Annotated in this window: 39 protein-coding genes and 3 pseudogenes; 19 read left to right on the top strand and 23 right to left on the bottom strand. The window is 52.9% G+C overall.

Features of this window, described 5'->3' with window-relative positions:
- The 7 genes and pseudogenes from BL249_RS05025 to potA all read right to left on the bottom strand — a co-directional run.
- Nucleotides 1–131, bottom strand: a 131-nt coding sequence (locus tag BL249_RS05025) for an IS1 family transposase (protein WP_342633895.1), incomplete at its 3' end; no start/stop codon positions are given.
- Between the two features lie 41 nt (nt 132–172).
- Nucleotides 173–472 (bottom strand): annotated as a pseudogene (locus tag BL249_RS05020) (PTS sugar transporter subunit IIA); the annotation flags it as partial.
- A gap of 358 nt (nt 473–830) precedes the next feature.
- On the bottom strand, nt 831–1,796 hold the full coding sequence (locus tag BL249_RS05015) for a sugar-binding transcriptional regulator (RefSeq protein WP_099706329.1): 966 nt from the start codon (nt 1,794–1,796) through the stop codon (nt 831–833).
- A 260-nt stretch (nt 1,797–2,056) separates the two neighbouring features.
- The gene (potD, locus tag BL249_RS05010) at nt 2,057–3,100 is read right to left on the bottom strand and encodes a spermidine/putrescine ABC transporter substrate-binding protein PotD (protein WP_099706295.1); all 1,044 of its coding nucleotides are present in this window, start codon (nt 3,098–3,100) and stop codon (nt 2,057–2,059) included.
- 12 nt (nt 3,101–3,112) lie between these two features.
- Nucleotides 3,113–3,886, bottom strand: coding sequence for a spermidine/putrescine ABC transporter permease PotC (gene potC / locus BL249_RS05005; protein ID WP_099706296.1), 774 nt, complete (start codon nt 3,884–3,886; stop codon nt 3,113–3,115).
- The gene (potB, locus tag BL249_RS05000) at nt 3,883–4,734 is read right to left on the bottom strand and encodes a spermidine/putrescine ABC transporter permease PotB (RefSeq protein WP_099706297.1); all 852 of its coding nucleotides are present in this window, start codon (nt 4,732–4,734) and stop codon (nt 3,883–3,885) included. Before potB ends, potC begins: the two co-directional genes overlap by 4 nt.
- Nucleotides 4,727–5,848, bottom strand: coding sequence for a spermidine/putrescine ABC transporter ATP-binding protein PotA (potA, locus tag BL249_RS04995; RefSeq protein WP_099706298.1), 1,122 nt, complete (start codon nt 5,846–5,848; stop codon nt 4,727–4,729). The genes potB and potA overlap by 8 nt, the downstream gene beginning before the upstream one ends.
- A gap of 964 nt (nt 5,849–6,812) precedes the next feature.
- Between potA and BL249_RS04990 the strand changes: the two genes are divergently transcribed.
- The 5 genes from BL249_RS04990 (at nt 6,813) to BL249_RS04970 (ending at nt 10,780) form a co-directional block, all read left to right on the top strand.
- Nucleotides 6,813–7,148 (top strand): DMT family transporter, encoded by a 336-nt coding sequence (locus BL249_RS04990; protein ID WP_446717705.1) that lies wholly within the window; start codon nt 6,813–6,815, stop codon nt 7,146–7,148.
- A 335-nt stretch (nt 7,149–7,483) separates the two neighbouring features.
- Nucleotides 7,484–8,806: a sensor histidine kinase gene (locus BL249_RS04985; protein WP_099706300.1), complete on the top strand. Its 1,323-nt coding sequence runs from the start codon at nt 7,484–7,486 to the stop codon at nt 8,804–8,806.
- Nucleotides 8,806–9,423 (top strand): response regulator transcription factor, encoded by a 618-nt coding sequence (locus BL249_RS04980; protein WP_099706301.1) that lies wholly within the window; start codon nt 8,806–8,808, stop codon nt 9,421–9,423. The genes BL249_RS04985 and BL249_RS04980 overlap by 1 nt, the downstream gene beginning before the upstream one ends.
- A gap of 142 nt (nt 9,424–9,565) precedes the next feature.
- Nucleotides 9,566–10,063, top strand: coding sequence for a GlcG/HbpS family heme-binding protein (locus BL249_RS04975; protein ID WP_099706302.1), 498 nt, complete (start codon nt 9,566–9,568; stop codon nt 10,061–10,063).
- A 33-nt stretch (nt 10,064–10,096) separates the two neighbouring features.
- Entirely contained in the window at nt 10,097–10,780 is a 684-nt protein-coding gene (locus tag BL249_RS04970) for an outer membrane protein (protein ID WP_099706303.1), read from the top strand.
- A 133-nt stretch (nt 10,781–10,913) separates the two neighbouring features.
- Here BL249_RS04970 and ychF read toward each other — a convergent pair whose 3' ends face one another.
- Both ychF and pth read right to left on the bottom strand, forming a co-directional pair.
- Nucleotides 10,914–12,005: a redox-regulated ATPase YchF gene (gene ychF, locus BL249_RS04965; RefSeq protein WP_099706304.1), complete on the bottom strand. Its 1,092-nt coding sequence runs from the start codon at nt 12,003–12,005 to the stop codon at nt 10,914–10,916.
- Between the two features lie 136 nt (nt 12,006–12,141).
- Nucleotides 12,142–12,735, bottom strand: a complete 594-nt coding sequence (gene pth / locus BL249_RS04960) for an aminoacyl-tRNA hydrolase (protein WP_099706305.1) — start codon at nt 12,733–12,735, stop codon at nt 12,142–12,144.
- Between the two features lie 285 nt (nt 12,736–13,020).
- On the opposite strand from pth, the gene ychH reads away from it, so the two are divergent.
- Nucleotides 13,021–13,296: a stress-induced protein YchH gene (ychH, locus tag BL249_RS04950; RefSeq protein WP_099706307.1), complete on the top strand. Its 276-nt coding sequence runs from the start codon at nt 13,021–13,023 to the stop codon at nt 13,294–13,296.
- Here the strand turns inward: ychH and BL249_RS04945 are convergent.
- From BL249_RS04945 to lolB, 4 genes are all read right to left on the bottom strand, one after another.
- Nucleotides 13,293–14,471, bottom strand: coding sequence for a GGDEF domain-containing protein (locus tag BL249_RS04945; RefSeq protein ID WP_099706308.1), 1,179 nt, complete (start codon nt 14,469–14,471; stop codon nt 13,293–13,295). The genes ychH and BL249_RS04945 overlap by 4 nt on opposite strands.
- A 287-nt stretch (nt 14,472–14,758) precedes the next feature.
- Nucleotides 14,759–15,706, bottom strand: coding sequence for a ribose-phosphate diphosphokinase (gene prs, locus BL249_RS04940; RefSeq protein WP_099706309.1), 948 nt, complete (start codon nt 15,704–15,706; stop codon nt 14,759–14,761).
- 119 nt (nt 15,707–15,825) lie between these two features.
- A complete protein-coding gene (ispE, locus tag BL249_RS04935; protein WP_099706310.1) occupies nt 15,826–16,695 on the bottom strand; it encodes a 4-(cytidine 5'-diphospho)-2-C-methyl-D-erythritol kinase in 870 nt (289 codons plus the stop codon).
- The gene (gene lolB / locus BL249_RS04930) at nt 16,692–17,315 is read right to left on the bottom strand and encodes a lipoprotein insertase outer membrane protein LolB (RefSeq protein WP_099706311.1); all 624 of its coding nucleotides are present in this window, start codon (nt 17,313–17,315) and stop codon (nt 16,692–16,694) included. Before lolB ends, ispE begins: the two co-directional genes overlap by 4 nt.
- Before the next feature lie 227 nt (nt 17,316–17,542).
- Here lolB and hemA point away from each other — a divergent pair, with 227 nt between their 5' ends.
- From hemA to kdsA, 6 genes are all read left to right on the top strand, one after another.
- Entirely contained in the window at nt 17,543–18,799 is a 1,257-nt protein-coding gene (gene hemA / locus BL249_RS04925; protein WP_099706330.1) for a glutamyl-tRNA reductase, read from the top strand.
- Nucleotides 18,800–18,885: 86 nt separating this feature from the next.
- Nucleotides 18,886–19,968, top strand: coding sequence for a peptide chain release factor 1 (gene prfA / locus BL249_RS04920; protein WP_099706312.1), 1,083 nt, complete (start codon nt 18,886–18,888; stop codon nt 19,966–19,968).
- Nucleotides 19,968–20,813, top strand: coding sequence for a peptide chain release factor N(5)-glutamine methyltransferase (gene prmC / locus BL249_RS04915; protein ID WP_099706313.1), 846 nt, complete (start codon nt 19,968–19,970; stop codon nt 20,811–20,813). Before prfA ends, prmC begins: the two co-directional genes overlap by 1 nt.
- Complete coding sequence (locus BL249_RS04910; RefSeq protein ID WP_099706314.1) at nt 20,810–21,199, top strand: SirB2 family protein; 390 nt, start codon at nt 20,810–20,812, stop codon at nt 21,197–21,199. Before prmC ends, BL249_RS04910 begins: the two co-directional genes overlap by 4 nt.
- A gap of 3 nt (nt 21,200–21,202) precedes the next feature.
- Nucleotides 21,203–22,012, top strand: coding sequence for an invasion regulator SirB1 (sirB1, locus tag BL249_RS04905; RefSeq protein WP_099706315.1), 810 nt, complete (start codon nt 21,203–21,205; stop codon nt 22,010–22,012).
- A gap of 13 nt (nt 22,013–22,025) precedes the next feature.
- Entirely contained in the window at nt 22,026–22,880 is an 855-nt protein-coding gene (gene kdsA, locus BL249_RS04900; protein WP_099706316.1) for a 3-deoxy-8-phosphooctulonate synthase, read from the top strand.
- A 67-nt stretch (nt 22,881–22,947) separates the two neighbouring features.
- Here the strand turns inward: kdsA and chaA are convergent, their stop codons facing one another.
- On the bottom strand, nt 22,948–24,045 hold the full coding sequence (gene chaA, locus BL249_RS04895; protein WP_099706317.1) for a sodium-potassium/proton antiporter ChaA: 1,098 nt from the start codon (nt 24,043–24,045) through the stop codon (nt 22,948–22,950).
- Nucleotides 24,046–24,385: 340 nt separating this feature from the next.
- On the opposite strand from chaA, the gene chaB reads away from it, so the two are divergent.
- Both chaB and BL249_RS04885 read left to right on the top strand, forming a co-directional pair.
- On the top strand, nt 24,386–24,619 hold the full coding sequence (chaB, locus tag BL249_RS04890) for a putative cation transport regulator ChaB (protein WP_099706318.1): 234 nt from the start codon (nt 24,386–24,388) through the stop codon (nt 24,617–24,619).
- A gap of 170 nt (nt 24,620–24,789) precedes the next feature.
- Nucleotides 24,790–25,455, top strand: a complete 666-nt coding sequence (locus tag BL249_RS04885) for a gamma-glutamylcyclotransferase (RefSeq protein WP_099706319.1) — start codon at nt 24,790–24,792, stop codon at nt 25,453–25,455.
- Between the two features lie 25 nt (nt 25,456–25,480).
- Here the strand turns inward: BL249_RS04885 and BL249_RS04880 are convergent, their stop codons facing one another.
- From BL249_RS04880 to BL249_RS04845, 8 genes are all read right to left on the bottom strand, one after another.
- A complete protein-coding gene (locus tag BL249_RS04880; RefSeq protein ID WP_099706331.1) occupies nt 25,481–26,932 on the bottom strand; it encodes a serine/threonine protein kinase in 1,452 nt (483 codons plus the stop codon).
- A gap of 33 nt (nt 26,933–26,965) precedes the next feature.
- A complete protein-coding gene (locus BL249_RS04875; RefSeq protein ID WP_099706320.1) occupies nt 26,966–27,922 on the bottom strand; it encodes a hypothetical protein in 957 nt (318 codons plus the stop codon).
- Nucleotides 27,923–27,936: 14 nt separating this feature from the next.
- Nucleotides 27,937–28,713 carry a PP2C family protein-serine/threonine phosphatase gene (locus BL249_RS04870; RefSeq protein ID WP_099706321.1) on the bottom strand — a complete coding sequence of 259 codons (777 nt, stop codon included), beginning with the start codon at nt 28,711–28,713 and terminating at the stop codon, nt 27,937–27,939.
- Nucleotides 28,710–29,858, bottom strand: a complete 1,149-nt coding sequence (tagH, locus tag BL249_RS04865) for a type VI secretion system-associated FHA domain protein TagH (RefSeq protein WP_099706322.1) — start codon at nt 29,856–29,858, stop codon at nt 28,710–28,712. Before tagH ends, BL249_RS04870 begins: the two co-directional genes overlap by 4 nt.
- A 34-nt stretch (nt 29,859–29,892) precedes the next feature.
- Nucleotides 29,893–30,588 (bottom strand): type VI secretion system-associated protein TagF, encoded by a 696-nt coding sequence (tagF, locus tag BL249_RS04860; RefSeq protein ID WP_099706323.1) that lies wholly within the window; start codon nt 30,586–30,588, stop codon nt 29,893–29,895.
- A 20-nt stretch (nt 30,589–30,608) separates the two neighbouring features.
- Complete coding sequence (gene tssM / locus BL249_RS04855; protein ID WP_099706324.1) at nt 30,609–32,726, bottom strand: type VI secretion system membrane subunit TssM; 2,118 nt, start codon at nt 32,724–32,726, stop codon at nt 30,609–30,611.
- Nucleotides 32,726–33,961 (bottom strand): type IVB secretion system protein IcmH/DotU, encoded by a 1,236-nt coding sequence (icmH, locus tag BL249_RS04850; RefSeq protein WP_099706332.1) that lies wholly within the window; start codon nt 33,959–33,961, stop codon nt 32,726–32,728. Before icmH ends, tssM begins: the two co-directional genes overlap by 1 nt.
- Before the next feature lie 88 nt (nt 33,962–34,049).
- Nucleotides 34,050–34,541, bottom strand: a complete 492-nt coding sequence (locus BL249_RS04845) for an SH3 domain-containing protein (protein ID WP_099706325.1) — start codon at nt 34,539–34,541, stop codon at nt 34,050–34,052.
- 449 nt (nt 34,542–34,990) lie between these two features.
- Between BL249_RS04845 and nirB the strand changes: the two are divergent.
- The 4 genes and pseudogenes from nirB to BL249_RS04825 form a co-directional block, all read left to right on the top strand.
- Nucleotides 34,991–37,885, top strand: a pseudogene (gene nirB / locus BL249_RS04840) (nitrite reductase large subunit NirB); the annotation flags it as partial.
- The gene (cobA, locus tag BL249_RS04835; RefSeq protein ID WP_446717704.1) at nt 37,885–38,697 is read left to right on the top strand and encodes a uroporphyrinogen-III C-methyltransferase; all 813 of its coding nucleotides are present in this window, start codon (nt 37,885–37,887) and stop codon (nt 38,695–38,697) included. The pseudogene nirB and the gene cobA, both read left to right, overlap by 1 nt.
- A 195-nt stretch (nt 38,698–38,892) precedes the next feature.
- Nucleotides 38,893–39,795, top strand: a complete 903-nt coding sequence (lpxO, locus tag BL249_RS04830) for a lipid A hydroxylase LpxO (protein WP_099706327.1) — start codon at nt 38,893–38,895, stop codon at nt 39,793–39,795.
- A 118-nt stretch (nt 39,796–39,913) separates the two neighbouring features.
- Entirely contained in the window at nt 39,914–41,356 is a 1,443-nt protein-coding gene (locus BL249_RS04825; RefSeq protein ID WP_099706328.1) for a YchO/YchP family invasin, read from the top strand.
- Nucleotides 41,357–41,476: 120 nt separating this feature from the next.
- Here the strand turns inward: BL249_RS04825 and BL249_RS04820 are convergent.
- Nucleotides 41,477–42,061, bottom strand: a pseudogene (locus BL249_RS04820) (porin); the annotation flags it as partial.
- A gap of 59 nt (nt 42,062–42,120) precedes the next feature.
- On the opposite strand from BL249_RS04820, the gene BL249_RS04815 reads away from it, so the two are divergent.
- The coding region (locus tag BL249_RS04815) for an IS1 family transposase (protein ID WP_342633895.1) at nt 42,121–42,251 on the top strand (131 nt) is incomplete at its 3' end.

Here is a 42,251-nt window from a genome sequence, read left to right as displayed (position 1 = left end):
TAAGCGTAAGTGAGTTGAAACACGCGGTGGCAGTCACGGCAGCGAAATCTGTCATAGCCTTTAGGGTTCTGACCATGGCGGTAAACCTGAACAGACTGACAACGGGGACAATGAACGTTAACGCTGGCCATAAGAGAACCTCAAAAGCCCGCATTATACATCAGATTCAACCAATTAGAGGCATCACCAATTTGTCATCGCCATCGGCCTGATTGACCTCTATCGACTGCGGCAGCCGGATGATGTATACACATGGCGAATTGGCATGCTGAGTATCACAATGGGGAATGGCCACTGCATAGCCATCCAGCAGAATCCCGGTAGGGTACAGTGCTTCCCGCTCACGCAGTGCGGCCAGATAGCTTTGTTTGACAATACCTTCGCTATGAAGGGTGTGATGAATATGCGCAAGCACTTCATCATAATCAGTAAATGCGGCCCCATCTGACAGGCGGATAGCGACTGAGCTCACCGGTCTCTCCTTTAAGTTGTGCTCATTAGAGCAATTAAATTAAATCATATGAGCATTTATATCATATCGCCGCATCGGCGATAGCAGCAGCATGCAAAAATTACACATTGATCACATTAAATAACATAAGCGCAAATTTACAGCTGCTCATATGTTAAAGCGCCGAGGATTATGGCAAACAACAAAACATTTAACTTGCTGATAAAAAACAATTTAGTGAAATAATGTTAATTGTGTGCTGTCAACGGGGTTGATGACGAGCGTTAATCATATGAGCAAAGCGGGTGGGGCGATGAGCGCAGTCAGCGGCTGGCATTTTGCGCTATAGCCAAGATAGTCATCGCAGGCAGGCGGCGGGTCACGCCAGAAGTTTGATGGCGGTTTCAAAATCGGTAATCAGTACATCAAGAAGACCGGAATTGAGTGAGGCAACAATACCGGCATACTTTTCTTCGCCTCCGGCGACACCAATTACCTGTGCGGTATTGCGTAGTTGTTCGCTTGTAATACCAAATCCTAACCGGTTCATCGGGCTGTCCAGTATCACGCCGCGACTGTTAATCAGCGTGGTACACAGATCTGCGGCGATATCATCCGCAAACAGTGGCTGTTGCCAGGCCGGTGGAAAAATATCGCACAGGCTTGAAGAACCGGATTTCCAGTCACCGATGCCGGTGATGACCCTGTCGAGCCGGGAATAGTATTGCTGGGTGTCCAGCACCGCCTGATCGCTGGCCAGCTTTGTGGCCAGACTTTCGTCATCAACCCACATTGGTACATACATTGGATGTGCTTTGCCGCCGGAAACGGCTGCAATCTTATGAATCAGATCGATAGGCCCCTGGCTGAAGGCAATGCCTGGATGGACGCCGGAAAGCTGTACAACATCAAGAGGCGGCAGATCGCCAAGTTTACTCACCGTGCTGGATAACACGCGCCCCCAGGCTACGCCAATTTTCATGCCCGCCGTCAGCGTACGGCTGAGGTAGCTGGCAGTAATGCCGCCAAGCTTATCGTTGAGCTGCTCCTGGCTGGACCAGGACTCTGAAACAGAGAGTACTATGGCATCCTGCAGCTGAAATTTTTTACACAGATTATGGGCAATTTCGTCATCAAGCAGCTGCTGTCTGGGGAAGACAAATTTTACATATTCCTGAGCAATTGCTTCGTCAATCAGACGGGCGACTTTGAAGCGGGAAACGCCAATTTCTTCAGCAATTTCAACCTTGGTTTTCATCTCGGCAAAATAGCGTCTGACCACCAGTGAATAAATATAGCGCGGATCATAATCCGACCAGCGTGAACGCTTTTTTTGTCCGGGCATAATGCTTTTCCATGTTAAGCAAGTGGCAATATCAGGGGTGACAAACCGGCTACCCTGTAAAATAAACATCAAAAGAGTATACCCTGATGTGCTCAGAAGATATGCACGTATGAGTGCAATCTTTGTGATATGTGAACTGGCACGTTTTCAGCGCAGTATCCAGGTGGTGACTGTCAGCGGAGAAAAGGGGATAAGCAGTAAAATGGTGGACAGTATCTGATTCCCCGCTGGCCAGCCTGTGGCGGCGGGGTGGGTGGCCATTAGCGCCCGGCTTTCAGGCGTTCGAACAGGGTTTCGTACAGCGTACTGGCGCTGCCGACATCATCCTGCCATTCGCCTTTTTTCAGAATAGCTTCAGACGGATATAGCGTTGGGTCGCTGCTGATTTCTTTTGGCAGCAGCGCGCGCGCTGCCAGGTTTGGCGTCGGGTAACCAATAGTTTTGGCCACTTTTGCCGCAACATCCGGACGTAACAGGAAGTTGATCAGCTTTAATGCCCCTTCTTTATTTTTGGCGTTGGCCGGAATCGCCAGGCTGTCCATCCAGAAAATACCGCCTTCTTTCGGCCAGATCACCTGCAGCGGCGTACCGGCCTGGCGCGCGACAAAGGCTGAACCATTCCAGATCATGCCAATGTTGACTTCGCCTTGCATAAACGGATTGCCGGGATTATCAGAATTAAAGGCCAGCACGTTAGGCATCAGTTTTTCCAGTTCATGTGCCGCGGCCTTGATTTCGTCGGGATTAGTGGTGTTACCAGAGTAACCGAGTTTACGCAACGCAACCTGGAATACTTCACGGGCATCATCCGTCAGCAGAATACTTTCCTTATATTCCGGCTTCCAGAAATCTGCCCAGCTGGTGATAGTGGTTGGATCGATAACATCGCTGTTAACACCAATGGCAGTGGCGCCCCAGATATACGGAATCGAGTAGTCATTATTGGGGTCAAAGGATTTATTCAGCAACGCCGGATCCAGATTGTGAAAATTGCTCAGCTTTGTCTTGTCAATTTTCTGAATCATGCCTTCTTTGCGCATTTTGGCAACAAAGTAGGTGGAAGGAACCACCAGATCATAAGCCCCATCTTTGTAGGTCTTAAGTTTGGCATACATGCTTTCATTGGATTCATAGGTGGAGTAAATCACCTTGATACCGGTTTCTTTGGTGAACTGCTCAAGCAGACCGGGGGGCACGTATTCCGTCCAGTTATAAAAGTAGAGTGTGTTGCCGGCATCGGCTCTGGTGCTCTGTGTGCTGAGTGCCAGCATGCCAGCGGCCAGCAGATAACCCCATTTCTTCATAACCGCTCCTCCTTATTTGGTTTTATCACGTAACAACAGCTGACTGAGGGCAACCAACAGCAGCGACAGCGCCATTAATATTGTTGCCAGCGCATTAACCTCGGGTGAAACGCCGACCTTGACCATTGAATAAATTTTTAACGGTAAAATCTCAAAACCCGGACCGGTGACGAATGAAGAAACCACAACATCGTCCATCGACAGGGTGAAACTAAGCAGCCAGCCGGCTGCCACCGCTGGTAAAGCCAGCGGCAGGATAATTTTACGCAGGATGACCAGCTCGCTGGCGCCAAGATCTCTGGCCGCTTCCAGCATCCGCACATCAAATCCTTTCAGGCGCGACCAGACGGTAATGGTGACAAACGGCAGGCAGAAAGTGATATGGGAAAACAGCAACGACCAGAAACCCAGTGAAATACCCAGCAGCATAAATAGTACCAGCAGCGAAATGGCCATAACGATATCGGGAGACATCATGACCACAAACAGCATGCCGCCAACAAAGGGCTTACCGCGGAAACGGTAACGGTAAAGCGCCACCGCAGTCAGTGAACCAATGACAGTGGTGCAGGTGGCGGAAAGCACCCCCATAATCAGCGAATGTTGCGCCGCCTGAATCAGGCTGTCATTTTGCATCAGCAGCCGGTACCAGTGGGTACTGAATCCCTGCCAGTTAATGCCAAAGCGCGAGGCATTAAACGAGTTCACCAGCAGTATCGCCACCGGGATATATAGCCAGGCATAGATGGTTGTCATAAAGCCTGCACGTAGTATGCGTCCGATCATTTCAGCTCCACCTTCTTATTCAACAGGCGTGTGGCGCGCCAGTAGAACAACAACAGCACGCCCATGACCAGCGTCAGCACAATGCTGGTGGCGGCGCCAAAAGGCCAGTCGCGAATATTGAGGAACTGGCTCTTGATGACGTTACCAATCAGCAGGTTTTTCGCGCCACCCATTAAATCCGCCACATAAAACAACCCCATTGCCGGCAGCAAAACCAGCAGACAACCTGCCACAATACCAGGCATGGTTAACGGCAGGATAATGCGTATAAAGGTTTGTAGTTTACCGGCACCCAAATCCCGTGCTGCTTCCAGGCAGGGTTTGTCGAGCTTGTCGAGACTTGAATAGAGCGGGAGTACCATAAATGGCAGCAGAATATAGACCAGGCCAAGTACCACCGCTTCAGAGGTATACATAATGCGAAACGGTTTGTCGATAATGCCAAGCCACAGTAAAAAATCATTCAGCCAGCCGCGTACGCCAAGAAAAATCTTCAGACCGTAGATACGGATCAGCGAATTGGTCCAGAAGGGGACAATCAGCAGGAACAGCATCAGTGGTTTCAGGCGGGCTGACAGTCTGGTAAGACACCAGGCGAAAGGATAACCGATCAGCAGACAACACAGCGTGGCGATCAGCGCCATGTTTAGCGAGTGCAGCAGTACATCGGCATACAGCGGGTCGATCAGCCGCAGATAGTTATTCAATGTCAGATGCAGGCTGACAAAATGATTGTCATCACGGGTTAAAAAACTGGTGACGATAACAATCAGGTTGGGCAGAAAGACAAACAGCACCAGCCAGCCGATAATCAGCGCGATAACGCTCTTCTGGAAACGATTACGCATGAGGCTCTCCTGGCAGGACGACCTCCCAGCTTTCCACCCAGTTAATCGCCATTTTCTGGTTAATTGAGTGGTCAAAATCGGGATCGTCTTCGTTAAAAAATTCGCTGACGGTGATAAGTTTGCCATTATCCAGTTCGAGGGTGGATTCCAGCGTCATTCCTTTATAGTTACGTTCGCGCACATAGCCAATCAGTCCGGCTGGTGGCTGACTATCGCCGTCGGCAATCTCTTCCACGCGCAGATCTTCCGGTCGCAGCAGCACGTGCAGTTTTTGGCCAACGCTGAGAGGAAACGGCGCCTGAATATCACACAGAAAACCTTCGACACGGGCACGGGAGCGCTGGTTTTCCAGCAGCGTCACCACTTCAGCATCAAACACGTTAATTTCGCCAATAAAACGGGCGACAAACAGATTTTTGGGTTCTTCATAAATTTCCCGCGGCGTGCCGTCCTGTTCAATTTCACCATTACGTAACACCACGATGCGATCGGACATGGTCAGCGCTTCTTCCTGATCGTGGGTAACGAAAATAAAGGTGATGCCAAGCTTACGCTGCAGCGCCTTGAGTTCATTTTGCATCTGTTTGCGCAGCTTATAATCCAGCGCAGATAAGGGTTCATCCAGTAATAAAATCTTGGGACGATTGACCACAGCGCGGGCAATTGCCACCCGCTGTTGCTGTCCACCTGACAGTTGATGCGGACGACGGTCGGCAAAGGTCTCCAGTTGCACCATGGCCAGTGCCTGGTTGACGCGGCCTTTTATTTCGACATGCGGGGTGTTTTGCATACGTAAGCCAAACGCTACGTTGTCAAATACCGTCATATGTGGAAATAAAGCATAGCTCTGAAACACGGTATTAACATGGCGATGCTCAGCGGGTTTTTGGGTAATATCTTCGTTATCCAGCGTGATACTGCCACTGTCAGTTTCTTCCAGACCGGCAATTAACCTCAGAATGGTGGTTTTGCCACAGCCAGAAGGACCTAGCAGGGTAATAAACTCACCATGATTAATGCTGAGATTGAACTGAGAGATGACCGCTTTGCCATCAAAGGCTTTGCTGATATCGGTAAGTTTTACCAACGGCTGCTGAGTGTCTGCTGGCGCCATTGTGCTTCCTCCTGGGATAAAATAAGGTGCTCGCTAATGCGAGTCCGTCAGCGGTTCAGATAAATTTAAGGCCTTGCTATGTCATTTATCCGTGTGGCAGGGATAACATCGTGATCCGCGCTGAATGTGGAAAAGCAAGCCGGGGTGATAGTGAAGTCGGTTTTCATCCGGAAGCCTGGCGAGGGTAGCCGATGTGGCTGTTGATGCGCGGAAAATGGGCGCCAGCGTCAATCCGGTGAGAATAGACTTTTCCATCACGATTCCTTTTGTTTTTGGTCAGAAAAAATTCCGGGCGTTGCTCTGTACCTTCCTTTTGCAGGGAGAATATAAGTCATATGGTTCGCTATTGTAATAAAATTAACTGTTTTTTACTTCCACAGCATTAAATCAGCAGCATAACTATTCACAGAAAAGCTGACAAAAACCGCCATCTTGTTATTACCGCCAATTTTATAATAATAACGTATTGATATCATTACTTTCTTTAAGAAGTTTATGCTGAGTATACGTTAATAACCTGCCCAGCTTTACTGTCGTACAATATTCATACCAGCCAGCTTCTGGCACTAAACAGTGTGGCGGTAATTTGTTTAAGTCTGCAGCGCTGGCAAACCGGGTTGTTGATATTATGCTTACAATTATTAACGTAATGGTAAACTATCGTCCGGAGTTCAGAACTTTCTTAGCCAGCCGTTACCATTTCTGTTACCCTTTGCTGGCTTTCTGCCCGGTTGCGCCGCATGCGCCGCACAACACAGCAGGTCTCTGCCCGGAAAGAAAGCCGGGGCAAATCCGCCAGCCCGCCAGCGGCAGAAGGATATAGCTATCGGCCGGCTCGGTTTGCTCCCGGTTAACAAGGACGGTCAGTACATGACTGCCATGTAGTACGCAGGCTGTCTTTAGCCATCGTGCTGATGTCCTCACTTTTTACGGAAAATTTTCATTACGGGACTCTGATGAAATGATCAAAATTTATCTGCTTTTGCTTATATCTGTTGCCGCTGAAACTGTCGCCACTTCGATGGTAAAAGCCTCCGATGGCTTTACCCGGCTGGTCCCTTCACTGATCGTGGTGATTGGTTATGGGATCTCTTTCTATGGTCTTTCTCATGTGGTGAAAGTACTGAATTTAGGCGTTGCTTATGCGATCTGGGCCGGGCTGGGTATTATCCTGGTGTCGATGATTTCCTATTTTTATTACCACCAGAAACTGGACCTTCCGGCGATTGTTGGTATTACTTTTATTATTGCCGGCGTGGTGATAATTAATCTTTTCTCTGCTTCCATGATCGAAAAATAACCCTGCCTGCCTTCAGAGTACAGGCGTGAATAGCGGCCTGTACTCGCTTGATGATTCTGTTTCCCCGGGTAAGCTGACTGGCCGTTAAGCCAGCCGGACTGCGTCACTTATTTTTCCATCGCGCTCCTTTTTGCCGAAGCCGAAACAGCATAATTTCATTTCAACCTTATCTGCGCTATCTGCGCTGACTGCGTGTCGCCACCGCGCCAGCAATATCCCTATTAAGCGGCAACCGTCATTGAATATGAAACGAATTAGGGAATAGGCTGATGTCCGCCTTGGGCGCTTTATGCTAAGAAAGGGAAAAGGGAAGCGTGGAGGACAGGGGAGAGGTTATGGTGAAGATAATCAGCTGGTTATTATTGTCACTGCTTTCCAGTGGCGGACTGGTGGCCTATTTTCTGCAGCAGCAATATGAAGAGAAAAGTGCGGATTTTCGTATTCTCTACCGTGATGTGACGATTAAACTGGCGCAGCATGATGCCATCATCCGCCTGCTGCCGGCGAATCCGCTGGCGTGGGAAGTACAGAAACTTTTTCCGCACATCATTCGCCTGCGGCAACACTCGACAATTGAGCCATGGCGCGCGCTGGTGGTTGGGCGCAAAGGGCAGTACTGGCTGAATATTGATAATCAGTCGTTGTTGATCGATCTCAACCGGTTGGTGAGTGATATCAGAGGGAAAAAGCGTTTCAGCCATCTGATTATTCAGTGGAATAACGTGCCCTTATTTGAACAGGGCGCGGCAAGCCCGCGGGATTACTGGCGCTGGCAAAAAGCCATCAGTAGCCGCTCGCAGCCATTTATGCTGATTGCCGATGATCGACCTGACTGGATGGGATTGCCCTGGACGGCCATCCTCGCTCCGGCCTTATTCTGGGGGCTGCTGGTGTATCTGTTCAGCCAGTATCGCAGCAATAAACGCCGGCGGGACATTGCTGATATGCGCAGTCAGTATGCTGAACTGACAAGGCTAAATACCATGGGGGAGCTGGCTGCTGGTATCATACATGAGCTCAACCAGCCGCTGACTGCAATCTTAAGCTATAATCAGACCGCACAACGGATGATGCGTCAGCAGCATCCCGGGCAAGTATCGGCGCTGCTTGAGGCCGCCGTAGTGCAGATAAAACGGATTGATGCGTTGTTACAACAATTCCGACAGAAGCTGATTGGGCAGCAGGCTGACTATCAGCCCATCGTTCTGGGGCGACTCTGGGCACAGGTGGTCACTCTGCTGGATAAAGAGATCAGCAGCAAAAAAATCCGGGTAAGCAGCCGTATCCCGGATAATTTACCGCTGCTGTATGCCCCCCCGCTATGGATTGAACAAATCCTGCATAATATTGCCCATAACGCGGTTCAGGCGCAGGAAGGCAATAAACCGGGTACCTCGTGGATAAATCTGACGGCGAAGGCGGCAAACGCGGGGATTTTACTCCGCGTTACCGACGGTGGACCCGGATTATCTGAACAGGCGTTACAGCAGGTCTTTATGCCTTTTTTCACCACCCGCAGTAACGGTATTGGTCTGGGTATGGCGCTGACTGAAACGCTGATTCAGCGCCTTAATGGTAACATTCAGGTGTCCAATATGACCGGACAGGGCGGGGCCAGTTTTACTATCTGGCTGCCTGTTCATCTCAGGGAGGAGTAATGGAACAGTATATTTATCTCATTGATGATGAACCGGCTATTTGTGCCTCACTAAGCGCGTTGTTAAGTACCGTCGGCTGGCTGACAAAGAGCTATAATAGCGCCCAGGCTTTTCAGCAGACGGTGGATGATATGCAGACGCTTGCCGGCTGTATGCTGCTGGATATCCGCATGCCGGGGAAAACCGGGCTGGCACTCCTTGATGAATGGAAGCAACAAGGGCTGGAAATTCCGGTAATTATCATGACCGGACATGCCAATATTGATCTCTGTCGTCGTGCCTTCAAAAATGGCGCTTTTGAATTCCTCACGAAACCCATTGATGCCGATTTACTGTTTGAAACCATTGGTTCAGCACTGGCTTTGCAGCAAGCGCTGCAGGAAAAGCAGCAAAGAACGCGGCTGATACAACGTAAACTGGCTACGCTGACCGCCAGAGAACAGGATATTTTTCAGCAAATAATGCAGGGAAGTTCCAGTAAGGAGATTGCCCGGGCTTATTCGCTGTCGCCGCGTACCGTTGAAGCCCATCGCACCAATATTTTTGTCAAGCTTGAGGTTAACTCATTGCCAAAATTAATTAATAAATATGGTGAAGTTGCCTTGCTAAGAAAATAATGAGGCAAGGCTTCAGGTAAACCCCCGGATGACTTTCCAGGTAAAAATACCTAATAACTTAGGTAATTGTGCCAATAGTCTGCTGTCGTTACCCCCCTTAGACTCCCTGATACCATAAAGCGATATCAGGGAGTACTGTAAAATGAAACTTATTATTACCAGTACGCTGTTACTCGGTAGCTTATTGTCATTCTCCTGTGCCGCCAGCGGCGTGTTAACCGAAAAAAACCTTTCTCTTGAGCTGGCCGATAAGCTGGCGCAAAGCGCCCTCCAGGCCTGTCGTGCGCGTCATTACAATGTATCCGTAACCGTGGTTGACCGGGCCGGTATTCCCCTGGTTATTAAACGCATGGATAACGCAGGCCCCCATACCCTTGAGGCCAGTCGTATGAAAGCCTTCACCGCGCTGACCACCAAAACCGCCACGGAAAACGTCATGAAGAACAGTCAGGCGAATGCTACCGCCGCTAACCTGCGCGATCTGCCCGGCTTTTTATTACTGGCCGGCGGCGTGCCGGTGAAAAGCGCAGATGCGCTGATTGGTGCGATAGGGGTCGGTGGGGCGCCGGGCGGAGACCTTGACCAGCAATGTGCGCTGGATGCCTTAAAAAACAACGCGGCCAGCCTGAACGGCGGTTAATTCTGATGAGTCTTTATGCGCAAGGAGTAAGAGATGAAATTTAAACTGATGGTATCCATATTGCCGCTTTGTCTGGCATCAGGCAGCGTGATGGCCGGTGACTTCGCCGAAGGTTATTACGGTTCAGCGAAATACCTGCAAATTGAACAACGTGCCAAAGAAATGGATACCAGTGCCCGGCCGGGGGTGGGACAGTTTGTCGGCGGAAAAGAAAAAGAACATCTGGGCGGCGCATCGGTTGCTGCAGGCTATCAGTTTGGAAACGGCTGGCGTACGGAAGGTGAGTATACCTTTAAGCAAAAAAATGAGTACACCAGCGGATCTTCTGCTTTTCCCACCAGCTATAACCATCTGCAAACTGACGTTGAACGCCTGATGTTTAATGTCTATCGCGACTATGCGCTGGGTTATGGTATCTCGCTCTACGGTACCGCTGGCCTTGGCATTAGCAAAATCAAAGCCGGCGGCTGGCAGGGCACGCCGTCGCGGGAATTTGCTTCCAGCACGCAGACCAATCTGACATATGCCATTGGTGCGGGTATTAGCTACTCGCCACTGGAGCGCCTGAGTTTTGATCTGGGCTATCGCTATGTGGATATGGGTAAAATGGAGAGCGGTTACAATAACTTCACCAACGCCCGCAACCTGAAAGATGAACAAATGAAAGGCCGCCTGGTGTCTAACGAATTTACTCTCGGCGTGCGCTATTTATTCTAAAACGCAACATTGCTGCTGTTAGCCTGCAAATGGCGGTCTGAGTTAACTCAGCCGCCATTTTTTATTTGATTAATAAAGTGTCGTCAGCGTGAAGATGTTTTTCACGCCTGACTCCGGCGTGCATTGTAGTGGTTCAGACGTTGAACAGGAAATTCATAACGTCGCCATCTTTGACGATATATTCTTTACCTTCCGAACGCATTTTGCCGGCTTCCTTAGCCCCTTGCTCGCCCTTAAAGCTGATAAAATCTTCAAAACCAATGGTCTGCGCGCGGATAAAGCCTTTCTCAAAATCGGTATGGATTTTACCCGCAGCCTGAGGGGCGGTGGCGCCCACCGGAATGGTCCAGGCGCGTACTTCTTTCATACCGGCGGTGAAGTAAGTTTGCAGGTTGAGCAGGGCATAACCTGCACGAATGACGCGATTAAGTCCGGGTTCTTCCAGCCCCAGTTCTGCCATAAACTCATCGCGTTCTGCATCGTCAAGTTCAGCAATATCAGATTCAACCGCTGCGCATACCGGCACCACCACTGAACCTTCCTGTTGTGCAATTTCCCGGACCTGATCAAGATAAGGGTTATTGTCAAAACCATCTTCATTGACGTTGGCAATATACATAGTGGGTTTCAGGGTAAGGAAACTCAGGTAGCGGATAGCCGCCTTTTCCTCGGCAGAAAGCGCCAGCGCCCTCAGCATACCGGCGTTTTCCAGATGCGGCAGGCATTTTTCCAGCACCGCCTGTTCCTGTTTTGCGTCTTTATCGCCGCCTTTGGCTTTTTTCTGAATACGGTGCAGGGCGCGTTCGCAGGTTTCCAGATCTGAAAGTGCCAGTTCAGTATTGATTACGTCAATATCTTCCGCCGGATTGACCTTGCCGGAAACGTGAATGATATTGTCATTTTCAAAACAGCGCACCACGTGGCCAATCGCTTCGGTTTCGCGAATATTGGTCAGAAACTGGTTACCCAGCCCTTCGCCTTTGGATGCGCCTTTCACCAGTCCGGCAATATCGACAAATTCCATTGTGGTCGGTACCACGCGCTGAGGCTTTACGATCTCCGCCAGCTGGTCCAGGCGCAGGTCCGGCATCGGAACGACGCCGGTGTTTGGCTCAATGGTGCAAAATGGAAAGTTTGCTGCCTCGATACCGGCTTTGGTAAGCGCATTAAACAGGGTGGATTTGCCGACGTTTGGCAGCCCCACGATACCGCATTTAAAACCCATGATTAAATTACCTTAATTGCTGTTATCGCAGCGCGTCAGGTTGACGCGCCAGCAGTAACCTGGAAAAAACTGCCGGCATTATACACATAAATAGCGGCTATATGGCGTGGATTTGCCGCGTGAGCGGCGGCGATGCTCAGATTTGTGGTTTGAAAGCGTGCAGACGGTTCATGGCTTTCAGCCGGTCCCGCTGCTGCAGCCAGAGTTCGGTACAGCGGGCAGCCTCATCAATGGCCTCATCAATGAGCTTTTGCTCAGAAAGCGGCGGCTTACCCAGTACAAACCCCGTGACTTTATTGCGGTCGCCTGGGTGGCCAATGCCAATACGCAGCCGGTGGAAATTAGGGTTGTTGCCAAGTTTACTGATAATGTCTTTCAGACCGTTATGGCCGCCATGACCCCCGCCCTGTTTCAGCCTGGCCACCCCTGGCGGCAGGTCCAGTTCATCATGTGCCACCAGAATTTCCTCCGGGGCAATACGGTAGAAGCTGGCCATGGCTGACACTGCCTTGCCGCTAAGATTCATAAAAGTGGTGGGAACCAGCAGACGTATCTCATCGCTGCCAAGCGTAAAACGACCGGTATAACCATAAAATTTGGCCTCTTCTTTTAGCGACTGATTATGACGCCGGGCCAGATAGTCCAGATACCAGGCACCCGCATTGTGACGGGTGGCAGCATAGTCGGCGCCAGGGTTGGCAAGGCCGACAATCAGCTTGATTGCTTCCACGTAATGTTCCTGATGATATCCACTCACAAGGGCGCTAGTTTACTGTGTGATGCCGGCAACGCAAAGCGGCAAAACGGCAAAGCCGCCGCGGCTCTGGTACCCGCCATGTCCGCACATGACTTTTATGGTTACAATCAGTCGCATGGAAGTAAAGTTATGTCAAAAATACCCAGTAAGTGTGATCCTGCGCGCAACCTGAAAGGCAGACATTTTCTAAAATAGTCAGTAACAGGCAAACAGGCAACGGAGTTTGCTCATTTCCGCAGGTTGCAGGAGGTGACTGTGATGACCAGAAAATATGCTTTTGTAACAGGCAATGTGCTGATGGCGGCAGGATTGCTGGTAATGGTGCTGGGCGTTGTGTGCTCGGTACTGAATCAGCTGTCAGGCGTTAATCTGTCGGGTTCCCTGATTGAGGGCGCAATATTTGCCATTTTCATCGGCGCCATGCTGTGGCTGGCCGGAGCCCGTCTTAGTGGCCGGGAAAAAGTGGCCGATCGCTACTTCTGGCTGCGTCACTACGGTGACGAACGCTGCCGACGCCATCATTCCGGTCATTAACCGGGGGCGTCAGCCGTCAGAGCAGCGGGGTTACTATCCGTTGCTCTGGCATCCACCACGCAGTTTCTGCCGCGGGCTTTTGCCCGGTAGAGCGCATCGTCGGCTTCCGTCATCAGGTCACCCACGCTGAGTGTGCTGCCCTTATCGCAGGCAACACCAATACTGACCGTATAATTTATGCCATCAGGCTGCGCGCCGGCTGTTTCACTGCGGATATGTTCGGCAATCGCCAGCGCCTGCGCTTTCTCCGCCACCATTACGGCGGCAAATTCTTCACCACCCAGACGGGCAAACCAGCCCTCTTTCGGCATATGTCGCTGAGCAATCTGGCAAAAATTAATCAGCGTTTTATCCCCCTGGGTATGACCAAAGCGGTCATTGATGGCTTTAAAATGGTCAAGATCAAACAGCAGCACGCTGAATGATTGCCGGTTGCGCAGACAGTGCTGGCGGCATTTTTCTGCCAGCTGAAACAGCGCGCGCCGGTTCCACACGCTGGTGAGCGGGTCAAGCAGCGAAGCGCGCTTATATTGCAGCTGATTACGTTCGTTAACCATTGCCAGAAAGGTAAAATTAAGACCGATAACCAGCAATATAGATTCGATAATTACCCAGACGGAAAAAGTTGATCCACCGATGGCGCCATATTGCGCACTGGCTACGCCGGTATCCAACAGAATACGTATCAGATTAAACACCACGTGCACCCAGAGTAATAACTGTGCTGGCCACCAGGTGACCGGCAGCAGGGCGCGCGCCCGATACAGCTCGCGGATCATTGCGGCGCTATAAAACAGGCACAGGCTTGATGAGACCAGAATGCGCAGCGGTAGGGAGTGGTAAAAAGGCGGAAACAGGCACAATAGCGCCCAGACTAACATGCCAGCCAGCCAGAGGTAATTATTGCGGGCGCCGCGAAAAGCGCGAAACGCATTTAGCAGGATGCCATAGGCCATCAGTATCAGCATGTTGCCGGCGACCACCGGCATAAACAGCGCACCGTTTTCCCGCAGACTGCTTAACCACAGTCCGCTCAGCGTGAGACATAACGCCAGGCAGAGATAGCCCAGCGTCCGGTCGTACTGCGCGCCACGCCAGGCAAAGAACATGATGATAACCAGAAACAGGGTCACATAAAGTTCGCAGACAAACAGCGTGTAGACGTCAAGCGTCATTGTAGAAACGATCCTGAAAAAGACGGCATTGCAAAATAGCACTTATGTATCATTGTCGGTAGGGCAGGCGACGACCAACTGCTGAAAATGTCAATATAGCGTGAATAAAGCAGGTTAGCCGGAATTTTGTCTGAGGCCGGCGGCTTTTTTGCCAGATTATATTCTGGCTAATCGCCCGCAATGGCCATGCCGCCGCGTGAGATGGTGTTTGCGACGCTGGCAATCTATGTATTCTGCGCTGTTTGCGCCAGCAAAAAACGGGATGAGCCTGACTCACCCCGTTGTGATTAATGCTCAAACATCGCGGATATGGATTCTTCGTTGCTGATACGGCGAATTGCTTCGGCCAGCATGCCGGAAAGCGTCAGCGAACGTACGTTGGGCAGCGCTTTGATGGCGTCGGACAGCGGGATAGTGTCGCAGACTACCACTTCGTCAATCACTGAGTTACGCAGATTTTCTACCGCGTTACCGGAGAAGATCGGGTGGGTGGCATAGGCAAAAACCCGTTTTGCTCCGCGCTCTTTCAGCGCCTCGGCCGCTTTGCATAACGTGCCGCCGGTGTCGATCATATCATCCACCAGCACACAGTCACGGTTGGCCACGTCACCGATGATATGCATCACCTGGGAGACGTTGGCGCGCGGCCGGCGCTTATCAATAATCGCCATATCGGTATCATTAAGCAGTTTGGCAATGGCGCGGGCGCGCACGACGCCGCCGATATCCGGTGACACCACAATCGGATTTTCCAGACCAATCTGCAGCATATCCTCCAGTAAAATCGGGCTGCCGAAGACGTTATCCACCGGGACATCAAAGAAGCCCTGAATCTGTTCAGCATGCAGGTCAACCGTCAGTACGCGGTCAACGCCGACGCTGGAGAGAAAATCCGCCACGACTTTCGCCGTAATAGGAACGCGGGCAGAACGGACGCGACGATCCTGGCGCGCATAGCCAAAGTAGGGGATAACCGCAGTAATTCGTCCAGCAGAAGCGCGACGCAAAGCGTCGACCATCACGACCAGTTCCATCAGATTGTCATTGGTGGGGGCACAAGTGGACTGGATGATGAAAATATCACCACCGCGTACGTTTTCGTTAATCTGTACGCTTACTTCACCATCGCTGAAACGACCGACAGCGGCGTCGCCCAGGCTGGTGTAAAGGCGGTTGGCAATACGTTGAGCCAGTTCCGGGGTAGCGTTACCAGCAAAAAGCTTCATATCAGGCACGAGAAGAACCTCAGGCTTTGCGTCCAGAGAATGATACGCGTTAACGCCAGCGACTGGACGTCAGGGTATCAGACGGGTATGTGATGAACCGGCTGCCACATCAGGAACGCGTAATGCGATCAGCGCGGTTCAGAATGCCCGGCAAGCGTACGAAACAAGGGCGAAAGGTTAACACCTTTAGCCACAAATCCCTGTACATCTTTTGGGGCCTTTTCCAGCACCTGACGAGCAGCGGCCTCGGTGTCAAATTCAGCAAAGACACAGGCGCCGGTTCCTGTCAGGCGTGATGGCGCGTAGTTTAGCAGCCAGACGAGAAGTCTATCAACCTCACGAAAACGTTTTCTTACGGCTGCCTCACAATCATTGCGAAATTTTTGCTGTAGCAATACGGAAAGATCGCGCGCCGGCGTATTGCGGGTCAGGGCAGCATCATTAAACACCTCGGGCGTTGAGATACTGACACCCGGGTGCATCACCAGATACCACTTTTCTGCAGGGGAAACCGGTTGTAACGCTTCGCCAATGCCTTCGGCAAAGGCCGCATGGCCGCGAACAAATACCGGGACATCGGCCCCCAGCGTCAGTCCCAGCGCCGCCAGAACATCCGGCGCGTAATTCAGCTGCCAGAGCTGGTTAAGGGCCACCAGGGTGGTTGCTGCATTGGACGATCCCCCCCCGAGTCCGCCCCCCATGGGGAGACGTTTTTCAAGACGGAAAACGGCCCCCTGCTGCGGCTGCAGGCGCCCGTCGTCCAGCGCTCGCTGCTTAAGCAGCCGGGCGGCACGAATAATCAGATTATTTTCCGGAGCCACGCCCGTCACCTCAGTGAGCAGGCGAATCTGGTCGCGATTATTCACTTCAATATGCAGGGTATCGCCATAGTCAAGGAACTGAAACAGCGTTTGCAATGTGTGATAGCCGTCGGCACGACGGCCGGTAATATATAAAAACAGGTTAAGTTTTGCCGGAGCCGGCCAGCGGGTGATCATTTAACGGTCCAGCTGTCCATACGCAATTTTATCCGCTGATCGTCCTGAGTCAGGGACAGATTGGCAGGCAGAGCGGGCTGCTGTTGCTGATCGTAACTATTGAATACTACCTGCCAGTTCTGACCGTCATGGCGATAGTTGACGCTACGCAGCTGATACTTGTCATCAAGGGTGTAGTCGCTGGCATCGCCAGGCAGACCAATTATCCACTGACGCAGGTCATCAAGTGGAATCGTCATGCCGGTGAGCTGTGTAATCATTTTACTGGCATCATCGCTGACATAGCGTTTGCCCTTGCTATCGATAAGCTGAACCACTTTGCCCTGAACATCCAGCTGCAGTTCGGTGCTGCCGAGGGGATTAGTTAACAACAGACGATAGCGATCGGGGGCGCTTTGCTGCCAGTTGAAACGGGCATAAACTTTTTGCTGGTCAGAAATATAGGCAAAAGAACCGCGGGTCTGATAATGGGTAATCTGGCTCAGTGCCTGTTGGTGCTGGTGCCATTGCGGCGAGTCGGGGCTTTTACCCGGTGCCATGGGTTTATTAAGGCTACAGGCCGCCAGCAATACGCTGGCGAGCGGTAAAACATGCAGAAAACGCTGGGGGCGTGCAAACATATCGGGGGTCATCTCCTCTGACGCATCACTGGCATTGTAGCCAAAGCTGACCGCTCACGCTAACCAGCCAGCGCGCCCTCGTCAATGACGAAATTGCGCTGTTTTGTGCAGAAGCAGGCTTTTTGTGCCGCAACTGCCTCTTGTGTCCCTTTCCTTGCCAGGCGGCATCTTGTAGAATGCTGCTCTATACCCCTATCGACTGTGGGACCACTCAGACCAAATTCATCATGACGCTGCTGGCACTCGGTATCAATCATAAAACGGCACCCGTTGCGTTACGCGAACGCGTCGCGTTTGCGCCTGACATTCTTGACCATGCGCTGGAAAGTCTGCTGGCACAGCCGATGGTGCAAGGTGGCGTGGTGCTGTCGACCTGCAACCGGACCGAACTCTATCTGAGCGTTGAGCAGCAGGATGACCTGCGCGAACGGCTGGTGAACTGGCTGTGTCATTATCATGGTATTGACGAAGCCGATGTGCGCCACAGCCTGTACTGGCATCAGGAAAACGAAGCGGTAAGCCATCTGATGCGCGTGGCCAGTGGACTGGATTCCCTGGTCCTGGGGGAACCGCAAATTCTGGGGCAGGTGAAAAAAGCCTATGCCGATTCGGCGCGCGGACACAGCAATTCCAGTGAGCTGGAACGTCTGTTTCAGAAAACCTTCTCGGTGGCTAAGCGGGTGCGTACTGAAACCGATATCGGCGCCAGCGCGGTTTCTGTGGCCTTTGCCGCCTGCTCGCTGGCGCGGCAGATTTTTGAATCGCTCACCACGGTTAACGTGCTGCTTGTCGGTGCCGGGGAAACTATTGAACTGGTAGCCCGCCACCTGCGTGAACACCGGGTTCACAAGCTGATGATTGCTAATCGTACCCGCGAACGCGCGCAGCTGCTGGCAGATGAAGTCGGCGCGCAAGTGATCGCAATTGCCGATATCGATACACAGCTGGCGCAAGCGGACATTATTATCAGTTCAACCGCCAGCCCGCTGCCGATTATTGGCAAAGGGATGGTGGAACGGGCGCTAAGACAACGCCGTAATAAACCCATGCTGCTGGTGGATATTGCCGTACCGCGCGATATCGAGCCAGAAGTGGGGAAACTGGCCAATGCATACCTGTACAGTATCGATGACCTGCAGGTGATTATTGATAAAAATATGGCTCAACGTCAGGCGGCGGCGCGTGAGGCGGAAGACATTGTTCTGCAGGAAAGCAGCGAATTTATGTGCTGGCTGCGGGCGCAGAGCGCGGTTGAAACAATCCGCGAATACCGCGCATCGGCCGATCTGATCCGCCAGCAGCTGGAAAGTAAAGCGCTGGCGGCACTGAGCCAGGGCGTTGACCCACAAATTGTGCTCAACGAACTGGCACATAAGCTGACTAACCGCCTGATCCACGCGCCGACCAAAGCGCTGCAACAGGCCGCGCGTGATGGTGATTCAGAGCGCCTGAATCTGCTGCGTAACAGCCTCAACCTCGATTAGCTATGCTCCGTCGCAGCGCAGTCTGCGACGGAGTCCATTCCGTTTTACGTTCTCTCATCTTTTCTGACAAGGTTAAAATTACAACGATGAAACCCTCTATTGTCGCTAAACTGGAAGCGTTACAGGAACGCTACGAAGAAGTGGAGGTCATGCTGGGTGATGCCGGCGTGATTGCCGATCAGGCGCGTTTCCGGGCGTTATCGCGTGAGTATGCCCAGCTTACCGACGTCAGCCGCTGTTTTCGCCACTGGCAACAGCTACAGCAAGAGCTGGACGGCGCCCGGCTGATGCTTGACGATGCAGAAATGCGAGACATTGCGCAGGAAGAGCTGAAAAGTCTGCGTGAGCAAAGTGAACAAATGGAACAGCAGCTGCAGGTACTGTTGTTGCCCAAAGATCCCGATGACGAACGCAGCTGCTTTGTTGAAGTGCGCGCCGGGACCGGGGGCGATGAAGCCGCGATTTTTGCCGGTGACCTGTTTCGGATGTACAGCCGCTATGCTGAAAGCCGCCGCTGGCAGGTAGAAATTTTAAGCGCAAATGAAGGTGAACACGGTGGTTACAAAGAAGTGATTGCGCGCTTTGCCGGCGAAGGCGCTTATGGACGACTGAAGTTTGAGTCAGGCGGACACCGGGTTCAGCGCGTGCCAGAAACCGAATCACAGGGTCGTATTCATACCTCAGCCTGTACCGTGGCGGTGATGCCGGAGCTGCCGGAAGCAGAAATGCCCGATATTAATCCGTCCGATCTGAAAATCGACACTTTCCGCTCCTCCGGTGCCGGCGGTCAGCACGTTAATACCACCGATTCCGCCATTCGTATCACCCACCTGCCAACAGGGATTGTTGTGGAGTGCCAGGACGAGCGTTCGCAGCATAAAAATAAAGCTAAAGCACTGGCGGTACTCGGTGCCCGTATTCATGCCGCCGAAACGGCAAAACGCCAGCAGGAGGAAGCGTCAACCCGCCGCAACCTGCTGGGGAGTGGCGATCGTTCCGATCGCAACCGGACCTATAACTTCCCACAGGGAAGGGTGACCGATCACCGGATTAACCTGACGCTTTACCGGCTGGATGAAGTGATGGAAGGCAAGCTCGATATGCTGATTGAACCCATTGTGCATGAATATCAGGCAGACCAGCTGGCGGCGCTGGCCGGGCAGGATTAATGCAGATTCGCGACTGGCTGCCGGCGGCCATGACCCAGCTGAAGCACAGTGACAGTCCGCGTGCAGATGCCGAAATTCTGCTGGCATTTGTCACCGGCAAAAATCGCAGCTGGCTGCGTGCCTTTGATGAGACTGTGCTGACCGGGGGGCAGCTCTCCAGGCTGGAACACCTGATGGCGCGGCGTGAAAAGGGGGAGCCGGTGGCTTATCTGACCGGAGAGCGTGAGTTCTGGTCGCTGACTTTGCAGGTTTCTCCGCATACGCTGATCCCGCGACCGGATAGCGAAGTGCTGGTTGAATGTGCGCTGGAAAAAATGGTAACAGCGCAAGGACAGGCGCTGGATTTAGGCAGCGGTAGCGGGGCAATTGCTCTGGCCCTGGCCTGCGAACGCCCAGGCTGGCAGATCACCGGGGTTGATCGCATCACTGAGGCGGTACAGCTGGCGCAGTTAAACAGAGAAAATCTGGCGATCGCTAATGCCCGCTTTCTGTGCAGTGACTGGTATTCTGCCCTGCAGGATCAGCATTTTGACCTGATTGTCAGTAATCCGCCCTATATTGATGCGGCAGATAGCCATCTGCGTCGGGGTGATGTTCGTTTCGAGCCGCTCAGCGCGCTGGTTGCTGGCGAACAGGGGTTGGCTGACATTCGCCATATCGTGCTGCATGCTGCCGGTCATTTACATCAGCAAGGCTGGCTGCTGCTGGAGCATGGCTGGCAGCAGGCAGACCACGTGCGCCAGATTTTGAGGGATGCGGGTTTTGTCAATGTTGAAACCCGCCGGGACTATGGCGGTAATGATCGCGTCACGTCCGGTCAGCGAGCGGCAGGAATAACAGCATGAACGGGTATTTTTTAGTAAGAAATTTTCATATTGCCACAGTGATAGTTAGTATCAGTTTGTTTATACTGCGTTTTTTTTGGCTTAACTTTTCACCAGGCCGGTTACAACAGTGCTGGGTGAGGATAGTACCTCACCTTAATGACACGCTGATGCTGCTGTCAGGTCTCACCCTGGTGGTTTTTATGCATGCTGGGGTATTGCTGACCCAGGATAGCTGGCTGACGGAGAAGCTAATTGGCGTTATCATTTACATTGCAGCAGGTTCGATAGCGTTAGGACGCCGTCCCCGATCGCAGAAGGTGCGTCTGGCGGCCCTGGTTCTCGCGCTGGCGGTGGTGGCTCTGGTCATCCGTCTGGCCATCACTAAAAGTCTTTTACTGGGGTAAATAATGACCTCTCTTACAGAATTTGATTTTCACGCCGCGCCTCTGAGTGAGGCGGTAATTGTCGCTTTACAGGCGATCCGCAAAGATTTTCCTGCCGATCGGGTGCGTGCTCAGCTTAACGCGCTGGTTGATGAAGCTCGTGCGGCTATCCCGGCGGCGCTGGACCAGGATATGCAGGTCAGCCAGTTGCTGGAACTGTTTTACCAGCGCTGGCAATTTGGTGGAGCCAGCGGCGTCTACCGTTTATCTGATGTATTGTGGCTGGATAACGTACTGCATACCCGTCAGGGAACCGCCGTGTCGCTGGGAATTGTCCTTTTGCATATTGCCCAGGCGCTTAAGCTGCCGCTGATGCCGGTGATTTTTCCGACGCAGTTAATTCTGCGTGCCGACTGGCTGGATGGCGAAATGTGGCTGATTAACCCTTTTGATGGTGAGACCCTCGACGAGCACACCCTTGAAGTGTGGTTAAAGGGCAATATCGGCCCGGTGGAGGAACTGTTTGAAGACGATCTGGAAGAAGCCGAGCCGGTCAGCGTTATCCGCAAAATGCTTGATACGCTAAAGTCAGCGTTGATGGAAGAAAAACAGATGGAGCTGGCGCTGCAAACCAGCCAGGTGCTGGTGCAGATGGACCCGGAAGATCCCTACGAAATTCGTGACCGCGGGCTAATTTTCGCCCAGCTGGAGTGTGAGCATATTGCTCTGACCGATTTGACCTATTTTGTTGAGCAGTGCCCTGAAGACCCTATCAGTGAACTGATCAAAGTACAGATAAACGCAATAGAACATAAGCAGATTACCCTTCATTAAATAAGGCCAGGATATGAAACAAAAAGTAGTCAGCATTGACGGAATAAAAGTGGCTAACGATCTGCCGTTTGTGCTGTTTGGTGGCATGAACGTGCTGGAGTCGCGCGATCTGGCGCTACGCATTTGCGAGCACTATGTCACCGTCACGCAAAAATTAAATATTCCCTACGTTTTTAAAGCCTCATTTGATAAAGCAAATCGCTCCTCAATCCGCTCTTACCGTGGCCCGGGCCTGGAAGAGGGGATGAAGATTTTTCAGGAAATTAAACAGACTTTTGGCGTGAAAATCATTACCGACATTCACGAACCCGATCAGGCCCAGCCGGTGTCAGAAGTGGTGGATGTGATTCAACTGCCGGCGTTTCTTGCCCGTCAGACCGATCTGGTTGAGGCGATGGCAAAAACCCGTGCGGTGATCAACGTGAAAAAGCCGCAGTTTGTCAGTCCGGGCCAGATGGGAAATATTGTGGAGAAATTTGCCGAAGGCGGTAACGATCAGGTGATCCTCTGTGAGCGCGGCGCCTGTTTTGGTTATGACAACCTGGTGGTGGATATGCTCGGTATCAACGTGATGAAAAATGCCACTAAAAACAGCCCGGTTATTTTTGACGTAACGCATGCCCTGCAAACCCGCGATCCTTTTGGTGCGGCATCCGGTGGTCGTCGTGCTCAGGTTGCTGAACTGGCACGTGCCGGAATGGCAGTCGGGCTGGCGGGATTGTTTATTGAAGCCCATCCGCAGCCAGACAGCGCAAAATGTGACGGTCCTTCAGCGTTACCGTTGAATAAACTGGAGCCGTTTCTGCAACAAATGAAAGCCATTGATGATTTGGTGAAAAGTTTCCCGCAGCTGAATACGGCCAGCTAATCCAGCTGGCACGGGATAATAAAAAAGCGCCGCCTGTGAGCGGCGCTTTTTTTCAATCGTTTCAGGGTTACAGCAGAATGGTCATCAGATAGGCGACAAACAGCGCCAGATGGGCCGCGCCGTTAAGGACATTGGTACGTCCGGTCGAGAACGAAATTTGGCACAGTACCAGCGCGGCCAGCATCACCACCATCTGCGGCGCGTCGAGGGCGAAGATCAGCTGATGGCCGGTCAGAGTGGCAATCAGCGTCACCGCCGGTACCGTCAGTGAGATCGTCGCCAGCACGGAACCAAAGAACAGATTCATTGCCCGCTGCGTCTGATTAACCAGTACTGCTTTAATGGCACCAAGTCCTTCTGGTGACAGAATTAACAATGCCACCAGAAAACCGGTAAATTGTTCCGGTGCGTTCAGGGCCGACAGCAAATGTTCCAGCGGGCTGGCATTCATTTTGGTGACGCTGATAACCGCAATCAGATGAACGAGTAACCACAGGGTATGCCATAACGAGCTGTGGGCGGATGGCTTTCCATGATGCGGATCGCCATCGTCGTCTTCATCTTCATGCTCATAGACAAACAGACTCTGATGGGTTTTGGTCTGAATAAGCAGAAATACGCCGTACATTGCGGCGGAAATGGCGGCCACCAGCAGTGCCTGACCATGTGTAAAATTACCGCCTGGCATGGCCATCGGAAAGACCAGCACAATGATCGACAGCGGGAAAATAGCAATCAGATACTGTTTAATCCCGCCGAGATTGACGTACTGCGTAGCAAACTTGCGTCCGCCGAGCAGCAACGCGAAACCTACCAGACCACAGGTGACGATCATAATGATTGAAAACAGCGTATCACGCATCAGGGCGGGGGCGGCATCACCGGTTGCCATCAGGGCGGAAATCAGGCTGACCTCCAGAATCACCACCGACAGGCTGAGAATAAGTGAGCCATAGGGTTCCCCCAGACGGTGGGCCAGTACATCGGCATGGCGTACTACGCTAAAAGCGCTGCTCAGGATAGCGATCAGGGCCAGTAAATTAATCCCAATCACCGCCAGTAAGGATTGCGTTGCCCCCCACTGCCAGAGTACCAGTAGTGCCGCAACGGGCAGCACCAGGCTGTATTCGGTATGACGGGTTTTTACACCCTCAAGGCCAGGCATAATGGGACTCCTTATCGCGTTGGCGCTGACGCTGAAGCGATCTGTCTGAATGGTAAAAAATGGGTGTTAAGCCGCATCTGGCTTTTAACACGATAATTGTAGGGGTTTACACAAAAACATTCATTTATTTTATTATGTTTTGCGGTTGTGACAATGATTTTTCACTTATCAATATTGTTTGGTTATTTTGTTATTGCTGGTGCTAATGGCAATTTGCTGAAATGAAAAACAGCGATTAAGCTGGTTTAATGCATCATTTCAAATTTAACGGTCATTTTAACAATAAATGACGGTTCAATGAAGCAAACAGACAGCGGGTAAAACCTGACGGGAGACGCTTATGCCATATTCATCACGTGCTGAACTGCCTGACAGCGTACGTAAGGTGCTGCCTGAGCATGCACAGGCGATTTATCAGCAAGCCTTTAATCATGCCTGGCAGCAGTATAAATCACCCGAGGCACGACGTGGCGAAGCGTCGCGCGAAGAGGTGGCGCACAAAGTGGCCTGGTCTGCGGTCAGGACGCAATACCATAAAGGTGACGATGAAAAATGGCATAAAAAAGCAAAATGATTCACCCGCGACTGAGGTTTTGCCCGCCGCTGCCGATACGCTAAAGCGGGCGAATTTTGATCCTGTTCACATATTTTATCCTGACGGTATATTTGATACTGTCATATTAAATTGCCAGCTAACGGTATGGCGTGTTGAATCTGTTAAGGGCAACAGTCCTGGAGGTATGGGTGTTAACGCGTGATTTCCTGCTTAAAGCCGAGTGTAAAACGGCTTTTGGCGAGGTAGAAGCATCGCTTCTCTGGACCAGTGAGCAGCGCGCTGCCTCGCTGGCCGCCACGCTTGCCTGCCGGCCAGATGATGCTGCCATATGGATTTTTGGTTATGGCTCCCTGATGTGGAATCCGGTGTTTGATGCGGATGAAATTGCGCCGGGTACACTTGACGGCTGGCACCGTTCATTTTGTCTGCGCCTGACGGTTGGCCGTGGCACCACCGCACAGCCCGGTCGCATGCTGGCGCTCAGAGAAGGGGGGCAAACTCACGGCCTCGCGTTTTGTCTGCCACAAGCCCGTCAGCAGGAAGAGCTGGAACTGTTATGGAAACGTGAAATGGTCACCGGCTGTTATCTGCCCACCTGGTGTGAACTGAGGCTGGATGATGGCCGTACGGTGACGGCGTTGGTTTTTGTAATGGACCCCCGGCATCCACTGTATGAAAGCGATGTCTGTCCGCGCACGGTGGCGCCATTGATTGCCCAGGCCAGCGGACCGCTGGGAAGCAATGCACAATATCTGTTCAATCTTGAGCAGGAGCTGCAGCGGCGCGGTATGCAGGATGACTGCATTCGCGATCTGGTGCAGCAGGTGCGTGATATACAGCAGCATCCCGGCTGACAGGATGAGCGGCGATAAATTTGTGTCAGGGCAGATTAATAAGCCAGGTGCCAGGCTGACTGATATGCAGCTGCTGCCGGTGTGTGCCGCCAGCGTCTTTGGTTTCGAATGAATAGTCACCGGTAGTCAGTTTAAGGGTGGCAAAACCGTGTTCATCCGCCGTGACGGTAACCGGTTTACCGTTAACCAGCAGCGTCTGAGTACCATTGAGTCTGACATATACCCGGGCCTGCGCCACCGCCGCTGGTCGGGCTGCATTGCTGTGCTGTCCGCCGTCTGTGGAGGCTGAAGCAGGCGTTGCCTGGGCGGTTGTTTTGTCAGCGGTGAGTGGATCACCGCTGTTGAGCCCGTATACCACAGCCGCAACGGCCGCCAGAGCGATGGCGCTGAGGGTGAGCAGCAGCGGTGAAAGCGTACGGCCACTACGGGCCGTAATGACTTCTGCCGCCGCCGCTGCCGGGTTGACCAGCACGGGCGGAATCTCCTGCTCGCTTTGCCGCGGCAAGGCCGGTTCTTCGGCTGGTGCCGGCATAATACTGGTGGTTCCGGCCAGTTGCGGAATTAACTCTTCCAGCGCGGTAACCGGGAGCTCAAGCAGTGCGGCGAATGCGTCAATACTTTGTGGCCGGTTTTCAGGCTTCAGTGCCAGCGCTCTGTCGATGGCTTGCAGTAACGGTAATGAGTAATCCGCTGGCCGCCGCTGTGCCAGCGGCTGATAAGTATCTTCAATACAGCGCACCACGCTCACCGGTGGCGGATTGCCGCATACCAGGGCGTGAAGAACGGCGCCGAGGGCATAGATATCGCTCCACGGCCCCTGATCGCTTTCACTGTCTTCACTGTATTGTTCAATCGGCGCATAGCCAGGTTTGAGCATAATTTCGGTATTGTCACTCAGATTGCCGATTTCCCGACGCGCAGAACCGAAATCAAGCAGCAATGGCAGTCCGTTTTGCTGTATCAGGATATTATCAAGCGAGATATCGCGATGCAGATAGCCGGCGCGATGCAGCGTACTGATAGCGCCAAACAGCGGCGGCAACCTCTGACGGATCCATTGTTCAGTCAGCGCCTGCGGGTTGGTTTGCTGCCAGTCTTTCAGCGTCTTTCCTTCATAAAACAAGGTACCCATATAGGCGGTGCCATTATCTTCCCAAAAGCGCAGGACGTGCAGCAATCCGGGATGATTAAAGCGCGCCAGCAGCCGGGCTTCCTGAATAAAGCTTTGCAGTCCGGCGTCAAACATTTTCTGATAGCGTTCACCGCGCAGCGTCAGCTGCAAATCGTCACGGCGCTGTGCCAGGGTTACCGGCAGATACTCTTTGATGGCAATGGTGCGTTCCAGCAAATGATCCCAGGCGCGGTAAACGATGCCAAACCCCCCGCCGCCAATCACCGCCTGAATTTCAAATTCATTAAAGCGGTAACCCGCCGGCAGGGCGCCGGGGGTGTTTTTTTGATTTTCTGTTGCCGACATAATCATCACTCTCTGTGCGCCGCTTTAACCAGCTCAGTCAGTCAGGGTTCGCCATGCGCCGATAGCCGGATCGGCGAGGTCGGGGTAAATGGCGTTGATTAGCATAATATTCAGGTGGCTTTCCGCCGGCAGGCTGTCGGACCATTGCTGACGTAGCCTTGCAATACGTTGTTTCACCACGCCGGCATCGGTAGCCTGCTGCTTGTCCATCTTGAGTAACAGCGTGCCTTTAAAGACCCAGCTATGCTGTTGTTTATCGAAAGGCAGCAGTAGCCAGCTCTCCCGATCGTTTTCCCGGCCCAGCAGCATACGCTGATTGTTCACCGCCAGAATCTGCAGGGTGGCCGGTGCCGACAGGGGAATGCCGGCCAGCGGATAACCATGGAAAAATACCACCTGCAGGAGGTCACTCTGGCCGTTGTGATTGATGGTCAGATGGCCTGGACCTGTTAGCCAGCCATCAGCAGAGCAGCTGAGCGTTTTATTCTGCGGAATGAACAATGCCTGCCCCTGTTCATCCCACCAGGTGCGGAAATGGCAGCCGTCTGGCAGATCGAAACGCTGCAGGGCTGCACGATTAGCCGGTTGTGATAGGTCAAGCGGGCTGGCATTGCGGTGGGTGGCGCCGGCGGTGCTGTCGGCGATTACCTTCGGTTGCCAGTTGTCCGTGCGTGTTGCACTGCCGGTGGCGACAGCCATACCCTGTTTGTTGGTGAGCTGCCAGTTCAGGCTGGTTAAACGGCTGCACTGACTTTCCAGTAATTTACCCACCCGGGGGAGAAAATTGTCCAGCACCTGACTGTTGGGTTGGTTACTGGTGACAATACGCAGTGTCAGGCTCTGCTGACACCAGTCGGACGGTGCGTTGCTGGCGACGTCATCAATATACACTTCCAACTCAAGGCTGGGTGAATAGATCACCCGGTAATCTGCTGCCCTGGCAAATGGCGTTAGCACGACCAGTACAATAAAGAATAACCAGCGTTTCATAGCACTCCCTGTTTTCAGTGGCGTGGTGGCAGAAAACGTGCCGAGTCAGCAATCGATTGCAGCAGCGTGATGTCTTGTGGCGAGCCCATCCAGATGGCGACTGCGCTTAAGTTATCCTGCTTTTGCTGGCCGGCGGCGGCCTGCATCATCAGCGCCAGCCATTCTTCAGGTGAAGTGACCATACGCAGTGCCTGTTCCATTTCCGCCTGACTCAGACGGCGCCAGAAACCATCGCTACAAACAAGAAACACATCCCCATCTTCAAGCGTCAGTACCTCGCTGATGCTGGCCGGATGGGCCGTTCCCGTCCCGAGGGCATTATAAAGCAAATTAGTGTTGATGCCGGGATTTTCGAAACCGGCGTCCTGAAACTGCTGCTGCAGACTGTGATCGCGCGTGATGTGCTGCGCCTGGCCGCGACGAAAGTGATAAACCCGGCTATCCCCCGCATGGGCCCACCAGGCCTGCAACTGTTGACAGTCGATAAACAGTGATGCCAGGGTGGTACTCATCTGGTGCAGTGCGGGGTTATTTTGTTGTTCATGCAAAATAAGCTGGTTGATATCAGCCAGCCAGTTAACAGTCTGCTGTGGCGTGATGGCGCGGTCTTCACTCAGTGAAGCATACAGTGCTTCACAGGCGAGGCGGGCAGCAGTTTCTCCTCCCGACACCCCGGCAACGCCGTCACAGACGATGAATCCGGCACACTGCTGGCCAACAAAGGTCGCCAGCCTATCCTGGTTGCTGGCACGATTCCCGGTTTCGCTCGTGGTGGCAAAGGTGATTTTCATTGTTGTTCCGTCGGGGTTTGCGAATCTTTATATTGACGAACTTCCATATCATAAGCATGCAAAAATGCTTCGCCAAAAAGCGTATGAAAGTCGTCTTCAAGTTCGCCAGCGGCATGCTGATAATGGCGGCAGAAATAGTCCCAGAGTGCAGCTTTTTTCTGTGTGGTCAGCGCCAGACGCGGTAGTACGCCATGCTGACGGGCATCCTGCTCAAGGCGCTGTGGATTAAATGATTGCAGCATGGCGGCAATAATGGCGCGAATGCCGGCGATCATGCCAAGCTGATGCGCCTGCAGATCCACCAGCGCATCGCGTACCGCCTGTTCAGGGGGCATAAACCCGGGCATCTCACTTTGATACATTTGCATCAGCACGGTTTTACCCGAAGGCAGAATCTTAAATGGATTATTCGCCTCGTTGAGGATCATTGTCAGTTCGGCTTTCACCCCGCGTTTAAGAATGGTGCGTGAAGAAAGCAGAGCGACCATGCCCTGGGCAAACAGACTGAGCATCTGGCCGGTGGTGCGCATTTGTTCTGCCGAAAGAATGGTTTCATCAGGGTTGTCCAGCCCCATCCCTTCCAGTAATGCCTGGATCATTTGCTGATTTTCATCCGCGCTGCGCGGCGCTCTGCTGCCAGATGTCGGACCGGACTCATGACAGACCGGGTTAATGCCGAGACGGCGATCGGGAGCATCGCTAGCCGGAATATCACTGATCGGCCGGCTGGCTGCCGCTGTGGGTAAATCACTAAATATACCTAGCGGGTCGGCGGTGTCCGCAGATGGATGATGAAATAATGCCAGCGGATCGTCACCGGGTGGCTTTTGCTGTATCCCGGGGTTGCCAACCTTAAGCCGGTAATTGCCGATAGTCAGTGTGTCACCTTCCTGCAAAACCACCTGTTCACCGCGCGCCAGCGGTTGGCCGTGCAAAACAACCGGTATCACACTGCCATGGCTGGTAAGGCGACATTCACCATCGGCCGCAATGTGGACCAGCGCCTGCAGGCGGGAAATCGCCCGGGCAGCATCGGGCAGAATCAAATCGTTGTTGCTGCTGCGTCCAATGGTGCCGCCGGGGGGCTGAAAGTCCACCTGATGGATCACGCTTTCGCTGCGGCTGTCAACAAGGGTAAAACGCATGGGTGATTTCCTGAATCAGCGGCCAGGGGCCGGGCTATTCAAACATGGGTGGATAGAGACCGTTTCTGCCTGCCAGCGCCCCAGGTTCGGGGTTAAATAATAGCGTAAATAACTGCGCGGTGAGTTTGCCACTGTGCCGATAGGTTTTTAATGTTTGCTGATGGGCTCTCAGCGTCCACCAGTAGCTGGTGTACTGATAAGGATCGAACTGACTGGCGGCTTGCCGCCACGCCGGTCGCACCGGGTCTGGCGGTCCGGTGTCACCCGGTTTTTTCTCCTCCTCGCCAGGTTTCAGCATGGGACAGGGCGGCAGTTTTGCAATATTGTGTGCCAGCGTCTGTGGACTCTGTGACTGACTGACGGCGTCCTGCAGGGGCTGACTGAGTGAAAAAAGCCAGTTATTGACCTGGCCAGTCAGGGCCGGTTGCCAGCTGTCTGCAGTAACGTTTTGTATCGCCAGCAAAGGCCAGATGCGGCCAATTCGATCCTGGGACGGGACGATAACACCTAGCTGAATACGGGGAATGCCAAGGGTGACCGGTAAAATAAAATGCCAGACCGGAGCATGCAAAAATGCCAGGTCGTGGGGATAGTGCTGGTGCCATGCCTCTAAGCCACTCTGAAACCAGTTGTCCCAGCGGCTGGCGGTGGTTTCAGACAGCCGGTGCTGTATAAAATCGCCGGTGGAAGGGAGTTTGCCATACCAGCCGGGACCACGTGTCGTCGTCATAATGATGACCTGTCAAAGAGTTATGTTCGGGTTCGGTGCCGCGGGACAGCGCGGTGTTTGTGCGGCGTCAGGTGAGTGGCCGCAGGATCCTCACTGAAATCGGCATGATTCAGTTCCAGTGCCAGTTTATGCATCATCAGGGCATTATCGCGTGCATAGGGTGAGGCGTGAATCTGGCGGTCGAGTAGCTGGCTGAGATGCCAGTCAAGCTGTTGCAGTTCACGACTGGTTGTCGACGGCGGTAAGCTGCGCTGCAGATTTAGCATCACCCAACCACGTAAAAATTCACCGTCATAACTGCGTGGCTGGTAGAGCATCTGATAAGCGCGCAGTGCATTACGGCTGAAATCACCGTCCGAGCCCTTGTCATCGCGTAGTGCAGCGGTAATTACCTGTGCCACTCTCGGCATGAGCAGGGTATCCAGGGCGTTCTGATACAAACGCCATGCCGCATCACTCATCTGATCGCCGCGATACAATCCTGCGCGCATGCGTAAAGGCGGCGCATCAGGATTGAGGCCGTCGCCTTGTGGCAAGCTGACCAGATGGTTGAGGAAGGGCAGCACGTCAAGTATTGAACCCGGGTTATCTTTGGTGAGTTGCTGGGCTTGCTGCTTTAGCGCCGGCAACTGGGCGGCAATATGCTCAAGATAATATTTATTATTTAAATAACTGACGCCCCAGAAACAGCTAAGTAGCAGCAGTGCTAACCCCAGGCCACTATAGCCCATCCAGTGAAACAGCCGGTTACGCTGTTCCCATGAACGGTCGCTGCCCGCCAGTCCTTTTTCCGGAAAAACCACCTGTGTCAGCATGTTGTGGATAAAAAAGCTTTGGCCTTTAGTTGCCGGGATAGGTGCGTGGCGGTTAACGCTGTCCCAGGCGGCAATCGTCTGATTATGCAACTGCGGCAGCTGAAGTTTGCGCGTCAGTTCTCCCATCACCCGATCAAAAGGTAATCCTTCCTGGGTGCCACTGGTAAAGAATAAACCTCGTACTGACCACGCCTGATGGGGATGGCTAAACAGAACGCTAAGATAGTCTGATAGCAGTGGCTTTAGCAGCGCGAACTGTTGCGGAAAGAGAGATATTTCCGCTCGTTGACTTAAATCGGCTTCCTGCGCCATTCGTGCCGGTAACTGAGCGTTAAGCCGGGATATCAGCCCATCAAATTCAGCATTAAAATGTGTTTGCAGTGTGTCCCACTGCTGATTCTGTGGCTGCCAGGGGAAGGTGAAGCCCCATATCTGATCGCGTTGTGCTTTATCCATGCGTGAAAAATAGCTCATGAAGCCACGAAGCAGATCGGTTTTGCTGATCATCAGGTAAACCGGATAAGGAATGCCGGTTTGTTGATGCAGTTCAAGCAGGCGCTGGCGCATCGCATTAGCCTGGGCTGCACGGACCTCGCCTGACTCGCTGAGCAGATCGGCAACGCTGATGGTCATCAGTACGCCATTGATTGGCTGGCGGGTACGATAGCGTTTTAATAATCCGATAAAAGTCTGCCACTCACTGGCATCACGCAGTTGCTGGCCTTCATGCAGACTGTAGCGGCCGGCGGTATCAAGCAGCACCGCTTTATCTGTGATCCACCAGTCACAGTGTCGGGTACCGGCAACACCGCGTAGCGCTGTGCGGCCGAGGGTTGTCTGCAATGGAAATGCCAGTCCGGCGTTGGTCAGCGCGGTGGTTTTACCGGCGCCAGGGGCGCCGAGGATGATATACCAGGGAATTTCATACAGGTAAGGCGCGCGCAAGCGCTGCAGGCTCCAGCGTCCCGCTAACCGGGTGTCCGGGGAAAAAGTGACATTTTTTAGCAGCGCGATGGCCTGAGCAAAACGCGCATCCAGCAGCGCTTTACTGGCCTGCTGTTCAGTCCGGTCATAGCCATTATGGGCCAGACTGGCCAGCATCCGGCGGTTCAACCAGCGGCGCCAGAAATAGGGCAGAAGATGCCACAGCAACCAGAAACCGATGCAGAATAAGATAGCCAGCAGGCGATGAGCTGGTGCGCGAAGCCAGTGCGGTTCGCCGGTCGGCAGCAGCAGTCCACTGAGCCAGATCAGGGCAGCAGAAGCGACGACACCAATAAGGCTCCAGAACAGTCGATGACCAGTCAGTCGGCGTAAGCGCATCAGGGTTGCCTCCGCGATTCTGTGCCGCTGGCGTTATCCGGACTGGGATACAGCGTGATTTCAATACGGCGTTTGAGCAGCGCATGGGGAAGGCGGGTATCACTGTCTGCAGCTGAATCATCACCACGTCCTTCAACACGGATGCGTTGCTTACCGGGCTTCATCACCTGTTGCAGTGCCGCTGACACGCTGCGCGCCTGTGCCAGGGTATATTCATAGCTGTTGGCAAATGGCGTATCGGAAAGCGCACGACGATCGCTCCAGGCGCTGACCAGAATAGTACCACCACGATTATCCATGGCGGCAGCAATACGGTAAATCAGTGTCTGGCCGCTGGCGGTAAGCCCGACGCTGCTGGCGTCGAACAGCCGGTCGGCGGCAAGGATTACTTTGCTGTCATTACTGTCCTCAATCACCGCAATGTTGCCGGCATCAATCAGATCCCTGAGCGGTGTGGCAAGGGTGAGCAACGACGGCGAATGGTTCTCCGGTGGCGAACTGTTTTTATCATTCTGTGTGGGTAAAGGGATCTGATTGATGTCACTGAGCAGCGATGCTGCACGCTGGCTCAGACGCCAGTTAAAGGTGGAATAGAGCAGACAGGCTATCAGGGTGGTTACTATCAGACAAACCCATAGCGGCACCGGCGGCTGCCAGCGATCTGCGTGACGTTGTAACGTTTGTGCCTCAGCTGACAACATTGCTGGCGCGCGACCACGGGTTTCTTCTATCAGCTGAAACAAACGGCTGCGGATACCATCACGCTGGCTGCGCCCGTTATCCAGCGTACGGTAGCGGCCTTCATAACCGAGCAGCAGACAGTAGTGAATCGTTTCCAGTAACCACAGGTGCTGATGCGGTGCCTGTGACAGGCGGGCCAGCAGTTGAAAAACTTTGTCTCCGCCCCAGCTTTCGTTGTGAAATGTCACCAGCAGCCCGTTACCAGACCAGATACCGCGACTGCCCCACGGCGTTTGTGCGGCGGCTTCATCCAGCGCGCTGCACAGGCAATAGCGGGCAGCAATCATCATGTCAAAAGGAATATTGCTGGTTTTACAGCGCTGTTCGTAACGGTGCATTTCTTCGATCAATTGTAAACGCAGGGCCAGCGGATCGTCGTGGGTCGCCGCCAGCCTGATCTGGACGATAGTATTCAGCAGCGGCCAGGCCGCCGTAAGCAACAGATTATCGCTGCTTATGCTGGTTGGCTCATTAGCGATGTTATCCTGCGTCATCTGGCTGATTTCATCCCGCTTAACATCCGGCCTGGCGCTGACCACCGTCAGAAACGGTAAAAATTGACTGGCCTGCAGATAAAAATGCTTATTCGAGGATCCAGGTCGCGGTGCCAGTATGGCGGCAGGCTTTGCTGTCGCCACCTACATCAACACAGACCTGTTTCGTTGCTTTACGCGGACGAGGACGGTCGCTGCGTAAGGTCGCGGCATAACGTTCGCTCATCACACCCGCTCGCCGCGGCACATAGCCGATAAGCTGTTGCTGACCATCATCGGCAATCGCCAGCCAGCCGTTATTTACACTGCCCAGCACGGTAAATGGTTTGCCATTTTCCAGATAGCCAACCACTTTGCCGCTGAAGTCGGGGCGCGTCATCACCGAGGCATTATAAAGCGCCCGCCACTGCTGATTAACTGGCGTAAAATTATCCGGCGCATCAACCGCATGGCGATGAGTCAGTCTGACGCCATCCACCTCGCTGGTTACCAACGTATCATCAGTCACTGCAGGCGGCGGGGCTTTACAGCCGGCTACCGTCAGTGCAGAAAACAGGGTCAGGGCGATGTAAATTTTCACGCAATTCCTCAATATTGGCTGAATAATCTCACGACGGCCATCTGACGATTTACAGTGCAAACGACAGTCGATCTGATTTTAAGATACATCTGTATTTCCCAGGTGGCTGATAATTATCCGAAAGCGTTAGTGGCGCTGATAAATGATTGTTTTTGGGACTCAACATGATTGCAGACTGATAATGAACATGTTACGCGGCTGATTCAGATGTGACGAGTGTGCCGTAAACTGTGCTGAGCCGCAAACTGATTCCAATAAATCGGCGTAGTTTGTCATTTTTTTAACAATTAACCTCGGGTCCGGCTCAGCGTTGTCTGCTGGGCGATAGCCCAATTAATGTCTGTGAAAGCATTAGTTTTGATATAAATCAGCGCGACGGGGATTGCAGAAAAGGAGAATTTAGCGACAGAACTAACATCGTCAGCTAAGACTCAGGAGGAGTTGTCATGATGAGGCAAAAACCCATTCTGGTCGTGATTGGCCATGGTATGGTCGGCCACCATTTCCTTCAGCAACTGGTAGAAAAACAGCTGCACCAGCAATATCAGATTGTGGTATATGGCGCGGAACGCCACCCGGCTTATGACAGGGTTTATCTTACCTCCTGGTTCAGCGGCAAAACGGCAGAGGATCTGTCGCTGGTTGAACCGGGCTTTTTTTCCCGCTATGAAATAACCCTGCATACCGGGTGTAAAGTGATGTCGATTGATGGCGATCGCCATCTGTTGCACGCCAGTGACGGCAGCACACAATGCTGGGATAAACTGGTCCTGGCGACCGGTTCTTATCCCTTTGTGCCACCGATTGCCGGTAATGATTTAGCGGGTTGCTTTGTCTATCGCACTCTTGATGATCTCGACGCGATCAGCGCGCGGGCGCGCAGTGCCAGGCGTGGTGTGGTTATTGGCGGTGGTTTGCTGGGACTGGAAGCAGCGAACGCGCTGAAACAGCTGGGACTGGAAACCCACGTCGTCGAGTTTGCTCCGCGTCTGATGGCGGTGCAGCTTGATGACGGTGGTGCGCAGATGCTTAAGCGAAAAATTACCGCGCTGGATGTGCGCGTTCACACCGGAAAAGTCACCGAGTCAATTGAAGCAACAGCGGAGGGTGCATTACAGCTGCACTTTGCCGATCACACCGGGCTTACCACCGATTTAATTGTGTTTTCTGCCGGTATTCGTGCGGAAGATTCGCTGGCGCGTAGCGCCGGGTTAACACTGGGTGCACGCGGGGGCATTGAAATTGATGATCGCTGCCAGACGTCGCATCGCGATATCTATGCCATCGGGGAATGTGCGCTGTGGCACGGGCAGACCTTTGGGCTGGTAGCGCCGGGCTATCAGATGGCGCGTACCCTGGCGGCCAGTCTGGCCGGGGACAACCTGACCTTTAGCGGTGCCGATATGAGTACCAAACTGAAGCTACTTGGCGTTGAGGTTGCGTCATTAGGCGATGCACACGGGCGTACGCCGGACAGTCAGAGTTATTACTGGATCAACGAACCGCAGGAGATCTACAAGAAAATTGTCGTCTCGGCTGACGGTCAGCGTTTGCTGGGGGCGGTGCTGGTGGGTGACAGCAGTGAATACAGCCTGTTATTACAGATGATGCTTAACAGTATGCCGTTGCCGGAGGCGCCCGCCAGCCTGATTCTGCCTCAGACTGCCGGCGCGCCGGCTAAAGCACTGGGCGTGGCGGCGTTACCGGATAGTGCACAAATTTGTTCCTGCTACAGTGTTGATAAAGCGACGCTCTGCGCTGCGGTTAATGCGGGTGCCAGCGATCTGGCGACGTTAAAAGCAATGACGCGGGCGGGTACCGGCTGCGGTGGCTGCGTTCCACTGGTAAAACAGGTTATGGAGTATCAGCTGGCGCAGAACGGCGTAGCGGTGAACAAAGATGTCTGCGATCATTTTGCCTATTCACGTCAGCAGCTTTACCACCTGATTCAGGTTGAAGAAATCAAATCTTTTGACCAGCTGCTTGCCCGGCATGGTCAGGGTTTAGGCTGCGAAATCTGTAAACCGTTGGTGGCATCGCTGCTGGCTTCGGCCTGGAATGATTATTTGCTCAAACCGCAACATCTGCCGTTGCAGGATACTAACGATCGCTACTTTGCCAATATTCAAAAAGATGGCAGTTACTCGGTGGTGCCGCGTATTCCCGCCGGAGAAATTACTCCGCAGGGACTGATCGCGCTGGGTGAAATTGCTCAGCGTTATCAGCTTTACTGTAAAATCACCGGCGGCCAGCGTATTGATCTGTTTGGCGCCAGCCTTGACCAGTTACCGTTAATCTGGGAGGCATTAATTGCTGCCGGATTTGAGACCGGTCATGCGTATGGTAAATCGCTGCGTACCGTTAAATCCTGTGCCGGATCGACCTGGTGTCGTTACGGTGTGCAGGATTCCACCACCTTCGCCATTGAGCTGGAGCAGCGTTATAAAGGATTGCGCTCACCACACAAAATTAAAATGGGGGTTTCTGGCTGCACGCGCGAATGCGCCGAGGCGCAAAGTAAAGATATTGGTATTATCGCCAGCGGAAAGGGCTGGAATCTGTACGTTTGCGGCAACGGTGGCATGAAGCCGCGTCACGCTGACCTGTTTGCCAGCGACCTCGATCATGAAACCGTGATTTGTTATATCGATCGGCTACTGATGTTCTATATCCGCACTGCCGACCGTCTGCAGCGGACCAGCAGCTGGCTGGATAATCTTGAAGGTGGCATTGATTACCTGCGTCAGGTGGTTATTGAAGATAGCCTGGGGATTGCCAGTCAGCTGGAAGCCGAAATGCAGCATGTGGTTGATACCTACCAGTGCGAATGGCAGACCACCCTGAATCATCCCGACCGTCGTGCGCTGTTCCGGACGGCCATCAACAGCCGGCAGGAAGATGAAACACTGCTGCGTCAAGCGGTGAGAAATCAGCCGTGCCCGGTTGTCACTTATCAGGAGCTGACAACCCGTGCTGAGCCAGCGGCCGGCTGGCACACCCTGTGCGATCTGGACAATATTCCGCCACAGGCCGGGATTGGTGCGCGACTGGCCGGCGAGCGTATCGCGTTATTTCGTCTCAACGATCGGGTGTATGCGCTGGATGATATTGAACCGGGTAGCCATGCCAGCGTGATTTCGCGCGGTATAATCGGCGACGCAGACGGGGAACCGATTGTTATTTCTCCGTTGTATAAACAACGTTTTCGCCTGAAAGACGGTCGGGGCGTGGATGATCCGAATTGTCTGCTGCGCCGCTGGCCGGTTCAGGTGGTTAACGGCAAGGTGCAGGTATCCGGCGCCGCGCTGGCCGTAAGCGACAGCAATGATGACGCGGTCAGCTGATGATGGTCAGACAGGGGCAGCAGCCGGGGCAGATCAGCGCCGTGTCAGACAGTTTGTCTGACAGCGCAGGGGAGGTCTGGCTGGTCGGGGCCGGGCCGGGTGATGCGGAATTACTGACAGTTAAAGCCCTGCGCCTGCTTCAGCAGGCCAGAATGGTGGTATATGACCGGCTGGTCAGCGAGGAAATTATGCGGCTGGTGACGCCGAATGCACAATGTATTGACGTGGGTAAGTGTCCTGGCGCTCACGGTGTTAAGCAGCAGCATATTAATCGGTTGTTAGTCAGGTTGGCGCAACGTGGGCATCAGGTGATCCGGCTTAAAGGTGGCGATCCCTTTATCTTCGGTCGTGGCGGTGAAGAGATGGCCTGGCTGCAACAGGCGGGAATTCGTTGCCATGTGGTGCCGGGTATTACCGCCGCCTCAGGCTGTGCGGCAGCAGCCGGTATCCCGCTGACCCATCGTAACCTGGCACATTCAGTACAGCTAATTACCGGTCACGGGCGTCATGGCGAGCCGCACTGTGCCAGGTCATTACTGGCAGATAATGGCCAGACGCTGGTGTTTTATATGGGACTGCACTGGTGTGAGTCCCTTGCGCGCCAGATGCTGGCGGCCGGTCGCCGGCCGGACACCCCGGTGGCGCTGATTGAAAACGGCACGCGTCCGACACAGCGGGTGGTGGTCAGCAGCCTGCAACAATTTGCCACGGATGTCAGGTGTTTTCAGTTGCAGTCACCGGCGCTGATCGTGGTGGGTGAGGTGGTAACGCTGTATCAGGGAAACGCTGAGTCCGCTAGCCGTTGCGGGTAAGGATGCTACAGCGGTGACTGTAGCGGCAGCGCCCGCTGACAATTTATTAGCGGTTAAGTAAAGCTTAAACAATTTTTGTCCGTTTTGTGCGTAGCATATTTGTTAACAATGAAACATTTCATATAATTTCCGCCAGCAGACTCCCGCGTAGCGGCAGGAGCAAAGGGTGTACTAACCGGGGAAATTATCCACACCATGAAATATGTCATTCTGTTTATCTATATCGTATCGGTGTTTTATGTTCATCGTCGTGGTAGCGTACGCTATGGTTTCTGGCGACAGCTGTCCGACCATTCGACGTTTGTTGCCCCACTGAATTGCTTCATGTATCTGTTTTCCCGTATTCCCACCACGCCTTATTTGTCCACTGAACAGTTTCCCGAACTGAAAGTGTTACAGGAAAACTGGCAAAAAATTCGTGATGAAGGGGATGCGCTGCAAAAATTACAGCAGATAAAAACGTCCGATAAATATAATGATGCCGGTTTTAATTCTTTCTTTAAAACCGGGTGGAAACGCTTTTATCTTAAATGGTATGACGACGCCCATCCGTCAGCGGGCGAACTGTGCCCGTTTACTACCCAGCTGTTGCGTACCATGCCGGGGGTTAAAGCCGCGATGTTTGCCGAGCTGCCGGATGGCAGCCGGCTGCCAAGGCATCGCGATCCCTATGCCGGATCGTTGCGCTATCATCTCGGGCTGGCGACCCCCAACGATGACCGTTGCTTTATTGATGTTGATGGCGTTCGTTACAGCTGGCGCGATGGTGAAGGGGTCATTTTTGATGAAACCTATATTCACTATGCCGAAAATACCAGTGGTGAAAACCGTCTGATCCTGTTTTGTGATATCGAGCGGCCCATGCGTTACCGCTGGACGCAGGCGGTGAATCACTGGTGTGGACGCCATCTGGTTGGTGCGGCGGCGGCCCCTAATCAGGAAGGGGACCGCACTGGCGGTATCAACCGTGCGTTCAAATATATCTACTCCATCCGCAAAGTCGGTAAGCGGCTTAAACAGTGGAATAAGCCAATTTATTACCTGATCAAATGGATTCTTTTTGCCTCGATCGCCATATTAATCTGGCGTCTGTTATAACACTGATGATGCCGGCAACTTGAAATGTTGCCGGCATAATCGTTAAGCTGACCGTAAATTTTGTGATCTGGATAGCATTCTGATTTTTGCCTGTGGCAAAAATTCCATAGCAAATATGATGAGGTTAGCTGATATTCTGCGTCAATCTGTTGTTTTCACGCTCACTGTTTGTCTGATTCTGACTGCCACCTCGCTGCGTGCTGCGGAGAACACCACTGCGCTTTCCCTGACTCCGTTTGATAATCCCGCCCGCTTTAGTGAAATGGACAGTCAGTTGCCCGATCTGGGGGGTGACAGTACCAGCGGGCAGCGTCGCTGGCTTGAACATATTGCTCAGACGGTGAAAACCATCGGTGAAGCCACTAACCGCAGTGGAAACAATCATTCGTTTAGTGATGAAGCCGGTGAATGGGCGTTTGAAAATTTTCGTGATGCCGTGGCAAAGCGGGCAGAAAATGAAGGCCAGCAGCTGTTATCTCCCTATGGCACGGCGAGCATTGCCCTGATGGTCGATAACCATGGCCGCTTTAATGGCAGCTCGGCATCTCTGTTAACGCCCCTCGCCGATCGCCAGCAGCAGCTGACATTCAGCCAGATTGGTTTTGGCCAGACGGATGTTGGCCCGGTGGCCAATGCCGGTATTGGTCAGCGCTGGATGACGCGTAACTGGATGTTTGGCTATAACGCATTTCTCGATCAGCTGATTAACGAAAATATGCGCCGGGCTTCACTGGGTACCGAAGCCTGGGGCGACTTTTTACATATTTCGGCCAATTACTATCAGCCGGTAACTGGCTGGCATAATCGCAGTGATAATCTGCAAATGCAGATGGCACGGGGATATGACATTACCACCAAAGGCTATTTGCCTTTTTACCGGCAGCTGGGAATCTCCCTTACCTGGGAGCAATATCTCGGCAACAACGTCGACCTGTTTAACAGCGGTAATCGTTATAAAAATCCGTCGGCGATTGCGCTGGGAGTCAGCTATACGCCGGTGCCATTATTGACTTTTAGCGCCAGTCACAGTGAAGGCGATAAAGGTGAAAGACAGGATCAGGTTGGTTTAAAGATGACATGGCGACCAGGGGTGTCCCTAAGCCAGCAGCTGTCAGCGGATAACGTGGCAGTGGCTCACTCTTTACTGGGCAGTCGCTACGATAGCGTGGAAAGAAACCCACAGCCGGTTATGGCCTTTCGACAGCGTAAAACCTTAAGTGTTTTTCTGGCAACGCCGCCCTGGCAGGTGCATGCAGGTGAAAATCTACCGCTAAAACTTCAGGTACATCACACATACGCGGTGCATGCACTGAGCTGGCAGGGCGATACCCAGGCACTTAGCTTGACACCTCCGGCAAATAATGCCAGTACCGAAGGCTGGAGTATTATTATCCCGGCGTGGGACAGTACGGCGGGAGCCAGTAATCAATACCACCTTTCGGTGACGGTGGAAGACAGCCACCAGCAGCGGGTGACATCAAATTGGATCACTTTGCAGCTGGAACCGCCGGTAAATTCTGCGCCGCTGGCACAACCGGATTTTGATGTTATGGCACCCTGACAGTGGTCTGTCCATCCGCTGATAGGTAAATTACATCGCAAAAAAAGGAAAGGCAGTCATCCACCTTTCCCCGGAGTATCGTACGCGCTGCTGGTTTTACGCGCGTCTGTCCGACAATAATCAGAACTGGTAGGTCAGACCCACTGCGCTGATGTCGTCGTTAGCCAGTCCCAGCTTATTGTTGGCATTTAACAGGTTTACCTTATATTCGGCGTAAACATTCATATTTTTGTTGAAATAATAAACTGCACCGGCACTGATATACTTATACAGATAGGCTGATCCGAGTTTTTCAATATCGTTAGCACGAGAACTGATATAGGCGATTGACGGCCGCAACCCGTTGAGGAACTGATATTGCGCGATCATTTCAAAATTGGTGGCCTTATTAGCAAAGCCACCGGCAATTGGCGTGGCATTGTGGTTTTCACCATAGATACTCGCCAGGTAAATCTGATTGGCGTCATATTTTATCCCGCCAGCCCACAGTTCGGCCTTTTCGCCGCGCCCGCGCAGTGCGGTATTCTGTATTGCGGTACGATTTATATTGGCATAAGCACCGACCAGACTCAGACCAAAGTCAAAGCTGTACTGTAATGAGGCGGCATAACCGTCACCATTTGAACGGCGGACGGCGTCACTCTGGCTCGCCGCGCGATCGTTTTTGCCTTCATATTGTGCGGCCACACTCAGGCCTTGCACCAGACGGTGATGCCTCTAATTGGTTGAATCTGATGTATAATGCGGGCTTTTGAGGTTCTCTTATGGCCAGCGTTAACGTTCATTGTCCCCGTTGTCAGTCTGTTCAGGTTTACCGCCATGGTCAGAACCCTAAAGGCTATGACAGATTTCGCTGCCGTGACTGCCACCGCGTGTTTCAACTCACTTACGCTTA

Source organism: Erwinia sp. OLFS4 (genome assembly GCF_002752165.1).
GTDB lineage: Bacteria > Pseudomonadota > Gammaproteobacteria > Enterobacterales > Enterobacteriaceae > Izhakiella.
This window is presented reverse-complemented; position numbering and strand designations above follow the sequence as displayed.

Excerpts from the sequence above, each read along its gene's own strand:
- BL249_RS05015 (WP_099706329.1), bottom strand. The coding sequence starts at position 1,796 with ATGCCCGGACAAAAAAAGCGTTCACGCTGGTCGGATTATGATCCGCGC.
- potD (WP_099706295.1), bottom strand. The coding sequence starts at position 3,100 with ATGAAGAAATGGGGTTATCTGCTGGCCGCTGGCATGCTGGCACTCAGC.
- potC (WP_099706296.1), bottom strand. The coding sequence starts at position 3,886 with ATGATCGGACGCATACTACGTGCAGGCTTTATGACAACCATCTATGCC.
- potB (WP_099706297.1), bottom strand. The coding sequence starts at position 4,734 with ATGCGTAATCGTTTCCAGAAGAGCGTTATCGCGCTGATTATCGGCTGG.
- potA (WP_099706298.1), bottom strand. The coding sequence starts at position 5,848 with ATGGCGCCAGCAGACACTCAGCAGCCGTTGGTAAAACTTACCGATATC.
- BL249_RS04985 (WP_099706300.1), top strand. The coding sequence starts at position 7,484 with ATGGTGAAGATAATCAGCTGGTTATTATTGTCACTGCTTTCCAGTGGC.
- BL249_RS04980 (WP_099706301.1), top strand. The coding sequence starts at position 8,806 with ATGGAACAGTATATTTATCTCATTGATGATGAACCGGCTATTTGTGCC.
- BL249_RS04975 (WP_099706302.1), top strand. The coding sequence starts at position 9,566 with ATGAAACTTATTATTACCAGTACGCTGTTACTCGGTAGCTTATTGTCA.
- BL249_RS04970 (WP_099706303.1), top strand. The coding sequence starts at position 10,097 with ATGAAATTTAAACTGATGGTATCCATATTGCCGCTTTGTCTGGCATCA.
- ychF (WP_099706304.1), bottom strand. The coding sequence starts at position 12,005 with ATGGGTTTTAAATGCGGTATCGTGGGGCTGCCAAACGTCGGCAAATCC.
- ychH (WP_099706307.1), top strand. The coding sequence starts at position 13,021 with ATGACCAGAAAATATGCTTTTGTAACAGGCAATGTGCTGATGGCGGCA.
- BL249_RS04945 (WP_099706308.1), bottom strand. The coding sequence starts at position 14,471 with ATGACGCTTGACGTCTACACGCTGTTTGTCTGCGAACTTTATGTGACC.
- ispE (WP_099706310.1), bottom strand. The coding sequence starts at position 16,695 with ATGATCACCCGCTGGCCGGCTCCGGCAAAACTTAACCTGTTTTTATAT.
- lolB (WP_099706311.1), bottom strand. The coding sequence starts at position 17,315 with ATGTTTGCACGCCCCCAGCGTTTTCTGCATGTTTTACCGCTCGCCAGC.
- hemA (WP_099706330.1), top strand. The coding sequence starts at position 17,543 with ATGACGCTGCTGGCACTCGGTATCAATCATAAAACGGCACCCGTTGCG.
- prfA (WP_099706312.1), top strand. The coding sequence starts at position 18,886 with ATGAAACCCTCTATTGTCGCTAAACTGGAAGCGTTACAGGAACGCTAC.
- prmC (WP_099706313.1), top strand. The coding sequence starts at position 19,968 with ATGCAGATTCGCGACTGGCTGCCGGCGGCCATGACCCAGCTGAAGCAC.
- BL249_RS04910 (WP_099706314.1), top strand. The coding sequence starts at position 20,810 with ATGAACGGGTATTTTTTAGTAAGAAATTTTCATATTGCCACAGTGATA.
- sirB1 (WP_099706315.1), top strand. The coding sequence starts at position 21,203 with ATGACCTCTCTTACAGAATTTGATTTTCACGCCGCGCCTCTGAGTGAG.
- kdsA (WP_099706316.1), top strand. The coding sequence starts at position 22,026 with ATGAAACAAAAAGTAGTCAGCATTGACGGAATAAAAGTGGCTAACGAT.
- chaA (WP_099706317.1), bottom strand. The coding sequence starts at position 24,045 with ATGCCTGGCCTTGAGGGTGTAAAAACCCGTCATACCGAATACAGCCTG.
- chaB (WP_099706318.1), top strand. The coding sequence starts at position 24,386 with ATGCCATATTCATCACGTGCTGAACTGCCTGACAGCGTACGTAAGGTG.
- BL249_RS04880 (WP_099706331.1), bottom strand. The coding sequence starts at position 26,932 with ATGTCGGCAACAGAAAATCAAAAAAACACCCCCGGCGCCCTGCCGGCG.
- BL249_RS04875 (WP_099706320.1), bottom strand. The coding sequence starts at position 27,922 with ATGAAACGCTGGTTATTCTTTATTGTACTGGTCGTGCTAACGCCATTT.
- BL249_RS04870 (WP_099706321.1), bottom strand. The coding sequence starts at position 28,713 with ATGAAAATCACCTTTGCCACCACGAGCGAAACCGGGAATCGTGCCAGC.
- tagH (WP_099706322.1), bottom strand. The coding sequence starts at position 29,858 with ATGCGTTTTACCCTTGTTGACAGCCGCAGCGAAAGCGTGATCCATCAG.
- tagF (WP_099706323.1), bottom strand. The coding sequence starts at position 30,588 with ATGACGACGACACGTGGTCCCGGCTGGTATGGCAAACTCCCTTCCACC.
- tssM (WP_099706324.1), bottom strand. The coding sequence starts at position 32,726 with ATGCGCTTACGCCGACTGACTGGTCATCGACTGTTCTGGAGCCTTATT.
- icmH (WP_099706332.1), bottom strand. The coding sequence starts at position 33,961 with ATGACGCAGGATAACATCGCTAATGAGCCAACCAGCATAAGCAGCGAT.
- cobA (WP_446717704.1), top strand. The coding sequence starts at position 37,885 with ATGATGGTCAGACAGGGGCAGCAGCCGGGGCAGATCAGCGCCGTGTCA.
- lpxO (WP_099706327.1), top strand. The coding sequence starts at position 38,893 with ATGAAATATGTCATTCTGTTTATCTATATCGTATCGGTGTTTTATGTT.
- BL249_RS04825 (WP_099706328.1), top strand. The coding sequence starts at position 39,914 with ATGAGGTTAGCTGATATTCTGCGTCAATCTGTTGTTTTCACGCTCACT.